This is a genomic window from Kutzneria sp. 744 (assembly GCF_000568255.1).
Taxonomy (GTDB): Bacteria; Actinomycetota; Actinomycetes; order Mycobacteriales; family Pseudonocardiaceae; genus Kutzneria.
The window spans coordinates 11,199,780-11,248,256 of record NZ_KK037166.1 but is presented as its reverse complement, the minus strand read 5'-3'; the positions used below and the strand labels follow the sequence as shown (position 1 = coordinate 11,248,256).

The window sequence follows — 48,477 nt, the reverse complement described above, 5'->3', positions numbered from 1 at the left end:
GTCGTCGCGGCCGGTCCAGTCGGCCAGCGCCTGACCGAGTGCACTCAGCAGCACGTCGTTGACCTGCGTGCGATAGACGTCCGGGACCTTGTGCAGCAGCGCGTCCGTCTCCTCGCGGCCGAGGCTGACGGTCATCGTCCGGGTCGAGCCGGAGGTGTTCTCGCCGATGTGGTCGGTCGGCAGCGGCTCGCCATCGGTGATCTGCTGCCAGTACGGCAGATCCTCGTCGAAGGTGTGCCCGTTGAGCCGGTGCGCCCACTGGGTGAACGCGGTGCCGGTCGGCTCCGGCGCCGAGCCGTCGTAGGCGGCCTCGATGTCGCCGAGCAGCAGCCGCAGCGAGACGCCGTCCACGACGAGGTGGTGGATCGCCAGGAACAGCAAGGGGGTCTCGCCTGGGATGAAGATCGCCTTCACCATGCGGCCGGTGGTGATGTCCAGGCCGTCGCGGCTGACCTCCGTGCCGTCCTCGAGGATCCCGGTCGGCGCGGCCGCCGGCTCCTGCCGCCAAACGCCGTCGTCGCAGGTGAAACGGGTGTGCAGGGCCTCGTGATGGGCGATCACGGTGTCGATCGCGGCCGACAGCCGAGCCCGGTCCACGTCGGCCGGCAGCTCCAGCAGCATCGACATCGTGAAGTGGTTCAGCGGCCCGTACGTCTCGAAGAACCAGTGCTGGATCGGCGTCAGCGGCGCGGGGCCGGCGATGACCGGCGCCGCGACCTCGGCTTCGGTCCGGACCACCAGCGCCAGGTCGGCGATCGTCTGGTGAGTGAACAGGTCCCGCGAGGTCAGCCTCAGCCCGGCGGCCCGAGCGCGGGACACCACCTGGATGCTGAGGATGGAGTCGCCGCCCAGCGCGAAGAAGTTGTCCCGCACGCCGATCCGGTCGCTGCCGAGCACGCCGGCCCAGATCTCGGCCAGCAGCCGCTCGTTGTCCGTGCGCGGCGCGACCCACTCCGCGGTCTGCGCCACGGGCGCCGGCAAGGCCTTCCGGTCGAGCTTGCCGGTGCTGCTGACCGGCAGCTCGTCCAGCTGCACGAACACCGCCGGCACCATGTAGTCCGGCAGCGATTCGCGAAGTCGTTCCCGCAGGGACGAGGTGTCCCCCACCACGTAGCCGACGAGTCTGTTGTCCCGCACGACGACCGCGGCCGCGTCGACCTCGGGCAGCCGGAGCAGCGCGGCCTCGACCTCGCCCGGCTCGATGCGGAAGCCCCGGATCTTGACCTGGTCGTCGGCCCGACCGATGTACTCCAGACGCCCGTCGGCCCGCCGACGCACCAGGTCACCGGTCCGGTACAGCCGGCCGTCACCGAAGGGATTGGCCACGAAGCGATCGGCGGTCAGGCCGGGCCGGTTCAGGTAGCCGCGGGCGACCTGCGCGCCGGCCAGGCACAGCTCCCCCACCACGCCGGTCGGCACCGGTCGCAGGTAGCCGTCCAGGACATAGGCCTGCATGTTCCGCAGCGGACGGCCCAAAGAGGACTGATCACCAGCGACGACGCAGGACAACGCGTCGACCGTGCACTCGGTGGGGCCGTAGAAGTTGTGCGCGGTGGTTCCGTCGACGGCCGCGAGTTCCCGCCAGAGCTCGTCGCTGAGGGCCTCGCCGCCGAGCATCAGCACGGCCGGGCGGTGGCGCGGATCGGTCAGCAGGCCGGCCGGCAGGAGTTGCCGCAGGTAGGTCGGGGTGAGGTCGAGGAAGTCGATCCCGTTGCCCGCCACATAGTCCACGAGGGCGTCGGCGTCCATCCGGGTCTCGTCGTCGATCACGTGCAGCTCATGGCCGTCGGCCAGCAGCACCGGGCCTTCGAGGGAGGTGTCGAAGGAGAACACGGCGGTGGTCGCCACCCGCAGCCGACGGCCGGCGGCGAAGTCGTTGCGGTGGTTGAACAGCAGGTTCACCAGGTTGCGGTGCTCGACCGCGACGCCCTTGGGGGTGCCGGTGGAGCCGGAGGTGTAGATGATGTAGGCGGTGCTGTCCGTCCGCACCGGACAGTCCGGATTGGTCTCCGGCATGCCGGCCGCGTCCGAAAGCACCACTCGGCCACCCACCACAGGTGTGGTGGTGTCGCCCGGTTCGACCACCACAAGTGTGGTGCCGGCGTCGCGAAGCAGCAGATCAACACGGTCCTTGGGCAGTCCGCGGTCCACCGGCAGGTACACCGCGCCCGCCTTGAACACCGCCAGCATCGCGATGACCAGTTCGGCCGAACGGGGCAGCGCAAGGGCAACGACCCGCTCCGGTCCCGCGCCCGACGCGATCAGGCGGTGGGCCAAGCGGTTCACGCGGGCGTTGAGCTCGGCGTAGGTGAATTCTGTGTCCTGGAACACCAGCGCGCGGGCGGTCGGCGCCTTGGCCACCGTCTCCTCGAAGACCTCGACAATGGTGGAGGCCGTCACGTCCAGAGCGGTGTCGTTGGCCTCGACAAGCAGCCGTGACCGCTCGTCCGCGGCCAGCAGGGGCAGGTCACCGACCCGCCGGACCGAAGTGATCTCCATCAGCAGCGTGGAAAGGTGCCCGGCCATCCGTGACACCGTGTCCGCGTCGAACAGGTCGGTGCTGTACTCCACGGATCCAACCAGGCCGTCGCCGGTGTCCTGGAACTCGAAGCTGAGGTCGAAGGTCGCGGACCGCCGGGTCACGTCGACCGGTTCCACCGCGAGGGCGCCGAACTCGGGCTGGCTTCCGGCCGACCCGTGCAGCAGCACCAGCACGTCGAACAACGGGTTCCGACTGGGATCCCGCTCCAGCCGCAAGGCCTCCACGACCTTGTCGAACGGCGCCTCGGCGTGCTCCAACGACGTCAGCACGGTCGTCCTGACCTGCGCCAGGAAGTCGCCGAAGGACACCTCGTCGTCCACTGTGGACCGCAGCACCACGGTGTTGACGAAAAAGCCGACCATCCGCTCCAGCTCGGGCCGGTTGCGGACGTTCACCACCGAGCCGACGGCGATGTCCGGTCGGCCGGTGTATCGGGCCAGCAGGATCTGACAGGCCGCCACCAGCACGGTGTACAGCGTGGTGTCGTGCTCGCGGGCCAGCTCCGACAGCCGCTGGGAAACCGCTGCCGGCAGCCGGAAGTCGTGCACGGCGCCGGCCGAGGTCCGCACCGCCGGGCGCGGCCGGTCGGTCGGGAACTCCAGCGGCTCCACACCGGCCAGCTGCGAGGTCCAGTGCTCCAGGTGCTTGTCCAGCGAGCGGCCACGCTGCCACACGGCGTAGTCCGCGTACTGAGCCGTGGGCTCGGCCAGGGTTGCGCCGCCGTACAGGCGACCCAACTCGTCGATCATGATACCCATCGAGGCGCCATCGGTGATCACGTGGTGCGCGGTCAGCAGCAGCACGTGGTCGCCGGCGGCCAGCCGGACCAGAAGTGCCCGCAGCAGCGGGCTTTTCCGCAGGTCGAACGGCCGCGAGTACTCGTCGGCCAGCACCTGGTCCAGCTCCGCAGGCTCCTCGACCACACGCAGCGGGACGTCGACGGCCTCGGCGATGGCCTGCACCGCGACGCCGTCCACAACGGACACCGTGGTACGCAACGACTCGTGCCGGGCGACCAGCGCGGCGATCGCGGCGGTCAGCGCCGGCACGTCGAGGTCGCCGGACAGCCGCAGCGCGACGGCGCTGTTGTACTCCGACTCCCCCGGCCGCAGCTCGTCGAGGAACCACAGGCGCTGCTGGGCGTACGACAGCGGCAGCGCCGAGGTCCGATCGGCGCGCGGGATGCCGTCGGACGCCTTCGCCCGCCCGGCGAGTCGTCGCCTGAGCTGCTCGCGCAGTTCCGCCGGCAGCGCGTCGATGCGGCTCTGCCTCGATGTCGTCATGATGTCCGTTTCTCTCCAGAGGTGGTCGAGACAGTGGTCGCTCAGCGGCGGGCGGCCACGCGGCCGCCGGTCTGCAGGCCGCTGACCAGGCCCGTCGACGGGTCGCGCAGGAAGCGGCCGCCGAGCACGCGGCGTCCAGACTCGGGCTCCAGCACGGAAAAGGCCCAGTCGGCATGCACCGTCAGCTCCGGGTACAGCTCGCCGCCGACGCGCAGCACGCCGTCGCCGGCGTCGACGAAGTACTCCATGTCGCCGTTGGCGTAGCTGCCGGTCAGCCCGGCCGGCATCGGCATCTCGTCACGGCGGTGGGACAGGTCGTAGTCGGCCACGTCGAGGCCGAGCGCGCGGAGCCGGCCGACAAGATCCATCCACAGTGCCGCACCGGAAACGGCGTTGGTGGTCAGCGCGACGACCTGGCCGCCGGTGGGGTCGATGCGCAGGTGGCAGGACGTGCCGTCGGCGGTGCCGTCGTGGCCGACCCAGCCGTCGAACACCGCGAGGCCGAGGCCCCAGCCGTTGGCCAGTCCGAACGGGACGACGCCCGGCACCTGCCGGCGCATCGTGCGAAGCAGCTGCGGGGTCAGCGGACCGTCGCCGGTCACGTGCATGAGCCCGAAGGTCACGAGGTCCTCGGCGCTCAGCGCCAGCGCCCCGGCGCCGGCCTCGATCTCCTGCAGGGTCTGCTCGACCTCGATGCCACGACCGGCGTGTCCGGCCATGAAGGTCCCTACGGATCGCTTTCCGCCGTGCTCCACGGTGAACGCCGGCTCGATCCCCAGCGGGGTGAGCAGCAGCGCCTCGACCGCCTCCCACCAGTCCATCCCGGTGATCTCCTCCACCAGCCGGGACAGCAGCACGTAGCCGACGTTGGAGTAGGAGAAGCCGAGTCCGGGCCGCAGCACCAGTTCCGCGTCCCGGCAGGCCCGTAAGTACTGGCGGGCCGAGGAGGTCTCGCCGCCCAGGGCCGCCGGCAGGCCGCTGGTGTGGCTGAGCAGCTGCCGCACGGTCAGCCGCCCGACCCGTGGACCCAGATCCCCCAGGTGCTCGCCGAGCCGGTCCTCCAGGTCGAGGTCGCCGTCCGCGACCAGCAGCATGGCCAGCGTCGCGGTGAACGGCTTGGTGATCGACCCGATCGGATACTTGCCGGCCGCGCCGACGGTGATCGTCTCACCGCCGGTGTGCACGGACAGCTGCGCCGCCGGCACATCGTGCCTGGCCATGAGATCCCGCAGCGTCACCGCCAGCGTCGATCTGTCTACATCGGACCGGACCGTCGAGGTCACGGCATGCCTCCCCAGTTGGTGTTTCTGACCACGGGCTTGTTTTCAGTCTTCCCTGAAGTAATAGTGTTATTGATTGGCGGTCATCCACTCCCGCAGGCTGCGCGGACGCATGTCGGTCCACACCTGGTCGACGTGGTCCATGCACTCCTGCTTGCCGCCCTGGAAGCCGGTCGGCCGCCAGCCGGCCGGGACCTCGTTGGCCAGCGGCCACAGCGAGTACTGCTCCTCGTCGTTGACCAGCACCTGGTAGTCGATGTCGTCGCGCACTGTCTTGTGTCCCTTCACAGTTCCTCGTCGCCGAAGGCGACCCGTTCCAGTTCGAGCAGGACCCGCTCCTCGATGAGCTCGGCGAGGACGGTCACGGTTGCGCTGGCCAGCACGTCACGCGGCGTCAGCTCGACGTCGAACGCGGTGCGCACCATGGAAGTGATGTGCAGGCTGCGCACGGAGTCGCCGCCCAGGTCGTAGAAGTTGTCGGTGGCGCCGACGCGGTCGAGCTGCAACGCCTCGGCCCAGATGCCGGCCAGCACCTGTTCGGTCTCGGTCTCCGGCGCGGTGTAACCGGTGGTCGGCAGCTCCTGGGTGGGTGCCGGCAGCGCGCGCCGGTCGAGCTTTCCGTTGGGGGTCAACGGGAGCTCGTCCAACGGCACGAAGAGCGACGGCACCATGTGCTCCGGCAGCCGGCCGCCCAGGTATTCCCGCAGTCCTTCGGTCTTCCCCACGATGTACCCGATCAGGCGCTGTTCAACCGCGATGACGGCCGCCGCCTTGACGTCGGGCCGGGCCGTGAGGACGGCCTCGATCTCCCCCAGCTCGACCCGGAAGCCGCGGATCTTGACCTGGTTGTCGGCGCGGCCGAGGAACTCCAGCTCGCCCTTGGGGTTCCACCGGACCAGGTCACCGGTGCGGTACATCCGGGCGCCGGGCTCGAAGGGGTTGGCCACGAACCGCGAGGCCGTGAGGCCGGCACGGTCGAGATAGCCGCGGGCGAGGCCGATGCCGGCGACATAGAGCTCCCCCGGCACGCCGCGCGGAACCGGCCGCAGCCCGTCGTCCAGCACATAGGCCTTGGTGTTCCTGATCGGGCGGCCGATCGGCGGCGTGCCACCGGGTTCGAGCGGATCGCTCCAGGTTGCGACCACAGTGGACTCTGTCGGACCGTAAGCATTGATCAGCCGGCGGCCGGGCGCCCACCGGGCCACGAGATCCGGCGTACAGGCGTCGCCGCCGAGAATCAGTGTCCGCAGCGACGGCAGCGGGACCTCGGGCACAGTGGCCATGGCGACCGGCGGGACCAGGGCGTGCGTGACCTGGCGGCCGCTGAACACCGCGGCGAGATGCTCCCCCAGCAGCGGTCCCGGCGGCGGGACGACCAGCGCCGCGCCGGCCGGCAACGACATGCACAGTTCGAGCACGGAGGCGTCGAAGCTCGGCGAGGCGAACTGGAGCACCCGGTCGCCGGGGCGGACGTCGAAGTGCTCGATCTCCGCCGCGGAGAAGCTGGCCAGGCCGGCATGCGTGACGACAACGCCCTTGGGGCGGCCGGTCGAGCCGGAGGTGTAGATCACGTAGGCCGGGCTGGTCGGCGACAGGGATCGAGTCACCGGTTCGTCCGAATAGGACGCTTCGGAGCCGTCCATGACGATATCCGCCGGCAATGGGCTGTCCGGCATGGTGATCGTGAGCACCGGCTTGGCGTCGGCGAGCATGAACTCGATGCGCTCCGCCGGGTAGGCGGGGTCGACCGGCAGGTAGGCGGCGCCGGCCTTGAGTACCGCGAGCTGGGCGACGATGATCTCCAGCGACCGGGGCAGGGCCAGCGCGACGATCTTCTCCGGGCCGGCCCCGGCGGCGATCAGCTTGCGGGCCAACCGGTTGGCCCGCCGGTCCAACTCGGCGAACGTCAGCGTGGTGTCGGCCAGGACCGCGATCGCCTCGGGGGTGCGGGCGGTCTGGGCCTCGATCAGCTCCGGCAACGTCGCCGGCACGACCACCCGCTCGGTGGCGTTCACGCTGGTCAGCACGTGTTCCCGTTCGTCGGCGGTGAGCACGTCGATGTCGCCGAGGAGGGGGTTGTCGCACAGGGCTTCCACGACGCGGACCAGGTGGCCGACCATGCGCCGCACGGTGTCCGGCTCGAACAGCTCGGGGTCGTAGCCGATGCCGAGGGTCAGGGTCTCCCCCGGCACGCCGACGACGGTCAGCGCGTAGTTCGTCGCCTCGGTGGCGTCGAGGTCGCGGATGCCGCCCTTCTCACTGACCGGGTAGTTCTCGAACACCACGGCGCTGTCGAACAGCGTCGGCACACCGGCCGAAGATTGCAGGCGCGACAGGGGAACGTACTCGAACCGCCGCGATTCCGCCTGCGCCTGCTGCATCTCCTGCAACCAGTCCACGGCGGACACTCCGGCGTCCACGGTGGCCCGGACCGGCAGGGTGTTGATGAAGATGCCGGCGATGTCGTCGGCGCCGGGCAGGTCGGTCGGCCGACCGGAGACGGTCGCCCCGAAGCAGACGTCGCCCTGCCCGCTGTAGCGGGACAGCAGCAACGCCCAAGCGCCCTGCACGACCGCGTTCACGGTCAGCCGGCGGCTGCGGGCGAACTCGTGCACCCGGCCGGCCGCCCGCTCATCCAGCCGCGCCGACACCCACTCGGTGGAGGCCGTGTCGTGGCTGGTGGTCGGCGTGCGGTCGAACGGCAGCGGCGTCGGGCCCTCGATGCCGGCCAACACATCGCGCCAGTACTCATCGGCGGTGTCGAGGTCCTGCCGGCGCAGCCAGGCCACATACTCCGAGAACGGCCGGCGCACGGGGATTTCCGTGCCCAACACGTCCGACAGGACCTGGAACACCGACCAGCCGTCGAGCAGCACGTGATGGAAGGACCAGACCACCTGCACCTCGGTGGCCGACAGCCGGGCCAGAGTGATCCGCAGCAGGGGGCCGGCGGCGAGGTTGAAGCCCTCGGCCCGATCGGTGGCCAGGAGATCCGCCAGCAGCGGCTCGCGGTTGAGGCCCTGCCAGTCGTACATGGCGATCGGCACGATCACGTGTCGATCGACGACCTGCACCGGCTCCGGCACGCCGTCCCACACGATCCGGCTGCGCAGCACCGGGGTCCGATCCACCACCCGCTGCCAGGCCGCGGCCAGTCGCGACACGTCCGGCGCGTCCTCGAGCACGAAGGCGACCTGCTCGAAGTAGAGGCCACGGTCCTGTTGGGACAGTCCGTGGAACACCATGCCGGCCTGCATCGGCGTGAGCGGGTAAATGTCCTCGATCTCCCGGCCGTCGCCGGCGAGCCGGTCGACCTGGTGCTGGGCCAGCCCCGCCAGCGGGAAGTCGGACGGTGTGCGGCCGCCGGCGCCGGGCTCGGCGCAGTGCCGGATGATCTCGTGCAGCGCGGCGACGAGGTCGCCGGCGAGCCGGCGGATGGTCGACTCACGGTGCAGTTCCGTGCAGTACTGCCAGGTCAGCTCCAGCTTGCCGCTTTGGACCAGCCCGACGACGTCGAGCTGGTGCGGGCGGTGCTCGTCCGGGCTGATCGAGGAGTCGAGCGTGCCGGCGTCGGTGAACTGGCCGAGGTAGTTGAAGCTGATCCGGGGCTCGGCGGTGGCATGAACCAGGCCGGCGACGCCCTTGTTCGGCGCCACCCGCAGCTGTTCCTTGACGGACTTGAGCGTGTCGGCCCAGCCGCCGCCGATGGTCAGTTCCACCGGGTACATCGAGGTGAACCAGCCGACCGTGCGGGACAGGTCGACGTCCTCGAACAGCTGCTCCCGGCCGTGGCCCTCCAAGTCGATCAGCACCCGGTCGCGGCCGGTCCAGTCGGCCAGCACCCGGCCCAGCGCCGCCAGCAGGACGTCGTCGACCTGGGTGCGGTAGACGCCCGGAACGTCCTGGAGCAGGGCCTTGGTCTGGATGGCGTCGAGGCCGACAACAACTGTTGTCGTGGTGGCGAAGGTATTGGGGCCGTTGCCGTCCGTCGGCAGGGTCGGATCGGCGGTCATGCCCGTCCAGTAGGCGAGCTCCGCGCCGAAGTCATGCTTGTCCAGGCGCTGAGACCACTCACGGAACGAGGTTGTCTTGGGCGGCAGGGCCTTGCGGTGGTAGGCCGCCTCCAGGTCCTCGACCAGCACACGCCAGGAGACGCCGTCGATCACCAGGTGGTGCGCGGTCAGCACCAGCACGTTCGGCTCGGCCAGTCGAGCGGTGATCACCGGGCCGTCGGCGAGGTTGATCTCGGCGTCGAGGATCTCCGACGACTCGTCGGGGGCGTTGTGCTGCCACCACGTGCGGTCGATGCGGTGGAATCGCATGCGCAGGGCATCGTGGTGCGCGACCACCGTGGCCAGCGCGGCCCGGAGCTGCGGGACATGGAAGTCCTGTGGCCACTCGATGCGCATGGACTGCGTGAACGACTCCGGCGCAACCAGGTCACCGTCGAGGTACCAGCGCTGGATCGGCGTCAGCGGCACCTCGCCGCTGACCGCACCCTGCTCGGCGACGATCTGCACGGCGGTGGTGGCGTTGGCCGCGAGGCCGGCGACAGTCGGGTGCGCGAACAGGTCCCTCGGCGTGAGGTTGAGCCCGGCGGCGCGGGCCCGAGAGACCACCTGGATGCTGAGGATGGAGTCGCCGCCGAGCTCGAAGAAGTTGTCCTCCACGCCGATGCGCTCGGCGCCGAGGATCTCCGCCCAGATGCCGGCGAGGACACGCTCGTTGTCGGTGCGCGGCGGCAGGTAGCCGCTGCTGGAGGCCAGCTCGGGGGCCGGCAGCGCCTTGCGGTCGACCTTGCCGTTACGGCTGAGCGGGAGCTCGTCCAGCCGGACCAGCGCCGCCGGAACCATGTAGTCCGGCAGCCGCTCGGCGAGGAAGTCCTTGACGCCTTCGGTTTCGCCGACTATGTAGGCGACGAGCCGCTTGCGGCCGTCGTCGTTCCGCACTGCCACCACCGCCTGCTCGACCGCGGCGTGCTCGGCCAGGACGGCCTCGATCTCCCCCAGCTCGATGCGGAAGCCCCGCACCTTGACCTGGTCGTCGGCACGGCCGACGAACTCGACGACGCCGTCACGCCAGCGGACGAGGTCACCGGTGCGGTAGAGGCGCTCACCGCTGCCGAAGGGATCCGCGATGAACCGCGAAGCCGTCATGCCCGGGCGGCCGATGTAGCCGCGGGCCACGCCGGCGCCGCCGATGTACAGCTCGCCGACGGTGCCCGGCGGCACCAGGCGGAGGTCGCCGTCCAGGACGTGGAGCCGCATGTTGTCCAGCGGCGAGCCGATGGGGACGGTGTCCGGGACGTGGCCCTTCATCTTGTGCCGGGAGGCGAAGGTGGTGGTCTCGGTCGGGCCGTAACCGTCCACAACGGACACACCGGTGGCGATCACCCGCCGCACGGCGTCGGCCGGGACCACATCGCCGCCGGTCCAGACCTCGGTGAGGCCCGCGAAGCACTCCGGGTCCTCCTGGGCGATCAACCGGAACAGGCCGGCGGTCAGCCACATGCCGGTCACGCCCTGCCCGACCGCCCACCGGATGACCGAGGCGTCGACGTCACCGGGCGGGGCGACGATCACGCGGCCGCCGTTGAGCAGCGGGACCCACACCTCGTACGTGGAGGCGTCGAAGGCCTGCGGCGAATGAAGCAGCGTCGTGTCGTGGCCGTTGGCGAAGGAGCGGTCCCGGGCCAGGTCGACGATGTCCGCGTGGGTGACGGCGACGCCCTTGGGCACGCCGGTCGAGCCGGACGTGAACATCACGTACGCCAGGTTGACCCGGCCGACCTTGACAACAGGTGTTGTCGAAGACTCGTCGACATCGACCTCGCCGTCGTTCAGCACCAGTCGCGCGCCGGCCTGGTCGAGGACCGCCTGCTGACGGTGGGCAGGGGCACGGAGGTCGATCGGCACGTACGCGGCGCCGGCCTTGAGCACGGCCAACTCGGCGACCACCAGGTCGACCGACCGCTCGATCCGCAGCCCGACGCGGTCCTCGACGCCCACCCCCAGCTTCACCAGGCGGTTGGCCAGGCGGTTCGCGCGGGCGTCGAGTTCCGCGTAGGTCAGGTGATCCAGCGCCAACGCCTCGGGATCCTGCTGGGCGAAGGCCGTGAGCACGGTGTTGAAGCAGGGCGCGGTCGCCGTGGCGTTCCACTCCCGCAGCACGAGCCGGCGTTCGGCGTCGGTCAGCAGATCCAGGTCCCGCACCGACTTCTCCGGCGCGCGCGCGATGGCCGTGAGCACCAGTTCGAGCTGGTCGGCCAGGCTGTGGATGGTGGTCTCGTCGAACAGGGTCGGGTCGTAGTCGAAGCTGACGGCCAGCGCGTCGCCGGGCTGCACGACCACGCTGAGCGGGTAGTTGGTCGGCTGCACCTCGCCCATGCCGTGCATGCCGATGCCGTGCGCGGCGATCGCTTCCTCGTCGAACGGATAGTTCTCGAAGACCAGCAGGCTGTCGAACAGGGTCGCCCCGATCCAGCCCTGGAGCTGGGCCAGCGACACGAAGTCCCACTGGCGGGCCCGGGAGAGCTCCTGCTGCACGCCGCGCAGCCAGTCGGCCACGGACTTGCCGTCGTCGATGCGGATCCGGCTCGGCAACGTGTTGATCACCATGCCGACCATCGACTCGACGCCGGCCAGGTCGGCCGGGCGGCCCGACACCGTGGTGCCGAACACGACATCGCGGCCGCCGCTGCGGCGGGCCAGCAACAGGCCCCAGGCGGCCTGCACCACCGTGTTCACGGTGAGGCCGAGGCGATGCGCCAGCGCCTTGAGCGGCTCGGCCGCGTAGTCGACGCGGACAGTGGCGCAGGACTGCGCCCGGTGCGACTCCACCGGCTGCCGGTCGAACGGCAGCGGCGTCGGGCCTTCGACGCCGTCGAGGGCCTCACGCCAGAAGGTCTCCGCCTGGTTGAGGTCCTGTGTGGACAGCCAGCGCAGGTACTCGGCGAAGGGCGTGCGCCGCGGCGGGGTGCCGACGGCCTTGTAGTCCTCGCACACTTCCTGCACCAGCTGGGCGCAGCTCCACCCGTCCAGCAGCACGTGGTGGAACGTCCAGACCAGCAGCACGTCGCCGGCGGCCAGCTTGGCCAGTGTCACGCGCATCAGCGGGGCGACGGCGAGATCCATGCCAGCGGCCCGGTCGTTGGCCAGTAGTTCCCGGAGTCGGACGTCGATGTCGCCGGAGGTCCAGTCCAGCACGGTGATCGGCAGCGTGACGTCACGCTGCACGACCTGGACCGGCTCGGCCAGGCCGTCCCACACGATCCGGCTGCGCAGCACCGGGGTCCGGTCCACGACACGCTGCCAGGCGGCGGCGAACGCGGCCGGGTCGTCGATGCCGGTCAGTCTCAGCTGAACCTGGTTGAAATAGGCGCCAGAAGAGCCGTCGACCAGGCTGTGGAAGATCATGCCGGCCTGGAGCGGCGTCAGCGGGTAGATGTCCGCCACGCCACGGCCGTCGCCGACCAGTCCGTCCACATCGGACTGACTCAGCCGGGCCAGCGGGAAGTCGGACGGCGTGCGACCGCCGACGCCGGGCCGGGCACAGTGCCGAACGATGCCGGTCAGCGCCTGGACCATGGAGTCGGCAAGCGTGCGGACCGTTGCCTCGCTGTGCACCTGGTCCGAGAAGTACCAGGTCAGTTCAAGCTTGTCGTGCTGCACCAACGCGACGACGTCCAGCAGGTGCGGGCGGCGCTGACCGGGGTCGGCCGAGCCGCCGATCGAGCCGTCGTCGGTGAACTGGCCGAGGTAGTTGAAGCTGATCTCCGGGTCGATGGCCGGGGCGGAGCCGGTGAGGTGGCGCAGCGCCCCGTAGCCGACGCCGCGGCGCGGGATCGCCCGCAGGCTTTCCTTGATGGACTTGAGGATCGTGTCCCAGCCGCCGCTCGCGGCCAGCTCGACCGGGAAGATCGAGGTGAACCAGCCGACCGTGCGGGACAGGTCGACGTCGTCGAACAGCTGTTCCCGGCCGTGGCCTTCGAGATCGACGAGAACCCGGTCGCGGCCGGTCCACTCGGCCAGCGTCCGGCCGAGCGCGCTGAGCAGAACGTCGTTGACCTGCGTGCGATACACGCCCGGCACATCCTGGAGCAGCGCCCGGGTGTGCTCGGCGTCGAGGCCGACGGTGATCGTGCGGACCGAACCCATGGTGTTGACGCCATCGGCGTCGGTCGGCAGCCCGGCGTCGGCGGTCAGGGACTTCCAGTGCGCCAGCTCGTCGTCGAAGCCGCCGGCCTCGGCGAACTCGGCCAGCCGGATCGACCACTCCTGGAACGAGGTCGTCTTGGCCGGCAAGGCGTCGCCGCGCAGCGCGGATCGCAGGTCCTCACCGAGGATCCGCCAGGACACAGTGTCGACGACCAAGTGGTGGGCCTCGACCAGCAGCCGGCCGTCGGCCAGCTCCGCGCGCAGCAGCGGCCCGTTGACCAGGTCGAACGCCGGGCCGTCGAGAATCTTGGTTGCCTGCACCGGTTTCGTGGTCTGGCCCTCGGCGAAGGTGGTACGCAGGGCGTCGTGGTGCGCGAGCAGGACGTTGAGGGCCCGGTCGAGCGCCTCCCGGTCGTCGGGGACGTCCAGCAGCATCGACTGCGTGAAGTGCTGGGCCTGCACGGGTTCGGCGTCGAGGAACCAGCGCTGGACCGGGGTCAACGGCGCGTCACCGGTCACCGCGTCCTGGCTGGCGGTCACGGTGGTGGCGGTGCCGGCAGCCTTGGCCAGCGCGGCGATCGTCGGGTGGGTGAACAGGTCGCCGGGCATCAGGCTCAAGCCGGCCTGGCGGGCGCGAGAGACGACCTGGATGCTGACGATCGAGTCGCCGCCGAGTTCGAAGAAGTTGTCCTCGACGCCGATCCGGTCCAGGCGCAGCACTTCGGCCCAGATCTTGGCCAGCGTCAGTTCGGCGTCGGTGCTCGGGGCGACGTGGCCCCGGGTCGTGTCGGTGATGTCCGGCGCCGGCAGCGCCTTGCGGTCGACCTTGCCGGTGGCGCTGAGCGGCAAGGACTCCAGCCGGACGATCACCGCCGGCACCATGTAGTCGGGCAGCGTCTCGGCCAGGAACTCCTTCAGGCCCACGGTTTCGCCGACGACGTAGCCGACGAGCCGCTTGCGACCGTCGTCCGTGCGCACAGCCACGACGGCCTGCTCGACGCTCGGATGCGCGGCCATGGCCGCTTCGATCTCGCCGAGTTCGATGCGGAACCCGCGGATCTTGACCTGGTCGTCGGCGCGGCCGACGAACTCCACCACACCGCCGCGCCAGCGCACCAGGTCACCGGTGCGGTACAGCCGCTCGCCACTACCGAAGGGATCGGCGATGAAGCGGGAGGCAGTGAATCCGGGCTGGCCGCGGTAACCCCGGGCCACGCCGGCGCCGCCGATGAACAACTCCCCCACCACACCCGGCGGCACCAGGCGCAGGTCGGCGTCCAGCACGTACAACCGCATGTTGTCCAGTGGCGTGCCGATCGGCACCACATCCGGCACCGCGTCGGTCATCAGGTGCCGGGAGGCGAAGGTCGTGGTCTCGGTCGGACCGTATACGTCCACAACCGACAGACCGTCGCAGGCGGCCAGCACACGGCGCAGTGCCTCGGCCGGCACGGCCTCACCGCCGGTCCAGACCTCGGCCAGTCCGTCGAAGCACCCGGGATCCTCCTGCGCCACCAGGCGGAACAGGCCGATGGTCAGGAACAGCGAGGTGGCGCCCTGGCCGACCGCCCACCGGATCACGGCCGGGTCCACGCTCCCCGGCGGGGCGACGATCACCCGGCCGCCGTTGAGCAGCGGCACCCACAGCTCGTAGGTCGAGGCGTCGAAGGCCTGCGGCGAGTGCAGCATCACGACCCGGTGGTGCGGCCGGAAGGACCGGTCGGCGGCCAGCGCGACGATGTCCCGATGGGTGATCGCGACGCCCTTCGGCACGCCGGTCGACCCGGACGTGAACATCACGTACGCCAGGTTGGCGGGGTGCACGGCCACATCCACCGGGCCGTCGGACGTCCCCTCGTCGATCATGGCGATCTGTCCGCTGTGGACGGACTCGCCGACGGACCGCCATCTCTCGTCGGTGATCAGCACCGACGAGCCGGCCGCCATGGTGCGGAGCCGGTCCTTGGGCGCGCGGGCGTCCAGCGGCAGGTACGCGCCGCCGGCCTTGAGCACCGCCAGCTCGCCGACCACCAGCTCCGGCGACCGCTCCAGCAGCAGCGCCACAGGCTCGTCCCGTACGACGCCGAGCTCGATCAGCCTGTGCGCCAAGCGGTTCGAGCGGCGATCCAGCTCCGCGTAAGTCAGGTCGTCGACGGCCAGCTCGGTCGGCCGCCGGCGGACCTGGGCCGCGAACAGGTCGACCACGTTGACCTCGGGCAGCGGGTGCGCGGTGTCGGTGTACTCGTCGAACAGCAGCGTCCGCTCGGTGTCGGTGACCGTGGACAGCGACGACAGCAGTCGGTCGGGGTTGGCCGCGATCTCCTCGATCAGCACGCGCAGCCGGTTGGCCAAAGCCTCGATCGTCGACTCGTCGAACAACTTGGGGTCGTAGCCGAAGGCCAGGGTCAGCCGGTCGCCGGGATAGGCCACGACCGCGAGGGGATAGTTCGTCGTCTCGACGCCGCGCAGGTCACGCAGGCCGAGGTCGGCGTCCACCGGGTAGTTCTCGAACACCAGGATGCTGTCGAACAGGGTGCCGGTGGGCGGGGCGTAGTCGAACCTCCGGGCCGCCGCCTGCTCGTCCTGGATCCGGCGCAGCCACGGCACCAGCGCCCTCGACTCCTCGACGTCCACTATGGACGGCAAGGTCGCGATGAAGATGCCGGTGATCCCGTCGGACCCGGGCAGATCGGCTGGCCGGCCGGAGACGGTGCTACCGAAGCACACCTCCCGCTGCCCGCTGTGCCGGGCCAGCAGCAGCGCCCAGGCGCCCTGCACGACCGTGTTGACGGTCAAACCGTTGCGCTGCGCCATTTCCCGCAGACCATCGGCCGGGAAGTCGATGCGGAGGCTCGCCGTCGACTCCGTGACGCCGGACGGCTGCCTGTCGTACGGCAGCGGCGTGCGCTCGCACGTGTGCTGCCGCCAGAATTCCTCGGCGGCCGAAGTGTCCTGTTCGGACAGCCAGGCCGCATAGTCCCGGAACGGGCGTCGAGCCGACAGTTCGTCGCCGTGCACCGCCGCCATGACGTCCGCGAGCACCTGGAACAGGCTCCAGCCGTCCAGCAGCAGGTGGTGGAACGTCCACAGGACCCGCGTTTCCGTGCCCAGGTCGACCAGCGTCACCCGCATCAGCGGGGCGACCTCCAGGTCCAGGCCGGCGGCCCGATCCTCGGCCAGCAGGGCATCGAAGTCGCCGTCGTAGCGGCGGACGGGCAGCGTGACGCCTCGGCGCACGATCTGCACCGGTCGGTCGACACCTTCCCACACGATGTCGCTGCGCAGCACCGGGGTCCGGTCCACCACCGTTTGCCAGGCCGCCGCCAGCTCGTCGGGCCGAGCGTCGACGGTGAAGGTGACCTGCTGGAGTAGGCGCCCTGGCCGTTCTCGACCAGCCGGTGGAACACCATGCCGGCCTGCGTCGGCGTCAGCGGATAGATGTCCTCGACGGTGCGCCCGTCGCCGACCAGGCGGTCCACGGTGGACTGGTCAAGGCCGGCGAGCGGGAAGTCCGACGGCGTGCGGCCGCCGACGCCCGGCTGCGCGCAGTGCTCGATGATCTCCAACAGCGCCGTGCGCAGCGCAGCAGCCAGCCCCTCGATGGTCGCCCGCGAATGCCGTGCACCGTGGAAAACCGTGAACTCCAGGCAGCCGTTCTCGACACGCCCCACCACATCCAGCAGGTGCCGTCGCGGCGCGGCAGGGTCCTCGTGCAGCGCCATTTCACCGTCGAACTGCCCGAGGTAGTTGAAGCTGACCGCCGGCTCGATCTCCGGCACGCTCCCGGCGAGGTAGCGCAGCGCCCCGTAGGAGACGCCCTTGTGCGGCACCGACCGCAGCTGTTCCTTGACGGCCTTGAGGTCCCGGGCCCAGTCGCCGGCGATCTCCAGCGACACCGGGAAGATCGACGTGAACCAACCAACCGTGCGGGAGATGTCCACGCCGGGGAACAGGTCCTCGCGGCCGTGGCCCTCCAGATCCACCACGACACGCGGGCTGCCGGTCCACTCCGACAACACCCGGCCGACGGCCGCCAGCAGCACGTCGTTGACCTGCGTGCGATACACACCGGGCACGTCCTGCAACAGCGCCCGGGTCTCGGCGGCGTCGAGCCGCACGCTGACCTCGCACGTGTCGGCAACGGTGTCCGGGCCGTCGCCGTCGACCGGGATCGGCACGTCCTCGATCGCCTGCCAGTGCTCCTCGTCGCCGAACGCGTGGTTGCTGAGCTTGTGCGCCCACTCCTGGAACGACGTCGTGCGCGGACCGAGGTCCCCGCCGCGGTAGGCGGTGATCAGGTCCTCGGTCAGGATCCGCCAGGACACGCCGTCGACGACCAGGTGGTGCACGTACAGCGTGACCTGGCGGTCGCCGGTGATCGCGGCCCTGATCAGCGGGCCCTGCGTCAGATCGAACACCGGATCCGCGTCGCCGAGCACGGTGACGGGCTCCGTGGCCGGAATGACCTGACGGTCGGTGAACCGTGCCCGCAGCATGTCGTGCTGGTCGACCAGGGCTTGGAGGGCGACGGACAGCTTCGTGGCGTCGATGGGCTCGTCGAAACGAACCACAGCGCTCTGCGTGAAGTGCCCGGGCGTAGCCGGGTTGGTGTCGAGGAACCACCGCTGGACCGGGGTCAGCGGCACCTCGCCCAGCGCCGGGCCACGCTCGACGAGTTCACTGACAACAACTGTTGTCGCCAGCCCGGCGATGGTCTGGTTGAGGAAGATGTCCCGCGACGACACCTTGAGCCCGGCCCTGGCCGCCTTGGACACGACCTGGATGCTCAGGATCGAGTCGCCGCCCAACTCGAAGAAGTTGTCCAGCACGCCGACGCGGGCGACGCCCAGCACCTCGGCCCAGACCTCGGCCAACATCCGCTCCGCGTCGGTGCGCGGGGCCACGTAGTCGGTGCCGTGGGACTCCCAGTCCGGGGCCGGCAGCGCCGCCCGGTCGAGCTTCCCGTTGGGGTTGAGCGGGAACTTGTCCAGCCACACGAAGCCGGCCGGCACCATGTGCTCGGGCAGCGACCGGGCCAGGTGCACCCGCAGGTCGGCCTCGTCGCCGCCGATGACGTAGCCGACGAGGCGCCTGTGCCCGTTGTCCTCACGGACGACCACAACCGCGTCGGCGACGTCGGGGTGGGCGCGCAGGGCGTTCTCGATCTCACCGAGCTCGATGCGGAAGCCGCGGATCTTCACCTGGTGGTCGGCGCGGCCCAGGTAGTCCAGCTCGCCGTCGGCGGTCCAGCGCACGAGGTCGCCGGTGAGGTACATCCGGCTGCCGGACGGCCCGAACGGGTCGGCGACGAAGCGGTCCGCGGTCAGGCCCCCGCGGTTGAGGTAGCCGCGGGCCAGTCCGTTGCCACCCAGGCACAACTGCCCGGTCACGCCCGGCGGCACCGGGCGGAAGGCCGAGTCCAGCACGTACGCCCTGGTGTTGGCGATCGGCCGGCCGATGGGCGGGTTCCGGTCGTCGCCCCGATGCCGGCTGATGCTGTCGTACCAAGCAGTCGCGTAGACGGTGGCCTCGGTCGGGCCGTAGATGTTGGCGATCTTCACGCCGGGCAGCACTGCCCGGACGTCCCGCACGGCCTTCGCCGTCAGGGCCTCGCCGGCTAACACGACATGGTCCGGCGTCACGGACACCGCGCCCTGGGTCAGCAGCTGCGCGAACGCCGACGGCACGCCGCTGACCAGGCTCGCCGTCCAGTCGGCGTCGGGACGTTCGCCGAGGGCCAGGACGTCCCGGACAACCTCGATGCGCCCGCCGACCATCAGCGGGCAGAGGATCTCGAACACCGAGACGTCGAAGTTGAGCGAGGTAGAGGCGACCACAGTGGACAGACCGTCGGGCCCGAAGTCCTTGGCCGCCCAGGCCATCAGGTCGACCGCGGTGGCGTGCGTGACGACAACACCCTTGGGGCGGCCGGTCGAGCCCGAGGTGTAGATGACGTACGCCGGATGTGCCGGGATCAGGCCCGGGCGATCGAGGTTCTCCGTCTGCGCCGGCAGTTCGCCGATCTCCGTCAGCACCACGACCGGCTCGGCGTCGGCGATCATCAGCTGCCGGCGCTCGGCCGGGTACTTCGGGTCCACCGGGAGGTAGGCGGCGCCGGACTTCAGCACGGCCAGCACCGCGACGATCATCTGCTCCGAGCGTGGCATGGAGATCGCCACCAGCCGCTCCGGGCCGGCACCTTCCGCGATCAGACTTCGGGCCAGGCCATTCGCCCGCTCGTTCAGCTCACGGTAGGTCAGCTCGTGGCCCTCGCAGAGCACCGCGACGGCCTCGGGCGTCCGCTCAGCCTGCTGCTCGAACAGATCCGGCAGCGTCACCGCCGGCACGTCGACGGCCGGGCCCTGCCACTCAGTCAGCACCTGCCGGCGCTCGACGTCGTTCAGCAGCGGCAACTCCCCCACCGTGCGGTCCGGGTCGGCGGCGATGCCGTTCAGCAACACGCGAAGGTGGCCGGCGATGCGGTCGATCGTGCTGGCATCGAACAGATCGGTGTTGTGCTCGATCGCCGCGACGAGGCCGCCGTCGCGCGGCACGAACTCGAAGACCAGATCGAAGCGGGCCCGCGGGCGCGGCAGGTCGTGCTCGTCGATGCGCAGTGCTCCGGCCGTGCGGGCCGGCACCATGTCGTTCTGGAGAATGATCAGGGCCTGCGCCAAGGGGTTCCGGCTCGGGTCGCGCACCGGCTGGAGGTCGGCCACCACCTGGTCGAACGGCAGATCGGCGTAGGCGAACGCCTCCAGCACGGTTTCCTTGGCACCGGCCAGGAAGTCGGGGAAGCTCTGCGCCGGTTCCACCCACGAGCGCAGCACCAGGGTGTTCACGAAGAAGCCGGTGACCGGCTCCAGCTCGGCGTGGTCACGGCCGGAGACGACCGTGCCGATGGCGACGTCCTGCTGGTTGCTGTGGCGGGCCAACAGAAGTTGCACGGCCGCGGTCAAGGTCATGAACAGCGTGGCGCCGTGGTCCTGGCCGATCTCCGACAGCCGCCGGACCAGATCGGCCGGCAGGTCGTAGCGGCGGATCGCGCCCGCGGTGGTCCGGACCTGCGGTCGGGGGCGGTCGGTCGGCAGCTCCAGCAGGGCCAGGCCGGCCAGCTTGCGCCGCCAGTACGCCAGCTGCCGCTCCCGCAGCCGCCCGGTGAGCCGTCCCCGTTGCCACAGCGCGAAATCCGCGTACTGGATGGTCGGGGTGGGCAGCTCGCCACCGGCGTAGAGGGTGACCAGCTCGTCGACGAGCACGCCGACCGACCAGCCGTCAGTGACGATGTGGTGCTGACACAACAACAACACATGGTCATCGGCACCGAGTTCGAGCAGACCGGCCCGGGTCAACGGGCCCTCACGCAGGTCGAACGGGCGCTCCAGCTCGTCCTCGATGTCGTCGATCCGGCGCAGGGGAACCGATCCAGTCTCGTGGATCACCTGCACGATCTCGCCGTCGACGGTGTCGAACGTCGTGCGCAGGGACTCGTGCCGCGCCACCAAGGTGTTCAGGGCAGCCTGCAGGGCTTCCCGGTCGAGCGGGCCCCGAAGCCGGAGGCCGATGCCGGAGTTGTACTCCGTGTCGCCGGCGGTCAGGTCGTTCATCAGCCACAACCGGCGCTGCGCCGGAGAAATCGGCACCGGCCCGGTGCGCGGCGCCCGGCGGATCCGGTTCTCGGCGGCGCGGGCCTGGGGCGGCAGCAGCTCGGCGATGCCGGCGACTGTGCGGGCATCGAACACCACGCGCGGCGAGAGGTCGACGTCGAAGCTGGTGCGGATGCGGGCCAGCAGTTTCGCGCCGAGGATCGAATCGCCGCCCAGCTCGAAGAAGTCGTCGTGGACACCGACCTCAGTGACGCCGAGCAGCTCTCCCAACAGCCCGGCCAACACGGTCTCGGCCTCGGTGCGCGGAGCCACGTGCTGGCTGCGGCGCGTGGCCGACCAGTCCGGCTCCGGCAGGGCCTTGCGGTCGAGCTTCCCATTGGGGCCCAACGGGAAGCGGTCCAGGCACATGATTGCCGCCGGCACCATGTAGTCCGGCAGCGACGTCGCCAGGTGCGCGCGCAGGTCGGCGTCGGTGCTGCTTAAGACGTACCCAACGAGGCGCTTCACGCCGGGCCGGTCCTCGCGGGCGATCACCACCGCGTCACGGACGTGCGGGTGCCGGCGCAACGCCGTCTCGATCTCGCCCAACTCCACGCGGAAGCCGCGGATCTTCACCTGGTGGTCGGCGCGGCCGACGAACTCCAGCACGCCCCCAGACGTCCAGCGAACCAGGTCGCCGGTGCGGTACATGCGGGCGCCGGGCGCGGTGGGGCTGGCGACGAAGCGCGAAGCCGTCAGGCCCGGACGCTCAAGGTAGCCGCGGGCCAGTCCGATACCTTCGACGTACAGCTCCCCGGTGACGCCGACACCGACCGCGCGGAGGTCGGCGTCCAGGACGTGGGCCCGGGTGTTCCAGATCGGGCGGCCGATGGGCGGGGTGCCGCCCGGGGTCAGCGGGTCGCTCCAGGTGGCGACGACCGTCGACTCGGTCGGGCCGTAGGAGTTGATCATGCGGCGGCCGGGGGCCCAACGGCGGACCAGGTCGGCGGTGCAGGCGTCGCCGCCGACGATCAGCGTACGGAAGTCGGGCAGCTTGGTGTCCGGCACGGTCGCGAGCGCCACCGGCGGGATCAGCGCGTGCGTGATGCGCTCCGTGCGGAGGACGTCGTTTTTTCGCCTATTTCCTTTATGGAGTACCGAACTTACCGGCGCACGGACCCATTACGAGAGGATCAAGCGAGACTCTCGCGTCCGGGAGAACGCATCAGGGGCGAAATCGATCGATAGTGGATACATGACATACCACCTGTACAGCTGTTACTACAACGAGGTGACGCGGAGGCGATGGGCGAAGCAGGGTCAGTATGGGAGAGTGGGAACCGCCCGCTCTGGACCAATGGTAGCACTGCTTTGAATTGGACCGCGTGGTACGCTACATTGTTCCTCAGTGGCTAGCAAATCCCGACTCCGTACACCCCTCTGGTGAAGCACGCTAGATTCCGCTGGATTTATCGGATGGATAGATGGTCCCGTGCCCCCACCTGACGTACTTCCTACACCCTTGGGCCGCCCGGTGGACCCGGACGTGAAAATCACGTACGCCGCGTGGTCGGTGCACTGTGGACGGTCGAGTGGCCGGTCGTCATGGTCGTCCAGCAGGTCGGGCGTGTCCATGCTGATCGTCGGCACAGCGGCCGGCAGGCGGTCGGCCAGTGCGCGCCGGGTGACAACGAGCACCGGATCCGCGTCGTCGAACATGAGCGAAATTCGCTCTTTCGGGTAGTCCGGGTCCACCGGCAGGAAGGCCGCCCCGGTCTTGGCCACCGCCAGCTGCGCCGCGACCAGGTCGGCCGAGCGGGGCAGGGCCAGCGCGACGATTCGCTCCGGCGCCGCGCCGTGCGCCGCGAGCAGGCGCGCCAGCCGGTTGGCCCGGGCGTCGAGCTCGGCGTAGCTGACCGTGCCGTCCGCTCCCAGCAGCGCGGGCGCGCCGGGAGTGCGCGCGACCTGCGCCTCGACCAGCTGGGCCAGGGTGCGGGCGGGCAAAGGCCGGTCAGTGGCGTTCCACTCCGGTGGGACCGACATCGATCAGGGCACCTTTCGAGCACGGGTCAAAACGGGTAGGTGGCATCGCCAGAGCCGGTCACGGCACTGGTCGTCCTCACGGGCGGGCAGCAGCCGCCTGCTCTCAGGCGCGTTCCTGCCCGAAGGGTGAGCGCAATTCACGGCGCGCCGCCGACACCGCCCGGGTCCGTCCGCGCGCACGCCGTTCTCGCGGCGATTCCCCTTCGCCTGCGTGCTACGGGAATGGACAACCGGGTCCCGTCGTCACCGGACCGCGATCGATGGGCTCGACAGTTGGGGCCACCACAACCATCGAGATCCGTACGCAACGGTGCCCAATGATTCTCGCCAATTCTACCGCCGAATGGAGTATCCCCGGGTGTTTAGTTCCGGAGCCGGAACACGCACGTGGGAACTCCATCGGAATCATCGAACTTCACTCAGGCGTGGCAGATTGCTCCATCAGAGTGGTTTAAATCGTGTGACACCGACGTGGAGCAGAAGTCGTCCCAACCTCCCGCCGACCCCTAACCCGCTTGAGGTAACCCGTCCGGGGATTCGCTCACACACCGCGTTCTGTTCAGACCCCTAGCACAAGGTCATCCGACTTGACATCAGGTAAATCCTACATTTCCTACCCGTCGGTAGGAAGTATGCACGTGCAGGAAGTCACGAACCCGCCCTTAGCGTGATGTGCATCGCATTGGCACGAAATTTATGACGGCGGAGCCACACCCCAATCACGAACAACTCATTCCGGTCACGACGACCGTTACTTCACGCCGCAACTATTCGCGGTCGGGAACGGGTTCGGGACATGTGCGGTTGATCGTGGGCAAAGACTCAGGGGTAAACCTTCGGTCTCCCGTGAACCCCGCGGCGGCGTCGGCCGTGTACCGGGCATCCGAACGGGAAAGGGGTCCACCGATGACCACTCCACTGCCGCACCGGGCGATCGCCATGCTCCGCGCCGTCGCCGCCGGCCGCGCCGAGCTCACCGCCAGCAGCGAACCCGATCTTCGCGTCGACGGCCTGCCGTGCTGCGACCAGGCCATGGCCCACGACCTCGTGCACGCCGGCCTCGTCGTCGCCGACGGCTCCGGCGCCGCCTGGATGCCGGCCAGGCTCACACCATCAGGTGAAAGGGCGTTGGCCTCGGCGGGGCCACCGCCTGGCGGGAGGGCGGCCGCCTGAGCAAAGGGCAGCCGCCGGAACTCGACACATGGCTGCCTGACAGCGGGACTCGCGGTGTGTCGGAGCGCGGGTTTCGGTGTGACGCTGGGCGGGACTCGCGGGGGTGCGACACGCCGGTGGTGCCGGTTAGTCGGCGTGGATGCCGGGGCGGTATTTGGGGACGCGGAGGTGGATCTTGGTGCCGGCGCCGACGGCGGTCTCCACGACCAGGCCGTACTCGTCGCCGTAGACCTGGCGGAGGCGCTCGTCGATGTTGCCCAGGGCGATGCCGGTCTGCTCGTCGGGCTCGCCGGCCAGGGTGCGCCGCAGGCGCTCGGGATCCATGCCGACGCCGTCGTCCTCGATGCTGATGTGGGCCTCGGCCCCGGCGTCGGCGGCCTGGATGCTGATGTGGCCGGGGCCGACCTTGCCCTCCATGCCGTGCCGCACTGCGTTCTCCACCAGCGGCTGCATGCACAGGAACGGCACGGCGACGGGCAGGACCTCGGGCGCGATCCGCAGAGTGACCTGGAGGCGTTCGCCGAAGCGAGCACGTTCCAACGACAGGTACTGGTCGATGGAACGGAGCTCCTCGGCCAGGGTCGTGTACTCGCCGTGCCGCCGGAACGAGTAGCGGGTGAACTCCGCGAAGTCGAGCAGCAGGGTGCGGGCCCGCTCGGGGTTGGTCCGGACGTAGGAGGCGATGGCCGTCAGCGAGTTGAAGATGAAGTGCGGGGAGATCTGCGCCCGCAGGGCCCGCACCTCGGCCTCGATGAGCCGCTGCTTGGACCGGTCGAGCTCGGCCAGCTCCAGCTGCCCGCCGGCCCACCGGGCGACCTCGTTGGCGGCACGGACCAGTCCGGCCGACGCCTCCTCGGCGTAGGCCAGCAGCACACCGCCGATACGACCGTCCACATGCAACGGAACCATGACAGCGAACCGAAGCGGGCACTCGGCATCCGAGCACGACACGCGGGCCACGTGCGAACGGCCGTGCGTCAGGGCCGGGGAGATGATCTCCAGCACGTCGGCCGAGTGTTGCTCAGCTATGCCGTCCCACGCCAACACCCGCTCGCCGTCGGTCAACGCCAACGCCGGAGTGTCCAACAGGGCCCGCAGATGCGGCGCGGAACGACGAGCGGCCTCGGGCACGAGACCGGCCCGCAGCGGCGGCGCGGCCGACCAAGCGGTGTGCAGGGTCTCGTACGTGGCCCGGTCGACGGCGTTGCCGGACTCCCGCAGGGCATTGCGCAGGCGCCACAACAGAACCAGCACGGCCAGGGTCATCACGCACAGCAGCCCCGCCAGCACAGCGGTCGTCACGGCGTCTCCTCCTGAGCGAGACCGAGCGCCTCCGGGGCGTGCAACCGCACCATCGTGCGGTTCACCGACGCGGGCACGGTCCGGGGCGTCAGCAACGATCCCACGATCATCACCGCGAAGCCCAACGGCACACTCCACGCCGCCGGCCGGCTGAGCAGGTCGTACACCAGCCCGGCGCCGGGCGGCACCAACAGGGTCACCAGCCCGGCCACCAGCGCCAGTCCCCCGCCGGCGATCATGCCTGCCACCGCCCCGAACGGTGTGAGCCGCCGCCACCAGATCCCCAGCAGCAGCAACGGACAGAACGACGACGCGGCCACCGCGAAGGCCAATCCCACGACATCGGCCAACGACATCCCGGACACCAGCAGGGCCGCCCCGAACGGCACGATGGCCGCGAAGAACGCCGCCACCCGGAACCCGCGAAGTCCCCGCAGCAGCAACACGTCCTGCGACAGCACGCCGGCCACCGACAGCGTCAATCCCGATGACGTCGACAGGAACGCCGCGAACGCCCCACCGGCCACCAGGGCGCCGAGCAGCTCCCCCAGCGTTCCACCCACGAGCCGCGACGGCAGCACCAGCACGACCGCGTCGGTCTGCCCGGTGAGCAACAGTTCCGGCGTGTAGATCCGCCCCAACGCCGCGTAGGCCGGCGGCAGCACGTAGAAAATGCCGAGCAGGGCCAGCACGACCACGGTCGTCCGACGAGCCTGCCGGCCGTTCGGGTTGGTGTAGAAGCGAACCACGACGTGCGGCAGGCCCATGGTGCCGAGGAAGGTCGCGATGATCAGCGAGTACGTGACGTAGAACGGATTGCCGTGCCCCTCTCCGCCCAACGGCTGCGCCCACAGGGCGTTCGTGTCGGCGGGAATGCCCTTGACCTGCGGCACAACGGACTTGGCCGGGAAGTCCAGCGCGGCCCCGGCCGCGATCCGGTGCGGCCCCGGCGCCAGCGACACCGACGTGCCGGCATACGTCCGGCCATCCACCACACCGTCGACAACCACCGACACCCGGGACGACACCTCAACGTCCACAGTGGTCTGCACGGTCACCTTGGTGTCGTTGGCAAACACCGCCGGCACCGACCCGTCCAACGACGGCGCGCCGGCATCCCGCCACGCCAACACCAGAAAGATCACCGGAATCGCCAACGCGGAGAGCTTCAGCCAGTACTGCACGGCCTGCACGAACGTGATGCTCCGCATCCCCCCGGCCATCACGTTCACCGCGACCACCACCGCCACCAGCAACGCCCCGAGCCACCCCGGCGCGCCGGTCACGGTCGTCAACGCCAAGCCCGCGCCCTGCAGCTGCGGCACGAGGTACAGCCACCCGATGCCGACCGACAGCACACTGGCCATCCGCCGCACCCGCCGCGACTCAAGCCGGGCCTCGGCGAAGTCCGGCACGGTGTACGCCCCCGACCGCCGCAGCGGCGCCGCCACCAACGCCAGCAGCACCAGATACCCCACGGTGTAACCGATCGGGTACCACAGCATGTCCGGCCCGTACGCGAAGATCAGTCCGGCGACGCCGAGGAACGACGCCGCCGACAGGTACTCCCCGCCGATGGCCGAGGCGTTCCACCATGGCGACACGGTGCGCGAGGCCACGAAGAAGTCCGACGTGGTGCGGGAGACCCGCAGGCCGTATCCGCCGATCAGCAGCGCGGCGGCGAGGACGAGCGCCACGAAGACCGCGGAATAAGTGCTGCTCACCGGTCAGGACTGCTCGACGAGATCGGCGAAATCCCGTTCGGTGCGCTCCACCCGCCACACGTAGTAGCAGGCGGCCGCCACCACGACCGGGTACACCGCCAGTCCGAGCACCAGCCACGGCAGCGGCAAACCCAGCACCACCACCGTCTTCGTCAGCGGAACCACGCTGAACAGCACCGGCAGCGCGGCCAGCGGCCCGCACACCAGCAGCACGACCAGCAGCCCGAGCCGCAGCTGGGTCCGCATCAGCGACCGCATGTACAGGGCGCCGACCTCGGACTGCTCGTCGATCTCCCGCACGATCGGATACGACCGCGACCGCCGCGTCGCCCGCGTCCACGGGCTCGTGACGACGACCCGCCGCGGCCGTTCCGCGTTCACTTGCCCGCCCGCACCGCGTGCGGCCGGGCCCGCTTGACCAGCAGGTCCCGCAGCTGCGGGGTGTGCCGGCGGCTCACGGTCAGCATCGCGCCGCCGATCTTCACCGACAGTTGCCCGCCGTCCAGCCGCAGCTCCTCGACGTGGGCCAGGGCGATCAGGTGGCTGCGGTGGATGCGCACGAAGCCGGCCTCACGCCAGCGCTCCTCCAGCCCGGTCAGCGGCGTGCGGACCAGGTAGCTGCCGTTCGCGGTGTGCAGCCGCGCGTAGTCGCCCTGCGCCTCGGCATAGCGGACGTCGGCCAGCCGCAGGAACCGCGTGATGCCGCCCAGCTCCACCGGTATCACGTCGTCCGGAGTGACCGACGGCGGCTCGGCCGCCTGCTGGGCCGGCACGTGCACGGAACTGGCGATCACCTTGTGCGCCACCCGGTGCACGGCCTCGGCCAGCCGCTGCGGGCGGATCGGCTTGAGCACGTAGTCGAGGGCCTTGAGCTCGAACGCCTCGACCGCCGACTTGTCGTCCGCGGTGACGAAGACCAGCGCCGGCGGGCTGGCGAACCGGGTCAGCACCCGGGCCAGCTCCATACCGTTGAGGCCGGGCATCTTGATGTCCAGGAAAACGGCGTCGACCGGGCGGTCCGCGTCAGCGGCGCGGTGCAGCAGGCGCAGCGCGTCGGTGGAGTCCTGCGCGCCCTCGGCCGTGCCCACGCGCGGGTCCGCGCCGAGCAGGTAGACGATCTCCTCGAGCACCGGCAGCTCGTCGTCCACGGCCAGCACTCGCAGCGGCCGGGCCGACGGCCCGTCGCACTCCGGACACGACGCTGGACTCATGTCTCGCAACCTTAGTCACCACGCAACCTTGAGCGGCGGCCAGCTGAGGACCAACGGTCGTCCCGGACGGACCGGACCGCCAGTGTGCTCACCCGTTCGGACGTATCGTACGACCACCGGCCGCCCGCACGTCACCCAGGGCGATCTCCAGTTCGAGGAGCGCCTCCTCCGACCGTCTCCGCGCCACCTCCACCGAGGCCGCCGCGCCGGCCCCGGCCAGCCGTCGGGTCGGCTCACGCAGCGTGGTCAGCAGGTCGGTCAGCGCGCAGGCCATCCTGGCCGCGTCGGCGATCGCCGCCATGAGCTCCCGGGCGCTGGCCGGGCGCGCGTCCGGCAGCGCGGCCAGATCGTTGCGCGACAGATCCTCGACCATTCGCGCCACCTCACCCCCATTTGTTCCACAGTGGACGTCCGTCGAGCACACCAACAGTAGAGATGTAGCTTTCGGCGACACGACCCGTCGGGGTGCTTGCGCGCCGGACGACACCTGCCGCACGGTGTGCGGAGACGGGGGCGCGATCAGCGGGCGAGCGGTCGCGGACGGTGCGCGAGGACGGTGGCTGGCTTGGAGAACTCGGTACTGGCGTCGTTGCGCGCGCTCGCCCCGGACAAGGCGCTGTTGACCTTCGTGGACGACGAGGGCGCCGACCGGACCTCGTTGACCGCGGCCGAGGTCGTCACCAGGGCCGAGGCGGTCGCGGAGTCCCTGCGGCGCTGGGGTTTCCAGGTCGGCGACCGCGCGGTGCTGGTGTACCCGCCGGGCCCGGAGTTCGTGATCGCCCTGGTCGGATGCCTGATCGCCGGCGTGGTTCCGGTGCCGGTGTACCCGCCGGACCCGTTCCGCCTGCGGCAGACGCTGCCGGCGTTCGCCGCCGTGCTGGACGACTGCCGGCCGCGTGCGGTCCTCACGGTCAAGGCATACGACCGGGCCCGTAGCATCGGCGTGGTCGCCGGCGTGTTCGACCGGACGAAGCCGAGCTGGCCGCGCATCACGTGGCGGCACACCGACAACTGCCGCCCGGCCACTGCTCCGGTCGAGTGGCGTTCGCCGTCCGATCCCGACGAACCGGCGCTGTTGCAGTACACGTCCGGCTCAACGGGATCGCCACGCGGAGTGGTCATCACGCACGGCAACCTGATCGGCGAGGTCACCGCCAACGCCGTCGACCTCGGCCTGGGCGAGCGGGCCCGCGGCGTGTTCTGGCTGCCGCAGTACCACGACTTCGGGCTGATCAGCGTGATCATGTCGACGCTGAGCGGCAACGCGCACAGCCGGCTGCTCTCGCCGCTGGCCTTCCTGCGTCGCCCGGCCGTGTGGTTCGAGGTGATGTCCCGGGTGCGGGCCACGCACACCGCGGCCCCCAACTTCGCCTTCGACCTCGCGGTGCGCAAGACGACTGTCGAACAACGGGCGGCCTGGGACCTGAGCTCGGTCCGGGTCTTCATGTCGGCGGCGGAGCCGATCCGCCCGGAGACCGTGACCGCGTTCCTGGACGCCTTCGAGCCGTCCGGGCTGCACCGGGACGCCTTCTACGCCGCCTACGGGCTGGCCGAGCACACCGTCAGCGTCACCATGGGTGGTCGCGGCACGCTGCGCCTGGACCGGGTCAGCCTGGAGGCCGGCCGCGCGGTGCCGGCGCTGCCCGACCGCATGGCGACGACGCTGGTCGGTTGCGGGCGGCTGACCAAGTTCGACGCCCGGCTGCGGATCGTGGACCCGGACACGCGCGAGGTGCTGCCGCCGTGCCGGGTCGGGGAGATCTGGGTCAGCTCGGCGACCAAGGCGCTGGGCTACTACGGCCGGCCCGAGCAGACCAGGACCACGTTCCGGGCCCGGGTGGCCGGCGGCGAGGACCCGACCGACTACCTGCGCACCGGGGACCTCGGTTTCCTGCACGGGGACGAGCTTTTTGTGACCGGGCGGCTGAAGGACCTGATCATCGTGCGCGGCCGCAACCTGCACCCGGAGGACATCGAGGCGAGCGTGCGGGACTGCCACCCGGCGATCCGGCCCGGCGGCGTGGCGGCGTTCTCGGTGCCGGCAGAAGAAGGCGAGCGGCTGGTCGTGCTGGTGGAGACGCGGGACCGCCGGGCCGACGAGCAGGCGATCATCGAGGCCGTGACCGAGCGCGTGCAGCGTGATCACCAACTGGCCTGTGCCCGGGTGGTGGTCGGGCCGCAGGGCTTGGTGCGCAAGACAACCAGCGGCAAGATCCGGCGCGGTGCGTGCCGTGAGGCGTTCCTGTCCCGGGAGGGCGTGCCCGCGTGAGGCGTGTTTGTGTGGTCGGGGCGGGAGTCAGCGGTCTGACCGTCGCCCGGGAGCTGGAACGTCTCGGCCATTCCGTGACGGTGTTGGAGGCGGCGGAGAACGTCGGTGGCAAGTGCGCTTCGGTGACGTTGGACGGACATGTCTTCGACGTCGGCGGGCACGTGTGCACGCTGACGTACAAGCGGGTGGCGGCGCTGGTCACCGAGCTCGGTCTGTCCATTGAGGACATCACTCCGGTGACACGGAGCCCCTTCCTGAGCAAGGACGCGCGGCGGCGGTATGACGCCCTCAAGGCGGAGCACTTCCCGGACATCGCGAAGGCCGGGCTGGCCCACTCGGCCAGGGCGTTGGCGATGCCGGTGCGGGAGTGGCTTTCCCTGCTGCCGGAGTTCGCGGCGACGTTCGAACTGGGCTACACCTCCTCCGGATACGGTCGTCTCGACGGCGATCTGCCGGCGTTGTACCTGGTCAAGTACGCCGAGATGACCGGACTGCTGTCAGACCGGGGCACATCGGTGCTGGGTCGTCAGTGGCCGTTCACCATCGCCGGCGGGTTCGGCCAGGTGTGGGAACGCGTCGCCGCCGAGCTGGCCGATGTTCGTTGCGAGGCAAGCATTTCCTCGATCCGACGACACGGCAACCGGGTGCTGGTGACCGTCGACGGGGAGACGCTGCGGTTCGACGATCTGGTATTGACCGTGCCGCTGGATCAGCTGCTGCCGGTGCTGGACGCTCGCGAGGACGAACAGGATCTCGCCTCCCGGGTGCGATATCAGGACTACCGCACGACGTTCTGCACGGCCCCGGACCAACCACGGATGGCCTTCACGCTGTACGGCGACACGTCTTTCCACCACCGATACGCCGACAGCGAGGTCTGCGCCCGCTACTCCTACGGGCCGGCCGACGCCGACGAGGTGTTCTGGGACCGCCAGTGGAAGTACATGCCGCACTTCGGGTGCGCCGACCTCGCCGACGGGATCTACGACCGGATCGAGGAGATCCAGGGCCGGCACCGGACCTACCACGTGGGCAGCCTGCCGGCCTTCGAACTGGTCGAGTGCAACCTCGACTATGCCCTGGACTTCGTCGCCCGCCACTTCGGCAACGACCTCACGAACTGGTTGGCCCGGCGCGTATCGGCCGAGATCAAGCGCCCGGTCGACCCACATGCCCCGATTGCCACGCTGGGCCTGGAGTCGCTCCAGATGGCGACCGTGCTGGCCGATCTGTCGTCCCACCTCGGCTATCGGGTGCCGCATTCGCTGCTGCTCGAACTGCCCACTTTGGACGCTGTCGGCCGGCACCTCGACGAGCACGGCGACGAGGTCGCCGGCCCGGAGAGCCTGGCGTTGGCATTGACACCGCCGCGTCCGTTCTTCTGCATCGGCGGCGCGGTCGGCGCGGCCTACTACCTGCTGCCGCTGGCCCGGGCGATCGGGCCGCAGCAGACGTTCTATGCCTTGCAGAGCCCCGGTTTCGACGGCGTCGACGAGCCACTGGACGAGGTGCCGGCGCTGGCCGCCCGCTACGTCGACGAGATCAAGGCGATCCAGCCGCACGGGCCTTACCTCATCGGCGGGCACTCGTTCGGCGGCCTCGTCGCGTACGAGGTCGCTTGCGTACTCAGGAAACACGGCGACGAGGTCGCGCAGGTGATCCTGATCGACACCTACCTGGCCGAGCCCGGCCAGCCCGAGCCGCCGGCCGATGACGTGGCGATCATCGAGGAGCTGTGGCGGATGCGCAGCCTCGCCTTCCGCGGTGCCGACGCGCCGAGGCGCCGGGTCGACCAGTCCCTCTCCCCCGCCGAGCAGCGCCGCGAGCTGGCCCGCTTCCTCGGCGCGAGCGGACCGGCGGACGAGCACATCGCCGCCATCATGCGGGTCTACCAAGCCCAGCTCGAAGCCGTGGTGCGCTATGAGCCAGGGCCGTCCGACCTCGCCGTGACGTTGATCAAGGCCGACGGCGGCTTCCCACAAGTGCTGTTCGACGACCGGCACATCGCGCTGCGCCTGGATGATCCGGCCAACGGCTGGGAAAGCGTCGCGCTGCAAAGCTTGTCGGTGATCACGGTGCCCGGCAACCACTTCACGGGCCTTCGCACCGCCGGACCTCACCGCGCTGGCCGCGGCGATCCGGTCCTGCATCGCCGCCATCCCCGCGCCGCGACCGCCGCAGCAGGCACGGGTCGAGGCCAGCATCCACCTCAACCCGATGGACCCGGACTTCCTCCAGGACCCGTACCCCTTCTACCACCTGCTGCGCGACCTGGCTCCGGTGTACCGGGACGAGGCGTGGACGGCTGGGTACTGACCCGGCACGCCGAAGTGTTCCAACTGCTGCGGGATCCGTCGGTGATCCGGCCGTCCACCGCCACGCTCCTGCCGCGGCTGCCCGAGGAGACGCTGGCCGAGCTGAGGCCGTTCATCGAGTGGCTGGACGCCAGCCTCCCGTTCAGCAACCACGAGCGGCACGAGCGGATGCGGCGGCTGATGGCCGGCAGCTTCACGGGCCGGGCGGTGGAGGCGCTGCGTGGCGACGTGGAGAAGGCCGTGGCCGAGATGCTGGACGGTATCGACCGCCCGGGACCGGTGGAGTTCATGTCCGAGGTGGCGTATCCGTTGCCCGGCCGCGTGGTGATGGACCTCGTGGGCGTGCCGCGCTGTGATCAGCCGCAGGTGGCAGAGTGGGGCCGCGAGGTCATGGCCGTGCTGGGGCAGGCCCAGTTCGGCGAGGATCCGGTCAGCACCGCGTACCGGGCCATGGCCGCCGCCGACGAGCTGACCAAGTACATCGGCGGCATGGTCTCCGACCCCGAGATGGCCACCACGGTCATCTCGGTGATCAACGCCGGGCTGGAGACCACGGCCCACTACATCGGCAACAGCGTGCTGGCGTTGCTCCGCAACCCCGATCAGTACGAGCTCCTGCGCGATGACCCGTCGGTCGCCCGGACCGCGGCCGAGGAGCTGCTCCGCTACGACAGTCCCGCGCCGATCATCACGCCGCAGCGGGCGACCGTCGACCTTGAGCTGGCCGGCAAGCGGATCACCGCCGGTGAGCTGGTGTTTCCCGTGCTGGGCGCGGCCAACCGCGATCCCGGTCGCTACCCCGACCCGGACCGCCTGGACCTGCGCCGGCCCGACGCCGCCGGGCATCTCACGTTCGGCGCCGGCGCGCACTACTGCCTCGGGGCGGCGCTGGCCCGGGTCGAGGGCCAGGTGCTGTTCCCCGCGCTGGCCGCGCGGTTCCCGTCGTTGCGGCTGGCCGAGGAGCCCGTCTTCCGGCCGGACCCCGCGCTGCGGGGCCTCGATCGGCTGGCGCTGCTGATCACCTAGAATGCGTCGTGGCCGTGATGCTCGACGACAAGTACATCCAGGACCGGCACACCATGCATCGGTGGTTGCGGTCGCAGGCGCCGATCTGCGAGGCGGTGCTGCCCGACGGGCGGCGGGTGTGGCTGATCAGCCGCTACGCCGACGCCTTCGAGGCGCTCCGGTCGTCGCCGACCGAGCCGGCGCCCGGTGACGTCGACGCCGTGCTGGCCGGCCTGGACGGCGACTTCGACCTGCTGCGGGATTTCGCCCAGCCGATCGTCGGCGACAATGTGGTCGCGCATCTCCTCGTCAACGCCGTCGTCGACCTGCTCCGGCACCCCGACCAGGTCGGGGTGAACGTGGCCGAGCTGTCACGGCACGACGGCCCCTACGGTATGGCGCTGCGCACCGCGACGGACACGATCACCTTGGCCGGCATCGACATCGAGGCCGGCGAGACGGTCGCCGTGCTGATCGGCTCGGCCAACCGCGACCCGATCATGTTCGACCGGCCCGACGAGCTCGACTTCGGCCGCAACACCACCGGCCACCTCACCCTGGGCGACCACGAGGACCTGGTCGACGAGGCGATCACCAAGCTGCGCCAACGGTTCCCGGCCCTCGCCCTGAGCGGCGAGCCCACCCGCCTGGACGACGTGGTGGTCAACGGCTACGCCAAGGCGCCGGTCACGGCGATGCCGACGCTGTGAAGGGGGCTTTCCCGCACTCGGAGTGCGGGAAAGCCCCCTTCACAGCGGGCCCGTCGAGTGACGGCCCTTCCTGATCGGGTCGACCGGGGCCAGCGGCAGCTCCATGATCGCGCGGATCAGGTCCCGGACCGCCGCCGCGCGATCCTCCGAGTCGAGCAATATCAGTAGCCGTTCGGCCGACAGCTGACGGGAGAAGGCGAAGGGCTGCGAGAAGTACAGCCGTAGCCGTTCGGACGTGGACTCCTGCGCCCGCAGGAAGGACCGGCCCAGGTAGGCCGCCAGCGCCGCCCCGACCACGCCGATCGAGCCGGCGGCGATGACGATCACCGTGGAGCCGGTCGACGCCACCACCGCAACCGCGACGACCAGCACTGCGAAGCCGACGACCACCGCCCGCTGCGCATGGCGAAAGCTGCGCTCCGCCTGGGAAGTCGCCAGCGCGTGGTAGTAGTCCAGACGGCGCTGGGTGAGCGCCCACAGGGCCGTCAGTTCGAGCGGCCCGCGCTTGTCGGCGGCCTCCTCGGCCCGCTCCAACCGCCGGCGCGTCTCCTCCACCTGCCAGCGGTCGGCGTGCTCCCGTTGCAGCGCATCGCGATAGGCCAAGTTGACGAACAGCGCCAACAGGCCGAACAGCACAGCCGTGGCGACCGCCAGCGCCAGGTAGGGAATCTGCCCCGGCAGCACCTGCTCGAAGCCGAGCGTGATCCGGTAGTTCCGGTAGAGCACAAAGGACGCCACGCCGACGGCCACCGCCACCAACACGGTCAGCCAGCCGCCTCGCCGCTGCCGGCGGCGCTCGGGCGACCCGCGCCATGCATCCGACTCAAGCGTGCTGGCGTCCACTCGCGAATGCTAGCCAGCGGCCCGGCGCCGCCGACACCTCCAATGGAGTCAACCGAACAGGCGGATGATCGGCCGCCGGCCGACCGTGATGTTGGCAATGACGGTGCGGGTGAACGCGCCGGACGGTTCGCATTCCGACCAGAACGAGACACCCGGGTCGCCGCCCGACATGATCACGACATCGGACGTCGGGTGCAGCCAGAAGCCCAGACCGTAGCGGCGGTGCGGAGAATCGGGCTGCGCGCTGCGTGGCCGCAGCATCTCGTCCACCCACTTCGACGCGACGATCCGGCCGGCGAAGAAGGCCCGCCACAGCGCGTGGACGTCGGACAGCGTGGTGTAGATGCCGCCATCGCCGTTGCCCCGCACCGGTAGGTCGAAGACGTTGGTGCGCAAGCCTTCCGTCTCCAGGTAGCCGAGCGCCATCCGGGCGTCCGGCTCGTCGCTGCGCAGGAAGGCCGTGTCCGTCATGCCGGCCGGGGCGCACACCCGCCGCGCCACCAGCTCGTGGAACGGCACGCCGCTGGCGCGCTCGGCAATCACCGCCAGCACGACAAAAGCGCCGTTGTTGTAGACGAAGTCCGTGCCCGGCGGGAACTTCATCGGGTAGCCGTCGAGGACGGGCACATAATCCTCGGTGGTGACCAGGTTTTGCGCCGGCACGGACAGCACCGGATCCTTGTCGCCGTCCTCGCTGTAGTAGTCGCCGATGCCGGAGCGGTGGGAGAGCAGCTGCTCCACCGTCACCGCGTCGTCGATCAACGGCAGGTCCGCGCCCAGCGCGGACCGTGCCGTCGTCGACAGGTCGAGGGTGCCGTCCTCGATCAGAGACATCACCACCAGGGCCGTTAACGACTTGGTGCCGCTGGCGATCGCGAACCGAGTGTCCACAGTGTTCGGTACACGCAGCCCGCGATGCGCCATGCCGTAGGCCCGCTCGAACACCGTCGCGCCAGCCTCGTCCAGCCGCACCACGCCGGAGAAGTCCGTCGCGGTGGCGACGCGGTCGACCTCGGGCCCCAGTTCGCTCATCCGGTCAGGATAGTCACGCCAGGCGGGCGGCCAACTCATTTGTGTCGGCCAGGAACCACAGGCGGCGGCCCCGATTGGACTCCCGCACGTACGCCCGCAGCGGCTCGCTGACGGCGAGGTGTTCGCCCAGGTCGCCGACGATGGCGAGGCGCTGGCCGTAGCCGATGACCTTCTGCGTGAAGTGCCCCAACAGGGTTGTGCGCAGGTCGAAGACGCCGTCGGCGAACCGCTCCACCGGAATGACCACCAGCGTCACCGACTGTCCCCACAGCTGCCCGATGATGTCGACCGCGTCCTGCTCGCTTGACAGCTTCGGGCCGTCCGCGTCCAGCACGTACGCCTTCGTGCCACTGATGTCGGTCAGCGTGTCAGCCATGGAGGAATCCCCCGATCCGCTCCGTCTGGTCCGGCAGCATGTGCCCGGCGCCGGGCAACATCACCACGGTGGCGTCGGTCGTCGACCTCAGCCGCCGCTGCGTGGCCCGGGAGTCCAGCAGCTCGTCGCTGTCGCCGACGATCACCAGCAGCGGCATGGTCAGCCGGCGCAGCCGGGCCGCCGAGAAGATCGGCATCAGCAGCCGCGGCCGGAAGTGCTGGAACACCATGCGCACGTACTTCTCCGGCGCCGACTTGGGCTCCGGCTGCTTGCGACCCAACATCTGACCGAGGAGGAACGCCGCCATATTGCCGAACCGCTGGCGGCCGATGCCGCCCGGCACCGTCAGCACCATGCGGCTGACGCGCCCCGGCCGCCGCGTGGCGTAGTCGATGGCGAACCAGCCGCCCAGCGACACGGCGACCACCTGCACCTCGGTCAGGCCCAGACCCGCCAGCACGTCGTCCAGCCACTCGGCGTAGGCCGGAGAGCCCAAGGGCGGCCGCGACGGCGCGCTCAGACCCGGCTCCCCGATCACGTCCACGGCGTGGAAGCGGAACCGGTCGGCCAGGTGTCCCACCAGCGGCATCCAGGTCAGGGCGTTGCCGCCCGAGCCGTGCAGCAGCACGACCGGCGGGCCGGTCTCGTTCCCGGACACCAGCACGAAGGTGTCGCCGTGGCGGGTCGCCACCGTGCGCCGGTCGGCCGGGACCGGCCAGTGGGCCAGCCACTCCTCGTACTGGCGACGGATCTGCTGGGCCCCGGCGTCGGTCTTGTAGATCGTTGCGGTCACGACTCCCCCTCGGCGAGCAACGCGATCCACCGCAGCAGTTCCGCGGTGGTGGTCAGGTCCCCCAGGACGATGAGCTTCAGCCGGCCGCGCGCCTCGTCGTACGCCGACTCGATGCGCAGGGGCTGCTCCTGGTAGCCGCGGGTGTTCGCGGCCCCGACCGCCCCCATCGCGATGCGGCTCGCGTCCTCACGGCTGATCGCGTCGATCTCGACGATGCTCGACACCTCGACGTGCCGGGTGCGCCGGACCTTGGACTCCGCGCCGGTGAAGGCGTCGAGGTCCTCGCGGGCGATCCGGTACTGCTTGCCGATCCGCACCGCCTTCAGGCGGCCCTCACGGACGTAGTTGCGAACCGTGCGCACATGCAGGCCCAGCAGGTCCGCGACCTGCTCGACCGAGTACATCTCCTGGGACACAGACGCCAGACTACCGCATCGCTCCCTATCGGCAACTGATTAGGGAACAATAGGGAAGTTTGCGACCTAACCGAGGGCCGCCCCGGATGCAGGGAAGGACGCCTTACCCGCATCCAGCGCGGGGTAAGGCGTCCTTCCCTGATAGTTAAACCAGTACTCTGCACACGACCGCCCCTAATCACGCTCCAAGAGAATAGCATGGATAGTAGGCTTAATCCTGTTATAAAGCACATGTTAGTGCCCACCTGGTAGGCCGCCAGGGGCAGAAATGCAAGCCCAAAAGTCTCGCGCTATTCCCTGCATGACGAGGCCCGGACACGCGGCGAGGCCGCGGGGCGTGGGCCCCGCGGCCTCGTGTCGCGCCACTGCTCGTCAACAATTATTCACACCGAGCGCCCCGGCAATGTAAATCGCCTGAACCAACCCGGGCGTCGAACAAAGGGAAGAATGTCGGCGACCGGGCGGGCGCGGCGACGGGGCGCCCGACCCGGTCATCTCACGCCACGGTGACGTTCGTCAGCGACAGTTCGGTCTGCTGACCGTTCCCGTTGAGCCAGACGATGTCGAAAATCCAGATGTTGCCCGGCTTGCTCGGCGTCACATTGGGCACCGTGAAGTCGACGGCTCCGGATTTCGGATCCACGCTCGTCTTGATGAGCGTGTTGGGCGCGTGGCCCATCCCCGTGGAGTGCGCGAGCCACAGTTGGACGGCGGTCACCTGTGGCGCGTACGCGGTGTTGAAGTGCCAGGTCGCGTGGACCTGCTGGCCCGGAACGAAGGTCGTGGCGGACAGGGTGGTGTCCGTGACGACGTCCGACAGCGACGGCGGGTTGGCCTGCGCTGCCCCGGTGGAGAGGGCAATGGCGACGGCGGCGGAAGCGGCGAGCACGCCGATCCGGCGAAGGTACTGCATTTTCTTGCCCCCAGAGACAAGGCGACGGTACCTCATTATCTGAGCAGATTCGATTCAGTGACGCAAGGCGGAGAGACCCAGCACACACCGAGGTATACATTGATGAATCCGCCGGGTCACCGGAGGTCTAGAACAATTAAAACGATTCCTTCACCCGTTTGCCGGCAACCAACGGGTGTCGGTCGTCAGGTCGTGCAGAATCTCGGGTACGGGGGTGACGCCGATTCCCGGCCCGGTCGGCACGCGGACGTGCCCGTTCTCGAGTGTGAACGGCTCGGTGACGTCCCGGTGGTAGTAGCGGTCGGACGCCGAGGTGTCACCGGGCAGGGTGAACCCGGGCAGCGAGGCCAGCGCCAGGTTGGCCGCCCGCCCGATCCCGGTCTCCAGCATCCCGCCGCACCACACCGGCACGCCGTGGGCCTGGCAGACGTCGTGCACGCGGCGGGACTCCAGATAGCCGCCGACCCGTCCCGGTTTGATGTTCACGATGGCGCAGGCGCCGAGGCTGATGGCGTCGGCCGCGACCTTGGCCGAGGTGATGGACTCGTCCAGGCAGATCGGCGTGCGCACCAGCCGGGCCAGCTGGGCATGCCCGAGCAGGTCGTCCTCGGGCAGCGGCTGCTCGATCAGCAGGAGGTCGAACGGGTCGAGCTTGGCCAGCTGCCGCGCGTCGCCGACGGTGTAGGCGGTGTTGGCGTCGACCTGGAGCGGCACCTCGTCGCCGAAGCGTTCCCGGACCGCGCGCACGGGCTCCACGTCCCAGCCGGGCTCGATCTTCAGCTTGATCCGCACGTAGCCCTGGTCGAGATAGCCGGCCACGGCGTCGAGCAGCTGCGGGATGGTGTCCATGATGCCGACCGACACGCCGGAGGCCACGCGGTCGGCCGCACCGCCGAGGTAGCGGGCCAGCGACAGGTCGAGGGAGCGCAGCTCGGCGTCGAGAAATGCCGTCTCCAGCGCGGCCTTGGCCATCTGGTGGCCGTGAAACCGTTGCATGGCGCGGGAAACAGCGTGAACGTCCGGATCGGACAGCGCGGCGATCTCCGGGAACAGCACGTGCTCGATCACATGGGCGGCCGCGTCCACGTATTCCGGCGAGTACACCGGCGCGCCCATGGCCACGCACTCCGACCAGCCCTCGCCCTGGTCGGTGACCAGCCGCAGCAGCAACAGGTCCCGGGTGCTCTCGCTGCCGAACGACGTCCGGAACGCGCCCACCAGCGGCAGCGTCGCCCAGCGCAGCTCAAGGCCCTCGATCTTCACGCGTCCTCCCCGCGGTCGAGCAGATATCCACCCTCACGGCTGAACCCGGTGATCACGGCGCCGTCGGCCAGCAGACCGCCGAGCACGTCACGCACCGCCAGACGCCAGCGCAGCGCGGCCTCGGGCCGCGCCTTGCGCACGGCGTAGATGTCGGCCGGGATGCGGACTTCCACATAGCGGCCCTTGATCCCGCCCGGGACCGGCCGTTGCTCACCGTCAATGTCCAACGCCACCAACGCATCCGCCGCCCGCTCGACCGGATGCCCGGCCAGCGCCCGTGTGACGACCGGGTCCGCGAGATCCCACTCCAGCAGGATGCGGTCGCTCTCGTCGCCGGCGTTGAGCTCGTCGGGCATGTCGCCGTAGAAGGACTCCAGGTACACATGGCAGCGCGCGCCCAGCTTGGCCAGGTTGAAGTGCGCGTTTCGGGACACCAGCGGATCGAAGGTCCAGCCGATCATGCGCAGCCCATTGTCCAGCGCCCACGCGCGCTGGTGCGTCTTCAGCGCGAACCCGACGCCGCGAACCTGGCCGTCCGGCAGCACGCCGGTGATGTGCGAGTGCAGGCTTCGGGTGTCCGGCGGGCCGAAGAACCCCATCGTGGCGCCGACCATCGTGTCGCCGCGATACGCCGCCGCCACGTAGCTGCCGAGGTGCGAGACGACCCGCAGCAGTTCCAGCGTGGCCGGCGGGTTCGTCGGGTCGGGCCGCCACACCAGGTCGAGCAGCACACGAACCTGTTCCAGCTCCGGCAGTTCGTGCACCAGCCGCACCGTCACCCCGGCCTGCTCCGCCGCCGAGTCCGCCCGCGCCCGCGCCGCCTCGTGAACTTCCGTCCCCGCCTCGATCATCCGTCATGCCTAGCACACAAATCCCGGCCCGAGCAGGGGCTCGGGCCGTGCCCATCGGGCCTGATCAGCGCAACCGGCGGCGGTGTCCGACGCGCCCGGAGGCGATGTCCGCTCCACCCGAAGCGGCCGGGATGGGAGACTGGAGGCATGGACAGACTGGTCCTGGAGGCCGCCTGGTGAGTGTATTAGGCATTCCCGATCCGGATGGCACCGTCGCCCCGTGCCCGGGCTGTGGCCACGCGACCGTGGTCGCGACCACCAGCACCGGCGCGGAGCGACTGCACTGCGGGACGTACGAGCCCGTGTGCCGCCCCACCCGGCCCACCACCAGGGTGGCCCGCATGTTCGGTCGTTTGACCAAGCTCGTCGGAGGTGACCCGCGTCACTAGTCGGTCGGAACCTCGGCCGATGGACAACCAGGGCGCATCATGGGTCAGGGTCGGCGACGGCACCTTGTGATCGCACGATCGGGACAGCCATGAATTTGGCGCTAGTCCTCGCTACAATCGTAATCATAGCGATCACACGTGAAGCCGCAATTAAGCACGGTAGGCGTCTGAGGAATCGCCGAATAGAAAGGTGACTGAAGGAACAAACGCGCGGAGCATCTCACGCCACCGAGGCGGCACTGGCCGTGGGTCATTGAAGCCCCTTGGGAGTTACACTTTCGGTGCGACGGTTTATTTCCTTAGTCGCACACTTACAGCGAACATCTGAATTTTCGATTACAGATGGTCTCCTGCTAACAACATACGCCCCGCTGAGAATACATAGGAGCCTGTCCTGTCTCAGGCGCGCTCGGTCAGCCTGATGACCGCGTTGGGGCACATGGTGGCCGCCTCACGCACGGCGCCGGCCTGCTCCTCGGCCGGGTCGGCGTCCAGCAGCACCACCAGGCCGGTGTCCTCGTCCTGGTCGAACACCGCGGGCGCGGCCAGTGCGCACACACCCGAGGCGATGCAGAGGTCGGTGTCGGTCTCGATGTGGATCACGAGATGTCTCCTACTGCTCCTGCGCCGGCAGCACTTCGTCGAACACCACGGGTAGATGCGCGGGACCGGGCACGATGTTGTCCTCGCGCAGCGGCACCTCGGACACCGGCACCGCGCACCGCAGCGACGGCACCCGCCGCAGCACCGTCTCCAGCGCCACCCGCAGTTCGAGCCGGGCCAGCTGCTGGCCGACGCAGGCGTGCGGGCCACGGCCGAAGTTGAGGTGCGAGTTGGGCGTGCGGGCCAGGTCGAGCTTCTCGGGGTCCGGGAAGACCTCGGCGTCGTGCGACCCGGCGCCGATCCCGGCCAGCACGTAGTCGCCCGCCTTGATCTGGACGCCGGCGATCTCGGTGTCGACGATGGCCTGGCGCAGGATGCCGACGTTGCCCGGCAGGTACCGGACGAACTCGTCGACGGCGGTCGGCGCCAGCGACGGGTCCTCGACCAGCCGGGCCATCTCGTCCGGGAACTCGAACAGGGTCAGCATGATGAAGGTGAGCATGCCGGCCGTGACGTCGAAGCCTGCGGAGATCAGGGCGAACCCGATCGACTCCAGCTCGTCGTCGGTGAACGGCTTCTCGCCGGCCTCGCTGCGGGTGATGATGTGGCTGAGCGCGTCGTCGCCCGGGTTCTCGCGGCGATCGACCAGCAGCTTGCGCACGTACGCCTTGAGCTTGTCGAACGCGGCGGTCGCCGTCTCCACGTCGATGTTGATGTCCAGGGCCGCGGACGCCGAGTCGTGGAACAGCTGGCGGTCCTCGTAGGGCACGTCCATCAGGTCGGCGATGACCGCGGTCGTCACCGGCTTGGAGAACAGCTCGTGCAGGTCGACGGGCTGCTCGGCGCCGGCGATGGCGTCCAGCCGCTCGTCGACGATGCGCTGCACCGCGGGCCGTAACCCGTCGATCCGCTTGGCCGCGCCGAGCTCGATGCCGAAGGCACGCCGGAACCGCAGGTGCTCCGCGCCGTCCATGCGGTTGAAGTCGCCGGGCTCCATCGGCTGCGGCGGCCACATCCGGGGCAGCATGTGGTTGATCGAGCCGGCACCCGAGCTGAACCGGGTGGCGTCGCTGAGCACGTCACGGACATCGTCGTACCGGTTGACCATCCAGGCGTCGATGCCGGCGGGCGTGCGCACCCGCGCCACGGGCCCGTTCAGGTCGGTCTCCTCGTGCCCGGCCGCGGCGGCGAACGGGCACCCCCTCGCGCGGTCGACGGCACGCGCGGACAAATCGGTGCTGACTGACAAGGCCCCACTCCCCTTGTGTGCGCATTCCCCAGTGGGCGTGACAGCGCTGTCACGCAACACTGCGAAGTTATCGGTGTTAACCCGATACCGGCAAGGGGAGTCCGGATTTTCCTGCCCCAATGATCCAGAAATGGCCGGGGATCAGGACGAGCGGCTCGGGAAAACGGGCGGCCGTGGCCGCCGCCCGCTTCCGCTAGAGCGAGACGCCGCGGGACCGGGCCACATCGGCCACCGTCTGGCGGATCCGCAGGATCTGCGCCCCGGTCAGGTCCGGCACCTCGACCAGCAACGCCTCCGTCAGCTCCGCGCCGAACGCCGACACGGAGCCACCACCACCTCCACCGCTGTAGCCCGAGCCCCGGCCGCCGCCGCGACCGCCCGTGCGCCGCACGTCGACGGCCTTCAGGCCCCGGTCGCCCTCCTCGATCTCGAATTCGACCGTGGTGCCCGGCTTGAACACCGACTTGTCCTCGCTGAGGTCGTTCGCGTGCACAAAAACGTCCTCGCTACCGGAATCCGGCGCGATGAACCCGAAGCCCCGCACGTCGTCGAACCGCAGCACGCGCCCTGTGGCCACACCCACCAACTCTCACCTCGCACAACCACACAACCCACTGTCAACCGGCTACTGTACCGGCGCTCAGATCAACGGTGAGTCGCCGGTCGGCCACCGAGCGTCCGACCTCCAGCCGGTGCCCGCCGGCGGCGTCGCGCCAGCCGCCGTCCCGCCACACCTGCCGCGACCGGCGCGGGACCGTGATCACCGCGGTGGCCGTGCGGCCGGGCTCGGCGGTGACGGAGGCGAAACCGGCCAACCAGCGGTGCGGCCGCTCGGAATCGGGCTCGGTCGGCGCCAGATAGGCCTGCACAACCTCGCGGCCGGGCCTCTTTCCGGCATTGCGGACAACGACCGTCGCCGTGCCGAGAATGTCGGGGTCCTCATCGGACGGTGCGAATTCCACCGATTCGTACGCCCAATCCGTGTAGCCGATTCCGTGGCCGAACCAGTAGGCCGGCTCGGTGTCGCCGCGCTGCCAGGCCCGGTAGCCGATGAACACGCCCTCCTCGTAGCGGAGCGTGCCGTCGGTCGGCGTCACGTTCAGCACCGGCGCATCCTCGGTGCGCTTCGGCCATGTCGTCGGCAGCCGACCGCCGGGTTCGGTGGTGCCGTTGAGGACATCGGCCAGCGCCGCGCCGGCGGCCTGGCCCGGGAACCACGTGAGCAGCACCGCCGCCACGTCGTCGGCCCAGGGCATCTCCACCGGCGAACCGGCGTTCACCACCACGATCGTGCGGGGATTGGCCTCCGCGACGCGACGTACAAGCTCGTCCTGCGGGCCCGGCAGCGCCAGCGTCGTGCGGTCGAAACCCTCGCTCTCGCTCTGGTCCGTCGTCCCGACCACGACCACCGCCACATCGGCGTTCTTCGCGGCGGCGACCGCCTTCTCGATGCGCCGTTCCGGGTCGGACTCGGGGCCGCTGTGACCGAGGGTCAGGGCGATCCACACGTACTTGTTGATGCCGCGCTCCAGGCCCAGCGGCGTGAGGCGGAAGCTCACCTCGACCGGTTGCCCCGCCGGCAGATCGACGTCGAAACGCTCTTCCCGCGGGTTCAGGATCGCCGTGAACGGGTCGTCGCCGCTCGGCATGGTCGATTGCTCGAACAGCACCGTGCCGCCGATCTCCAGCCGGGCCTGGCCGAGGCCGATGAAGCTGAAGGTCTGCCGGCCCGTCTCGAACGGCGTGAACCTGCCGGCGATCTCCACCGAGCGCACCCGCTTCGGGTCCACGCCGGCCGGCGCCTCGCCGATCCACCGGATCTGGCCGTTCTCCAGCGGCCCCGTGGCGACTTCGCCGCCGTCCGCGTCGAGCGCCCGCCAGCGGAGATCTGCGTTGTCCCCCAACGGAGGCAGCTGCGTGCGGGGGTCCGCGCCGAGCTCGTACGTCACGTTCGGGAAGGCCCGTCGGAGGCCGTCCAGCGGCGAGATCACCTCTTCCGGGAACACCACCGCACTGCCGCCGCCGAGGATCCTCGCGTCCTTCGCCGCGCCGCCGAGCACTGCAAGCATTCCCGCCTTCGTTGCGTCCAGCGGTAGCAGATCCGCCTTGTTGTGCAGCAACACGAACGACCGCGCCGCCACCTCCCGCGCCAGCGCGCCGCCGTCGATCGGCTCCGGGACCGTCGTCACCGCCGGCTCCGCGCCGTCCAGGATTCCCACCCTCGCCGCCAGCAGCAGCACCCGGCGGACCATCGCGTCCAGCACGTCCTCCGGCACCCGGCCGTCGCGGACCGCCGCCGCCAGGTCAGGCCCGAACGGCGTGATCGGGCCCGGCATCGCCACGTCCAGCCCGCCCTTCGCGGCCCGCTCCGTGTGCCTGGTCGCCGTCCAGTCCGAGACGATGAAGCCGTCGAACCCCCACTCGTCGCGCAGGATTCCGTTCTGCAGCGGGCCGTGCTCGGTCATCGTCGCCCCGTTGACCGAGTTGTAGGCCGCCATCACGCCCCACGGCTTCGCCTGCTTCACGATGATCTCGAACGGCGCGAGGTACAGCTCCCGCAGCGTCCGCTCATCGGCTTGCACGTCCACCGTGTAGCGCTGCGTCTCCGAGTCGTTGGCCACGAAGTGCTTCACCGTCGTCGCCACACCCCCGTCCTGCACGCCGCTGACGTACCCGGCCCCCACAAGCCCGGTCAGCAGTGGATCCTCCGAGTAGCACTCGAAATGCCGCCCGCCCAGCGGCGTCCGGTGCAGGTTCACCGTCGGCGCCAGCAGCACATGCACGCCCTTGCGCCTCGCCTCCTGCGCGAGCAGCCGCCCCACGGCGCGCGCCAGCTCCGGATCCCAGCACGCCGCCAGCGCCGTCGGGCTCGGCAGCGCCACCGACGGGTCGTCCGGCGTCTGCCTCGTCCCCCGCACGCCGATCGGCCCGTCCGACATCACCAGCGACGCCAGCCCGATCCGCGCCGTCGCCGGCAGCGACCACCGGTCCTGCCCCGCCACCAGCCCGGCCTTGGTGTCCAGATCCAGGCGCTTGATCAGCTCGTCGAGATCCATGCCCCCACCCTGCCAGAACGGTCCGGCCCGGCCGGCGCGAAAGACGGCCGGCGGTGCCCGGTCGCGCCTTGCGGGGCCGGGGCGCCACCCTGCCCTTCCCTCCGAAGGCAGCGTGACCCTCCCTCGATCGGCACTGTCACCAGGGAAAACACCGGATCTAGCGTGGATTTCCCCCGTACCCCGACCGAAAGGGGAACCCGATGTCGCCAACAGATCTCGTGGCACAGTGGCGAGCGGACATCCAGGCGCCGGACAACCCGGCGGGCCCGCTCTACACCGGCGGCGAGCACGCCGAGTCGGAACTGGCCAACCGCATCCCGCCGGACACCCTGCACGGCTGTGGGACGGCCTGCACCGGGTCGCGCACCCGACTCTGCTGCTGAGCCCGCGATGACCGAGGCCGGCGATTTCGACGATTGTCTTGGCTGCCTGGTCGGGCCGGCGCTGGACGACCTGGAAACCGGGCTGCGCGGTGTCGTCGGCCTCACCCCCGCCGAGGCGGGGGCGCTGCACGAGGGCGCGGCCGCGGCGCTGCTGGAAACGGTGCGGCGCAAGGTGACCCGCACGCTCGTGCTGGAGCTGAACGCGGCGCGGGTGACGGGCCGGTTGACGGGTGCGGATCCGGCGCAGCGGTGGGCGGAGTTCCTTGCGCTGGCGGCACGGCGTGAGTACTGGGACTCGTTGACCGAGCACTATCCGACGTTGCTGGCGCGGGTCGACGTGATCGTGGCCAACCGCTGCGCGGCGGCGCTGGAGCTCGCCACCCGGTTCGCGGCCGACCGCGACCCGGCGCTGGGTGAGCTGCTGGCGGTGACTTCGGGGCCGGCGACAGCCACCGTCACGGCCGTACGGTGGCGATCCTGCGCTGCGCCAACGGAAACACCGTGTACAAGCCGCGTTCGGTGGCGGTCGATCGGGCCTTGTCGACGCTGCTGGCCACGCTGAACGTCAAGATCAGGGTGCCGGACGTGCGGGTACGGGACGGCTACGGCTGGGCGGAGTTCGTGACCCATCGATACTGCGCCGACGACGAACTTGCGCAGTTCTATCGCGGCATCGGGCACTGGCTGGCGATCTCCCGCCTGGTCGGCGGCAGCGATCTGCACGCGGAGAACCTCATCGCCTGCGGACCGGTCCCGGTCGTCGTGGACTGCGAGACTCTGTTCACCCCGCTCGAACCGATCGAGCCCTCGTTGGGCGGCATCGCCGTCGACCGGGCGCGGGCGCTGGTCAGCGGTTCGGTGCTGCGGACCGGTCTGCTACCGGGGCGGGGCACGGCGCTGGGCTGGCGCGGCGTGGACACGTCGGCTGTCGGCTCGCTGCCGGACCAGCAGCCACAGACGGAGCTGCCGGTGGTCCTCGGCGTCGGCACGGACACCGCCCACGTGGGCCTGGCACCGGCGGAAATCCCTTCCGCCGCCAACCATCCCAGCCCGGAGCCGGCGCTGTCCAAGCACTGGCCGCAGGTGCTGGCCGGCTTCGACGAGCTGACCAGGCAGCTGCTCGCCCTGGACCGCGAGGGGCGGCTGGGGCCGCTGCTGGAGCCGTTCCACGCCTGCGAGGTGCGAATCGTCAAGCGCGCCACCGAGCAGTACGCGGAGGTCGGCCGCATGCTGTGGCATCCGGTCTCGCTGCACGACCAGCCGGCGGCGGCCGAGCGTGCCGCGAAGGTGCTGACGCCGACGGAGATCGAGGACCTGCTGGCCGGCGACATCCCCTTCTACACGGCCGTTCCCGAGGTCGCCGAGGCCCTGGACCGCTTCCGGCGCGGCGACGTCGAGGTGGAACGTGAGGTGATCAAGGCGGCCCTGGTCAGCGCCTACCTCAACGACGGCTGGCTGCCGGACGAGAAGCCGATGCGGCCGACGGTGATCCGCACCGACGACCTGGATCGCCGCCGTCGCAGGCTCGCCGCGGAGCTGACGCAGCGGCTTGTGCGGGCGGCGATCCGAGGCGAAGACGGTTCGGCGACGTGGATCGCGCCGGTGCTGGACGACACCGGCTGGACGGTGCGGCCGCTCAGCCAGGACGTGTACGGCGGCGCGGCCGGGGTCGCGATGGTGCTGGCCGGCTACCAGCACGAGGTGCGCGCCG

At 70.1% G+C, this 48,477-nt stretch carries 29 protein-coding genes and 1 pseudogene; 7 read left to right on the top strand and 23 right to left on the bottom strand.

Features of this window, described 5'->3' with window-relative positions; all coding sequences use genetic code 11:
* The 6 genes and pseudogenes from KUTG_RS50825 to KUTG_RS55685 form a co-directional block, all read right to left on the bottom strand.
* Positions 1 to 3,825, bottom strand: a 3,825-nt coding sequence (locus tag KUTG_RS50825) for a non-ribosomal peptide synthetase (protein ID WP_043727238.1), incomplete at its 3' end; no start/stop codon positions are given.
* A gap of 41 nt (positions 3,826 to 3,866) precedes the next feature.
* Complete coding sequence (locus KUTG_RS50820) at positions 3,867 to 5,108, bottom strand: serine hydrolase domain-containing protein (protein WP_232241383.1); 1,242 nt, start codon at positions 5,106 to 5,108, stop codon at positions 3,867 to 3,869.
* Positions 5,109 to 5,174: 66 nt separating this feature from the next.
* Entirely contained in the window at positions 5,175 to 5,393 is a 219-nt protein-coding gene (locus KUTG_RS50815) for an MbtH family protein (RefSeq protein WP_369794613.1), read from the bottom strand.
* Entirely contained in the window at positions 5,390 to 16,564 is an 11,175-nt protein-coding gene (locus KUTG_RS55690) for a non-ribosomal peptide synthetase (protein WP_232241382.1), read from the bottom strand. Before KUTG_RS55690 ends, KUTG_RS50815 begins: the two co-directional genes overlap by 4 nt.
* 224 nt (positions 16,565 to 16,788) lie before the next feature.
* Positions 16,789 to 21,930, bottom strand: a pseudogene (locus tag KUTG_RS64960) (amino acid adenylation domain-containing protein); the annotation flags it as partial.
* Between the two features lie 237 nt (positions 21,931 to 22,167).
* On the bottom strand, positions 22,168 to 22,890 hold the full coding sequence (locus tag KUTG_RS55685) for an AMP-binding protein (RefSeq protein WP_043727235.1): 723 nt from the start codon (positions 22,888 to 22,890) through the stop codon (positions 22,168 to 22,170).
* 906 nt (positions 22,891 to 23,796) lie between these two features.
* Here KUTG_RS55685 and KUTG_RS50800 point away from each other — a divergent pair.
* Positions 23,797 to 24,063: a hypothetical protein gene (locus tag KUTG_RS50800; RefSeq protein ID WP_043727233.1), complete on the top strand. Its 267-nt coding sequence runs from the start codon at positions 23,797 to 23,799 to the stop codon at positions 24,061 to 24,063.
* A 126-nt stretch (positions 24,064 to 24,189) separates the two neighbouring features.
* On the opposite strand, the gene KUTG_RS50795 is transcribed toward KUTG_RS50800, so the two are convergent.
* From KUTG_RS50795 to KUTG_RS50775, 5 genes are all read right to left on the bottom strand, one after another.
* Complete coding sequence (locus tag KUTG_RS50795) at positions 24,190 to 25,365, bottom strand: sensor histidine kinase (protein WP_232241381.1); 1,176 nt, start codon at positions 25,363 to 25,365, stop codon at positions 24,190 to 24,192.
* Positions 25,362 to 27,089: a sodium/solute symporter gene (locus KUTG_RS50790; protein ID WP_043727230.1), complete on the bottom strand. Its 1,728-nt coding sequence runs from the start codon at positions 27,087 to 27,089 to the stop codon at positions 25,362 to 25,364. Before KUTG_RS50790 ends, KUTG_RS50795 begins: the two co-directional genes overlap by 4 nt.
* Before the next feature lie 3 nt (positions 27,090 to 27,092).
* Positions 27,093 to 27,389 carry a hypothetical protein gene (locus KUTG_RS50785; RefSeq protein WP_232241380.1) on the bottom strand — a complete coding sequence of 99 codons (297 nt, stop codon included), beginning with the start codon at positions 27,387 to 27,389 and terminating at the stop codon, positions 27,093 to 27,095.
* A 77-nt stretch (positions 27,390 to 27,466) separates the two neighbouring features.
* A complete protein-coding gene (locus tag KUTG_RS50780) occupies positions 27,467 to 28,300 on the bottom strand; it encodes a LytR/AlgR family response regulator transcription factor (RefSeq protein ID WP_052396422.1) in 834 nt (277 codons plus the stop codon).
* 88 nt (positions 28,301 to 28,388) lie between these two features.
* The gene (locus KUTG_RS50775) at positions 28,389 to 28,673 is read right to left on the bottom strand and encodes a hypothetical protein (RefSeq protein WP_043727224.1); all 285 of its coding nucleotides are present in this window, start codon (positions 28,671 to 28,673) and stop codon (positions 28,389 to 28,391) included.
* Between the two features lie 192 nt (positions 28,674 to 28,865).
* On the opposite strand from KUTG_RS50775, the gene KUTG_RS50770 reads away from it, so the two are divergent.
* Genes KUTG_RS50770 through KUTG_RS50755 form a run of 3 tightly spaced genes read left to right on the top strand, consistent with a single transcriptional unit; the run spans position 28,866 to position 34,599 of the window.
* Positions 28,866 to 30,569 (top strand): fatty acyl-AMP ligase, encoded by a 1,704-nt coding sequence (locus KUTG_RS50770; protein WP_198047654.1) that lies wholly within the window; start codon positions 28,866 to 28,868, stop codon positions 30,567 to 30,569.
* Positions 30,570 to 30,580: 11 nt separating this feature from the next.
* Entirely contained in the window at positions 30,581 to 33,910 is a 3,330-nt protein-coding gene (locus tag KUTG_RS55680) for a cytochrome P450 (RefSeq protein ID WP_198047653.1), read from the top strand.
* 8 nt (positions 33,911 to 33,918) lie between these two features.
* Positions 33,919 to 34,599, top strand: coding sequence for a cytochrome P450 family protein (locus tag KUTG_RS50755; RefSeq protein WP_043727222.1), 681 nt, complete (start codon positions 33,919 to 33,921; stop codon positions 34,597 to 34,599).
* A 39-nt stretch (positions 34,600 to 34,638) separates the two neighbouring features.
* Here KUTG_RS50755 and KUTG_RS50750 read toward each other — a convergent pair whose 3' ends face one another.
* From KUTG_RS50750 to KUTG_RS50695, 12 genes are all read right to left on the bottom strand, one after another.
* Positions 34,639 to 35,442, bottom strand: coding sequence for a hypothetical protein (locus KUTG_RS50750; RefSeq protein WP_043727219.1), 804 nt, complete (start codon positions 35,440 to 35,442; stop codon positions 34,639 to 34,641).
* Positions 35,443 to 35,490: 48 nt separating this feature from the next.
* The gene (locus KUTG_RS50745) at positions 35,491 to 36,474 is read right to left on the bottom strand and encodes a serine hydrolase domain-containing protein (RefSeq protein ID WP_043727216.1); all 984 of its coding nucleotides are present in this window, start codon (positions 36,472 to 36,474) and stop codon (positions 35,491 to 35,493) included.
* 13 nt (positions 36,475 to 36,487) lie between these two features.
* A complete protein-coding gene (locus KUTG_RS50740; RefSeq protein ID WP_052396420.1) occupies positions 36,488 to 36,850 on the bottom strand; it encodes a DUF4180 domain-containing protein in 363 nt (120 codons plus the stop codon).
* Positions 36,843 to 37,643, bottom strand: coding sequence for an alpha/beta fold hydrolase (locus KUTG_RS50735; RefSeq protein ID WP_043727214.1), 801 nt, complete (start codon positions 37,641 to 37,643; stop codon positions 36,843 to 36,845). The genes KUTG_RS50740 and KUTG_RS50735 overlap by 8 nt, the downstream gene beginning before the upstream one ends.
* The gene (locus tag KUTG_RS50730; RefSeq protein ID WP_043727210.1) at positions 37,640 to 38,059 is read right to left on the bottom strand and encodes a helix-turn-helix domain-containing protein; all 420 of its coding nucleotides are present in this window, start codon (positions 38,057 to 38,059) and stop codon (positions 37,640 to 37,642) included. The genes KUTG_RS50735 and KUTG_RS50730 overlap by 4 nt, the downstream gene beginning before the upstream one ends.
* A gap of 496 nt (positions 38,060 to 38,555) precedes the next feature.
* Entirely contained in the window at positions 38,556 to 38,972 is a 417-nt protein-coding gene (locus KUTG_RS50725) for a hypothetical protein (protein ID WP_043727207.1), read from the bottom strand.
* Between the two features lie 150 nt (positions 38,973 to 39,122).
* Positions 39,123 to 40,235 (bottom strand): o-succinylbenzoate synthase, encoded by a 1,113-nt coding sequence (menC, locus tag KUTG_RS50720; RefSeq protein WP_043727206.1) that lies wholly within the window; start codon positions 40,233 to 40,235, stop codon positions 39,123 to 39,125.
* Complete coding sequence (locus KUTG_RS50715; RefSeq protein WP_043727203.1) at positions 40,232 to 41,086, bottom strand: hypothetical protein; 855 nt, start codon at positions 41,084 to 41,086, stop codon at positions 40,232 to 40,234. The genes menC and KUTG_RS50715 overlap by 4 nt, the downstream gene beginning before the upstream one ends.
* 788 nt (positions 41,087 to 41,874) lie before the next feature.
* On the bottom strand, positions 41,875 to 42,078 hold the full coding sequence (locus KUTG_RS50710) for a ferredoxin (protein WP_369794611.1): 204 nt from the start codon (positions 42,076 to 42,078) through the stop codon (positions 41,875 to 41,877).
* Between the two features lie 10 nt (positions 42,079 to 42,088).
* Complete coding sequence (locus KUTG_RS50705) at positions 42,089 to 43,327, bottom strand: cytochrome P450 (RefSeq protein ID WP_157495381.1); 1,239 nt, start codon at positions 43,325 to 43,327, stop codon at positions 42,089 to 42,091.
* Between the two features lie 193 nt (positions 43,328 to 43,520).
* A complete protein-coding gene (locus tag KUTG_RS50700; RefSeq protein WP_232241379.1) occupies positions 43,521 to 43,910 on the bottom strand; it encodes a cold-shock protein in 390 nt (129 codons plus the stop codon).
* A gap of 34 nt (positions 43,911 to 43,944) precedes the next feature.
* Positions 43,945 to 46,383 (bottom strand): beta-glucosidase family protein, encoded by a 2,439-nt coding sequence (locus KUTG_RS50695; protein WP_043727197.1) that lies wholly within the window; start codon positions 46,381 to 46,383, stop codon positions 43,945 to 43,947.
* Between the two features lie 200 nt (positions 46,384 to 46,583).
* On the opposite strand from KUTG_RS50695, the gene KUTG_RS55675 reads away from it, so the two are divergent.
* The 3 genes from KUTG_RS55675 to KUTG_RS50685 all read left to right on the top strand — a co-directional run.
* Entirely contained in the window at positions 46,584 to 46,766 is a 183-nt protein-coding gene (locus KUTG_RS55675; RefSeq protein WP_043727195.1) for a DUF6229 family protein, read from the top strand.
* A gap of 7 nt (positions 46,767 to 46,773) precedes the next feature.
* Positions 46,774 to 47,328, top strand: coding sequence for a hypothetical protein (locus tag KUTG_RS55055; RefSeq protein ID WP_052396417.1), 555 nt, complete (start codon positions 46,774 to 46,776; stop codon positions 47,326 to 47,328).
* Positions 47,235 to 48,477 (top strand): DUF4135 domain-containing protein (locus tag KUTG_RS50685; protein ID WP_157495738.1); only part of this gene is annotated, 1,243 nt, incomplete at its 3' end. The genes KUTG_RS55055 and KUTG_RS50685, both read left to right, overlap by 94 nt.

Bases quoted from the DNA above. Each gene is read 5' to 3' on its own strand.
- KUTG_RS50740 (WP_052396420.1), bottom strand. From the start codon at position 36,850: ATGGCTGACACGCTGACCGACATCAGTGGCACGAAGGCGTACGTGCTG.
- KUTG_RS50715 (WP_043727203.1), bottom strand. From the start codon at position 41,086: ATGATCGAGGCGGGGACGGAAGTTCACGAGGCGGCGCGGGCGCGGGCG.
- KUTG_RS55685 (WP_043727235.1), bottom strand. From the start codon at position 22,890: ATGTCGGTCCCACCGGAGTGGAACGCCACTGACCGGCCTTTGCCCGCC.
- KUTG_RS50780 (WP_052396422.1), bottom strand. From the start codon at position 28,300: ATGAGTCCAGCGTCGTGTCCGGAGTGCGACGGGCCGTCGGCCCGGCCG.
- KUTG_RS50800 (WP_043727233.1), top strand. From the start codon at position 23,797: ATGACCACTCCACTGCCGCACCGGGCGATCGCCATGCTCCGCGCCGTC.
- KUTG_RS55675 (WP_043727195.1), top strand. From the start codon at position 46,584: ATGTCGCCAACAGATCTCGTGGCACAGTGGCGAGCGGACATCCAGGCG.
- KUTG_RS50775 (WP_043727224.1), bottom strand. From the start codon at position 28,673: ATGGTCGAGGATCTGTCGCGCAACGATCTGGCCGCGCTGCCGGACGCG.
- KUTG_RS50745 (WP_043727216.1), bottom strand. From the start codon at position 36,474: ATGAGCGAACTGGGGCCCGAGGTCGACCGCGTCGCCACCGCGACGGAC.
- KUTG_RS55055 (WP_052396417.1), top strand. From the start codon at position 46,774: ATGACCGAGGCCGGCGATTTCGACGATTGTCTTGGCTGCCTGGTCGGG.
- KUTG_RS50725 (WP_043727207.1), bottom strand. From the start codon at position 38,972: ATGCAGTACCTTCGCCGGATCGGCGTGCTCGCCGCTTCCGCCGCCGTC.
- KUTG_RS50695 (WP_043727197.1), bottom strand. From the start codon at position 46,383: ATGGATCTCGACGAGCTGATCAAGCGCCTGGATCTGGACACCAAGGCC.